This is a genomic window from Streptomyces sp. TRM70350, assembly GCF_019219825.1.
Taxonomy (GTDB): Bacteria; Actinomycetota; Actinomycetes; order Streptomycetales; family Streptomycetaceae; genus Streptomyces.
On the sequence record NZ_JAHUXH010000042.1, the window covers coordinates 1 to 52,519 of the forward strand.

General features: G+C 68.5%; 48 protein-coding genes and 5 pseudogenes. 28 read left to right on the top strand and 25 right to left on the bottom strand.

Features of this window, described 5'->3' with window-relative positions:
- Positions 1-37: 37 nt before the first annotated feature.
- The 4 genes and pseudogenes from KWI83_RS34660 to KWI83_RS34675 form a co-directional block, all read right to left on the bottom strand.
- Positions 38-382, bottom strand: coding sequence for a type II toxin-antitoxin system PemK/MazF family toxin (locus tag KWI83_RS34660; RefSeq protein ID WP_218518357.1), 345 nt, complete (start codon positions 380-382; stop codon positions 38-40).
- Complete coding sequence (locus tag KWI83_RS39435; protein WP_256363222.1) at positions 376-807, bottom strand: hypothetical protein; 432 nt, start codon at positions 805-807, stop codon at positions 376-378. The genes KWI83_RS34660 and KWI83_RS39435 overlap by 7 nt, the downstream gene beginning before the upstream one ends.
- Positions 808-1,774: 967 nt before the next feature.
- Positions 1,775-2,797 (bottom strand): hypothetical protein, encoded by a 1,023-nt coding sequence (locus KWI83_RS34670; protein ID WP_256363223.1) that lies wholly within the window; start codon positions 2,795-2,797, stop codon positions 1,775-1,777.
- A gap of 84 nt (positions 2,798-2,881) precedes the next feature.
- Positions 2,882-3,285 (bottom strand): annotated as a pseudogene (locus KWI83_RS34675) (YihY/virulence factor BrkB family protein); the annotation flags it as partial.
- A 137-nt stretch (positions 3,286-3,422) separates the two neighbouring features.
- Here KWI83_RS34675 and KWI83_RS34680 point away from each other — a divergent pair.
- From KWI83_RS34680 to KWI83_RS39840, 6 genes and pseudogenes are all read left to right on the top strand, one after another.
- Positions 3,423-4,037: a hypothetical protein gene (locus KWI83_RS34680; protein WP_218518358.1), complete on the top strand. Its 615-nt coding sequence runs from the start codon at positions 3,423-3,425 to the stop codon at positions 4,035-4,037.
- A 1-nt stretch (position 4,038) separates the two neighbouring features.
- Positions 4,039-4,470: a phage holin family protein gene (locus KWI83_RS34685; RefSeq protein ID WP_218518359.1), complete on the top strand. Its 432-nt coding sequence runs from the start codon at positions 4,039-4,041 to the stop codon at positions 4,468-4,470.
- Positions 4,446-5,159, top strand: a complete 714-nt coding sequence (locus tag KWI83_RS34690; RefSeq protein ID WP_218518360.1) for a DUF3618 domain-containing protein — start codon at positions 4,446-4,448, stop codon at positions 5,157-5,159. Before KWI83_RS34685 ends, KWI83_RS34690 begins: the two co-directional genes overlap by 25 nt.
- Before the next feature lie 273 nt (positions 5,160-5,432).
- A complete protein-coding gene (locus tag KWI83_RS34695) occupies positions 5,433-6,512 on the top strand; it encodes a YihY/virulence factor BrkB family protein (protein ID WP_218518361.1) in 1,080 nt (359 codons plus the stop codon).
- A gap of 471 nt (positions 6,513-6,983) precedes the next feature.
- Positions 6,984-7,592 carry a flavin reductase family protein gene (locus KWI83_RS34700; RefSeq protein ID WP_374106440.1) on the top strand — a complete coding sequence of 203 codons (609 nt, stop codon included), beginning with the start codon at positions 6,984-6,986 and terminating at the stop codon, positions 7,590-7,592.
- Between the two features lie 52 nt (positions 7,593-7,644).
- Positions 7,645-8,700, top strand: a pseudogene (locus KWI83_RS39840) (fatty acid desaturase).
- 535 nt (positions 8,701-9,235) lie between these two features.
- Here the strand turns inward: KWI83_RS39840 and KWI83_RS39445 are convergent.
- A complete protein-coding gene (locus KWI83_RS39445) occupies positions 9,236-9,367 on the bottom strand; it encodes a hypothetical protein (protein WP_256363224.1) in 132 nt (43 codons plus the stop codon).
- A 364-nt stretch (positions 9,368-9,731) separates the two neighbouring features.
- Entirely contained in the window at positions 9,732-10,037 is a 306-nt protein-coding gene (locus KWI83_RS34710; RefSeq protein WP_218518363.1) for a hypothetical protein, read from the bottom strand.
- A 190-nt stretch (positions 10,038-10,227) separates the two neighbouring features.
- Between KWI83_RS34710 and KWI83_RS34715 the strand changes: the two genes are divergently transcribed.
- Both KWI83_RS34715 and KWI83_RS34720 read left to right on the top strand, forming a co-directional pair.
- A complete protein-coding gene (locus KWI83_RS34715; RefSeq protein ID WP_218518364.1) occupies positions 10,228-10,389 on the top strand; it encodes a hypothetical protein in 162 nt (53 codons plus the stop codon).
- Between the two features lie 258 nt (positions 10,390-10,647).
- Positions 10,648-11,289: a carbonic anhydrase gene (locus tag KWI83_RS34720; protein WP_218518365.1), complete on the top strand. Its 642-nt coding sequence runs from the start codon at positions 10,648-10,650 to the stop codon at positions 11,287-11,289.
- A gap of 329 nt (positions 11,290-11,618) precedes the next feature.
- On the opposite strand, the gene KWI83_RS34725 is transcribed toward KWI83_RS34720, so the two are convergent.
- Positions 11,619-12,638, bottom strand: a complete 1,020-nt coding sequence (locus KWI83_RS34725) for an L-threonylcarbamoyladenylate synthase (protein ID WP_218518366.1) — start codon at positions 12,636-12,638, stop codon at positions 11,619-11,621.
- A gap of 180 nt (positions 12,639-12,818) precedes the next feature.
- On the opposite strand from KWI83_RS34725, the gene KWI83_RS34730 reads away from it, so the two are divergent.
- Complete coding sequence (locus tag KWI83_RS34730) at positions 12,819-13,352, top strand: TerD family protein (protein ID WP_218518367.1); 534 nt, start codon at positions 12,819-12,821, stop codon at positions 13,350-13,352.
- Positions 13,353-13,458: 106 nt separating this feature from the next.
- Here KWI83_RS34730 and KWI83_RS34735 read toward each other — a convergent pair whose 3' ends face one another.
- The 3 genes from KWI83_RS34735 to KWI83_RS34745 all read right to left on the bottom strand — a co-directional run bounded on the left by KWI83_RS34735 (position 13,459) and on the right by KWI83_RS34745 (position 15,851).
- Positions 13,459-13,629: a hypothetical protein gene (locus KWI83_RS34735; RefSeq protein WP_218518368.1), complete on the bottom strand. Its 171-nt coding sequence runs from the start codon at positions 13,627-13,629 to the stop codon at positions 13,459-13,461.
- Between the two features lie 352 nt (positions 13,630-13,981).
- Positions 13,982-15,151: a cytochrome P450 gene (locus KWI83_RS34740; protein WP_218518369.1), complete on the bottom strand. Its 1,170-nt coding sequence runs from the start codon at positions 15,149-15,151 to the stop codon at positions 13,982-13,984.
- A 49-nt stretch (positions 15,152-15,200) separates the two neighbouring features.
- A complete protein-coding gene (locus tag KWI83_RS34745) occupies positions 15,201-15,851 on the bottom strand; it encodes a class I SAM-dependent methyltransferase (protein ID WP_218518370.1) in 651 nt (216 codons plus the stop codon).
- A gap of 85 nt (positions 15,852-15,936) precedes the next feature.
- On the opposite strand from KWI83_RS34745, the gene KWI83_RS34750 reads away from it, so the two are divergent.
- On the top strand, positions 15,937-16,389 hold the full coding sequence (locus tag KWI83_RS34750; RefSeq protein WP_218518371.1) for a MarR family winged helix-turn-helix transcriptional regulator: 453 nt from the start codon (positions 15,937-15,939) through the stop codon (positions 16,387-16,389).
- Here KWI83_RS34750 and KWI83_RS34755 read toward each other — a convergent pair whose 3' ends face one another.
- Positions 16,390-16,782 carry a hypothetical protein gene (locus KWI83_RS34755; RefSeq protein ID WP_256363225.1) on the bottom strand — a complete coding sequence of 131 codons (393 nt, stop codon included), beginning with the start codon at positions 16,780-16,782 and terminating at the stop codon, positions 16,390-16,392.
- Positions 16,783-16,816: 34 nt separating this feature from the next.
- On the opposite strand from KWI83_RS34755, the gene KWI83_RS34760 reads away from it, so the two are divergent.
- Positions 16,817-17,296 (top strand): hypothetical protein, encoded by a 480-nt coding sequence (locus tag KWI83_RS34760; RefSeq protein WP_256363226.1) that lies wholly within the window; start codon positions 16,817-16,819, stop codon positions 17,294-17,296.
- A gap of 983 nt (positions 17,297-18,279) precedes the next feature.
- Here the strand turns inward: KWI83_RS34760 and KWI83_RS34765 are convergent.
- Entirely contained in the window at positions 18,280-19,218 is a 939-nt protein-coding gene (locus KWI83_RS34765; RefSeq protein ID WP_218518373.1) for a LysR family transcriptional regulator, read from the bottom strand.
- 81 nt (positions 19,219-19,299) lie between these two features.
- Here KWI83_RS34765 and KWI83_RS34770 point away from each other — a divergent pair, with 81 nt between their 5' ends.
- From KWI83_RS34770 to KWI83_RS34810, 9 genes and pseudogenes are all read left to right on the top strand, one after another.
- Entirely contained in the window at positions 19,300-20,316 is a 1,017-nt protein-coding gene (locus tag KWI83_RS34770; protein ID WP_218518374.1) for a DMT family transporter, read from the top strand.
- 100 nt (positions 20,317-20,416) lie between these two features.
- Complete coding sequence (locus KWI83_RS34775; protein ID WP_218518375.1) at positions 20,417-21,016, top strand: TetR/AcrR family transcriptional regulator; 600 nt, start codon at positions 20,417-20,419, stop codon at positions 21,014-21,016.
- Positions 21,013-21,504, top strand: a complete 492-nt coding sequence (locus tag KWI83_RS34780; RefSeq protein ID WP_218518376.1) for a GNAT family N-acetyltransferase — start codon at positions 21,013-21,015, stop codon at positions 21,502-21,504. The genes KWI83_RS34775 and KWI83_RS34780 overlap by 4 nt, the downstream gene beginning before the upstream one ends.
- A gap of 48 nt (positions 21,505-21,552) precedes the next feature.
- Complete coding sequence (locus KWI83_RS34785; RefSeq protein ID WP_305733712.1) at positions 21,553-21,996, top strand: GNAT family N-acetyltransferase; 444 nt, start codon at positions 21,553-21,555, stop codon at positions 21,994-21,996.
- Positions 21,993-22,154 (top strand): annotated as a pseudogene (locus KWI83_RS34790) (MFS transporter); the annotation flags it as partial. The gene KWI83_RS34785 and the pseudogene KWI83_RS34790, both read left to right, overlap by 4 nt.
- 8 nt (positions 22,155-22,162) lie before the next feature.
- Positions 22,163-22,483: an MgtC/SapB family protein gene (locus KWI83_RS34795; RefSeq protein ID WP_256363236.1), complete on the top strand. Its 321-nt coding sequence runs from the start codon at positions 22,163-22,165 to the stop codon at positions 22,481-22,483.
- A gap of 102 nt (positions 22,484-22,585) precedes the next feature.
- Positions 22,586-23,401 carry an AraC family transcriptional regulator gene (locus KWI83_RS34800; RefSeq protein WP_218518377.1) on the top strand — a complete coding sequence of 272 codons (816 nt, stop codon included), beginning with the start codon at positions 22,586-22,588 and terminating at the stop codon, positions 23,399-23,401.
- 38 nt (positions 23,402-23,439) lie between these two features.
- On the top strand, positions 23,440-24,060 hold the full coding sequence (locus tag KWI83_RS34805; RefSeq protein WP_218518378.1) for a LysE family transporter: 621 nt from the start codon (positions 23,440-23,442) through the stop codon (positions 24,058-24,060).
- 327 nt (positions 24,061-24,387) lie between these two features.
- Positions 24,388-24,531, top strand: a pseudogene (locus tag KWI83_RS34810) (transposase); the annotation flags it as partial.
- Positions 24,532-24,810: 279 nt separating this feature from the next.
- On the opposite strand, the pseudogene KWI83_RS39455 reads toward KWI83_RS34810, so the two are convergent.
- The 3 genes and pseudogenes from KWI83_RS39455 to KWI83_RS34820 form a co-directional block, all read right to left on the bottom strand.
- Positions 24,811-24,982 (bottom strand): annotated as a pseudogene (locus KWI83_RS39455) (IS5/IS1182 family transposase); the annotation flags it as partial.
- A gap of 78 nt (positions 24,983-25,060) precedes the next feature.
- Entirely contained in the window at positions 25,061-26,221 is a 1,161-nt protein-coding gene (locus KWI83_RS34815) for a CU044_5270 family protein (protein WP_218518379.1), read from the bottom strand.
- The gene (locus KWI83_RS34820) at positions 26,218-26,748 is read right to left on the bottom strand and encodes a sigma-70 family RNA polymerase sigma factor (protein WP_218518398.1); all 531 of its coding nucleotides are present in this window, start codon (positions 26,746-26,748) and stop codon (positions 26,218-26,220) included. The genes KWI83_RS34815 and KWI83_RS34820 overlap by 4 nt, the downstream gene beginning before the upstream one ends.
- 390 nt (positions 26,749-27,138) lie before the next feature.
- Here KWI83_RS34820 and KWI83_RS34825 point away from each other — a divergent pair, with 390 nt between their 5' ends.
- Together KWI83_RS34825 and KWI83_RS34830 are read left to right on the top strand one after the other, a co-directional pair.
- Positions 27,139-28,023, top strand: a complete 885-nt coding sequence (locus tag KWI83_RS34825) for an LLM class flavin-dependent oxidoreductase (RefSeq protein WP_218518380.1) — start codon at positions 27,139-27,141, stop codon at positions 28,021-28,023.
- A gap of 583 nt (positions 28,024-28,606) precedes the next feature.
- On the top strand, positions 28,607-30,004 hold the full coding sequence (locus KWI83_RS34830; protein WP_218518381.1) for an IS1380 family transposase: 1,398 nt from the start codon (positions 28,607-28,609) through the stop codon (positions 30,002-30,004).
- 341 nt (positions 30,005-30,345) lie between these two features.
- Here the strand turns inward: KWI83_RS34830 and KWI83_RS34835 are convergent, their stop codons facing one another.
- The 8 genes from KWI83_RS34835 to KWI83_RS34870 form a co-directional block, all read right to left on the bottom strand.
- Complete coding sequence (locus KWI83_RS34835) at positions 30,346-33,282, bottom strand: discoidin domain-containing protein (protein ID WP_218518382.1); 2,937 nt, start codon at positions 33,280-33,282, stop codon at positions 30,346-30,348.
- Positions 33,283-33,374: 92 nt separating this feature from the next.
- The gene (locus KWI83_RS34840) at positions 33,375-34,844 is read right to left on the bottom strand and encodes a glycoside hydrolase family 32 protein (RefSeq protein ID WP_218518383.1); all 1,470 of its coding nucleotides are present in this window, start codon (positions 34,842-34,844) and stop codon (positions 33,375-33,377) included.
- Positions 34,845-34,938: 94 nt separating this feature from the next.
- Positions 34,939-37,236, bottom strand: a complete 2,298-nt coding sequence (locus KWI83_RS34845) for a glycoside hydrolase family 3 N-terminal domain-containing protein (protein WP_218518399.1) — start codon at positions 37,234-37,236, stop codon at positions 34,939-34,941.
- Between the two features lie 146 nt (positions 37,237-37,382).
- Complete coding sequence (locus KWI83_RS34850; protein WP_218518384.1) at positions 37,383-38,270, bottom strand: carbohydrate ABC transporter permease; 888 nt, start codon at positions 38,268-38,270, stop codon at positions 37,383-37,385.
- A gap of 6 nt (positions 38,271-38,276) precedes the next feature.
- Positions 38,277-39,254 (bottom strand): carbohydrate ABC transporter permease, encoded by a 978-nt coding sequence (locus KWI83_RS34855; RefSeq protein WP_256363228.1) that lies wholly within the window; start codon positions 39,252-39,254, stop codon positions 38,277-38,279.
- A 57-nt stretch (positions 39,255-39,311) separates the two neighbouring features.
- Positions 39,312-40,610 (bottom strand): extracellular solute-binding protein, encoded by a 1,299-nt coding sequence (locus KWI83_RS34860; RefSeq protein WP_218518386.1) that lies wholly within the window; start codon positions 40,608-40,610, stop codon positions 39,312-39,314.
- A gap of 395 nt (positions 40,611-41,005) precedes the next feature.
- Positions 41,006-42,013, bottom strand: coding sequence for a LacI family DNA-binding transcriptional regulator (locus KWI83_RS34865; protein WP_218518400.1), 1,008 nt, complete (start codon positions 42,011-42,013; stop codon positions 41,006-41,008).
- A 174-nt stretch (positions 42,014-42,187) separates the two neighbouring features.
- Positions 42,188-42,400: a hypothetical protein gene (locus KWI83_RS34870; protein ID WP_218518387.1), complete on the bottom strand. Its 213-nt coding sequence runs from the start codon at positions 42,398-42,400 to the stop codon at positions 42,188-42,190.
- Positions 42,401-42,554: 154 nt separating this feature from the next.
- Here KWI83_RS34870 and KWI83_RS34875 point away from each other — a divergent pair, with 154 nt between their 5' ends.
- Positions 42,555-45,116: a GH32 C-terminal domain-containing protein gene (locus KWI83_RS34875; RefSeq protein ID WP_218518388.1), complete on the top strand. Its 2,562-nt coding sequence runs from the start codon at positions 42,555-42,557 to the stop codon at positions 45,114-45,116.
- 150 nt (positions 45,117-45,266) lie between these two features.
- Here the strand turns inward: KWI83_RS34875 and KWI83_RS34880 are convergent, their stop codons facing one another.
- Together KWI83_RS34880 and KWI83_RS34885 are read right to left on the bottom strand one after the other, a co-directional pair.
- On the bottom strand, positions 45,267-45,569 hold the full coding sequence (locus KWI83_RS34880) for a putative quinol monooxygenase (RefSeq protein WP_218518389.1): 303 nt from the start codon (positions 45,567-45,569) through the stop codon (positions 45,267-45,269).
- Positions 45,570-45,624: 55 nt separating this feature from the next.
- Positions 45,625-46,587, bottom strand: a complete 963-nt coding sequence (locus KWI83_RS34885) for a carbohydrate kinase (RefSeq protein ID WP_218518390.1) — start codon at positions 46,585-46,587, stop codon at positions 45,625-45,627.
- 247 nt (positions 46,588-46,834) lie between these two features.
- Here KWI83_RS34885 and KWI83_RS34890 point away from each other — a divergent pair, with 247 nt between their 5' ends.
- From KWI83_RS34890 to KWI83_RS34910, 5 genes are all read left to right on the top strand, one after another.
- Entirely contained in the window at positions 46,835-47,857 is a 1,023-nt protein-coding gene (locus KWI83_RS34890) for a sugar ABC transporter substrate-binding protein (protein ID WP_218518391.1), read from the top strand.
- A 146-nt stretch (positions 47,858-48,003) separates the two neighbouring features.
- Entirely contained in the window at positions 48,004-49,017 is a 1,014-nt protein-coding gene (locus KWI83_RS34895; RefSeq protein WP_218518392.1) for an ABC transporter permease, read from the top strand.
- Positions 49,014-49,847, top strand: a complete 834-nt coding sequence (locus KWI83_RS34900; RefSeq protein WP_218518393.1) for an ATP-binding cassette domain-containing protein — start codon at positions 49,014-49,016, stop codon at positions 49,845-49,847. The genes KWI83_RS34895 and KWI83_RS34900 overlap by 4 nt, the downstream gene beginning before the upstream one ends.
- Before the next feature lie 75 nt (positions 49,848-49,922).
- Positions 49,923-50,945 carry a LacI family DNA-binding transcriptional regulator gene (locus KWI83_RS34905; protein WP_218518394.1) on the top strand — a complete coding sequence of 341 codons (1,023 nt, stop codon included), beginning with the start codon at positions 49,923-49,925 and terminating at the stop codon, positions 50,943-50,945.
- 221 nt (positions 50,946-51,166) lie between these two features.
- The gene (locus KWI83_RS34910; protein ID WP_218518395.1) at positions 51,167-52,192 is read left to right on the top strand and encodes a hypothetical protein; all 1,026 of its coding nucleotides are present in this window, start codon (positions 51,167-51,169) and stop codon (positions 52,190-52,192) included.
- The last annotated feature ends 327 nt before the right edge of the window (positions 52,193-52,519 follow it).

Sequence of the window (52,519 nt, forward strand, 5' to 3'; positions counted from 1 at the left end):
TAGATCCGCACAATCACTCCGAACGCGCTTCTGAGCGCTACAGCCCCAGGATTACACGAATACGCTCTTCTACGTGCTGCATCTCGCTAGGGGACAACAAGCCACGGCGCCTTCGGAGCCTTGATTTGCCCACCGTCTGAATGTCGGTGCAGTTGACATAGGACTCGGCGTGATTGGTCAGCCCTGAGTCGGGGCCGACAGGAACATGCGTGGAGGACGGACCGGACGTCCCGGTGATCATAGCCACCGTCACCGCTGAGAGTGGCTCAGCAATGCCATTGACGGTAAGTACGACCACCGGATGCGGGCCGGGGCCGCGGGGCGGTGTAGGGAAGGCACAGATCCAGACCTCTCCCCGCATCGCCGTTCCCGGATTCACCATTCCGCCTCGTCTGCGGCTGCAAGCTCCTCAGCGGTTGCAGCCAACGCACCATCAGGCATGGGAGCTGGCTCTCCCCGGTAGAAGTCACGGATCTCCTCAGCGGCAGCGACTTCGGCCGCCTTGCGAGCCAGCAGACGCAGTCCTTCACGGAGGACATCCGAAGTGGAGCCCAGGTTGAGCGCCTGCATCACTTGTTCCATGGCAGCTACTTCATCCGGCCCAAGCCTGACTTGCGCCACGCGGCCAGTGCCGCCGGCCGCATCCTGATAGCGGGGTGCGGCGGACCGCCGTGAGCTGGCAGCCTTCTTGGTGGTCCTGGTGCTCTTCGCCGCCCTTGGCTTCGTCACTCGGTCCGTGGCGGGCTCACTACGCTTCACACGAGTTGCGGTCTGCTGCGCCTTCTTTGCCTTGGTTCCAGTCGCCATCTTTCCTCCTTCCTGAGGCCTTCGTGTATGACATCTGTCGTACAGCCAGTCTCTCTGTTGAAACGAGACCGGTCAAGCCAACTGATCAGCGGCAGTGAGCCTGTCAGGAGCAGGACCATGTCCTAGCTGTCCGACTGTCCCGCTACCCGCTCTAACCCGCGGAAGGGGGGTGGGCAACGGTCGGACAGGCCGCCCCCAGCCATCCGACTCGGACAGGATGTGTCCCACCTGTCCGGCTGTCCGGTTACGCCTCTCACCTGCACAAACAGCCCGGACAGCCCAAAGTGCAGGTGTCCGGGCTGTCCGGTGGCAGACGGCTGCAACACCCCCAGAGTGTTGCAGCCCGTCGGCGAAGCCGACCTCTCAATGGGCGTAGGAGCCGGAGGCGACTTCCGATCTGCTCTTCCACTCCTGCACCCCTCGCGACATACCTCCGACACACTCTGTGTCGCCGCGCGCCCTGCGGCTGGCTCCGCCGCAGGTCAGAGGGGATGCAAGGACGTAATGAGACAATCACTCCGGAGCCGTGTGCGCAGGTTCGAATCCTGCCGGGGGCACTGCAGGTCAGAGGGCTAAAACGGCACCTGACCAGCGCGGATGCCAAAACGAAGTGACTGCAGCCATATGCAGCCGAGGGCCAGCGAAAGCAGCCGTAGGACGCGCGCTGCGGGACATACGCGGGATCGGACATTGAGTCACTTAATGATCAATCCGCCACATAGCAAACGCCCCGAGGGTTCACCCCCGGGGCGTTCGGTGTGATCATCGTCAGTCGTATTCGAGCAACAGATCCTCGATTCGTTTGTTGGCCACCACGTGCCGCCCATGGAGACACTTCGCATACCGAGCGAGTAGCACCTCCACGGTGTTTCCGGCCCGCTCTGCGACCTCCGCCGGATCGACTCCGGCATTCAGCCATGTCGACAGCGCCGAGTGACGCAGGTCGTACGGTCGGTAGCGAGCGGGCTCACAACAAGTTCTGGTGGCAGGCCGAGCTCGCGGGCCTCGGCCCACACCCGCGAGTAGGTCGAGGAGCCGACCAGTCCGCCACGCTCGTTGAAAAAGAGTCTGCCGTCATCTGCCGTGCCGAAGTGTCGATGCTGTCGCGCCAGATGGCCACGAGGATCGGCGGCAGAGGCGTCGGACGGACCTCCTCGGGATCGCGGTTCTTCAGCCCGCGGTCGTCGTGCAGCTCACCTGTCTTGGTCCACTTCTTCCCCGCAGTCGGCCTGGTCCGATGGAGATTCGCCAGCCCCCACCCCTCCTCGGGGAGGTAGCAGTCCTGGATCGCGACCCCGACGGTCTCCGCCGGACGCATCCCGGCGTAGTACATGCCGGCGAACATGCCCACCAGTCGCCTGCCCCTGGCGCAGTGATATCCGCACACGTACGAGACAGCGCCGATCAGGTTGCCGGCCTGCTTCGGGTTGGCCACGACGCGAGGGTCGACAGGGACAATCCTTGACGGCCTCTGCACAGCAACCGAGTTGACGGGATTCTCGTCAAACTCGCCAAGCTCCCTGGCGTAGTTCAGCGCGTTGACGAGGACCTTACGCTTGCGCTTGAAGGTCTCACTCGATGCCGCTTCTCCGTCAAGTCTCAGCTTGAGCGCTTCCAGCACCCCTCGCATAACCGCGGGCTTGGCGAGATCGGCGAGCGGCGGGGAGTTTCTCGCCACCCAGTCGACCACGACTCTGGCCCCTGGCGGGATTTCGCGATCTTCCGGGCCGGGAAGAACGAATAGCCAGTCCCGAAGCGCACGCTGCATTGCCTCATCCGTTGGCCGCCCGGGACGCTTCGGCATGAGCGCCTTTGTGATACCGGTCAGCGCCTCATTGATCTCGTCCCGATAGTTCGGCGCGGCATGCGGCCACTTCACCTGGACGTATTTCAGAGCGAAGGCATACCAGGTGAGGGCGGGTGCCTTTTCCTCCATCGAGGGAGGGAAGCCTGTCTCTGTGTCGAACTGCTCCCCATTCTCCTGAGCCATGAGGAGCTGCGCACGCAGCTTGTCGGCAAGCCCCTTATAAGAGCAGCCCACCAGCGGACCGCGGGACAGGGCTGGCCACATCGCTCACGATTCGGAGCGGCGGCGATCGTCCTCGTCCCACTTCCGGGTGTCGCGCGGCTCCAGGTACGGCTCCTCTTCGGCCGGGTGACCGCCCGCGACAGCACGCCGACGGTTCATCTCCGCGTCGAACTCCTGGCCCAGCAGGATTGCCAGGTTCGTGCTCCACAGCCATACCAGGAAAATGATCACGCCGGCGAGCGTGCCGTAGGTCTTGTTGTAGGAGGCGAAGCTGGCCACGTACCACGCGAACCCGGCGGAGCTGATCATCCCGATCAGCAGCGCCAGGAAGGTACCCGGCGTGATCCAGCGGAAGTCGCGGACCTTCGGGTTCGGCGTCGCCCAGTACAGATCGCGATCGTGATCGTGACCAGAACGACGAGCACCGGCCACTTCGCGATCGACCACACGCCGGCCTTCCGAAGGCAGAGCGAATCGTGCCCCATTTGACTGTTCTGTGTCGATATATGGGGTACCCGCTCATGGTCGCGGATCAGGAGGCGCCGACTCAGTCGGCCGCCTCGGAGCACCGAAGGAGGAGCGGCTCATGAGTGAAGATGCCGGTCGCGTTCAGCAGACGGGGCAGAAGGCGAAGGAGCAGACGTCGGCTGTGGCCGCGCAGACCGGGCAGGCGGCCGGCGAGGTCGCCGGGACTGCTGCCGAGCAGGCAAAGGCGGTCGCGGGCGAAGCACGCGCGCAGGCAGGCGGTGCGATACGCGACCTCAGGGAGCGCGTGGTGGGGGAGAGCCAGGGACAGGTGGAACGGCTGGCCGGGACGGTGCGGCAGTGGGCGGATGATCTCGCGGGGATGGCGGAGAACGCCTCGGGTGATTCGCCCGCCAGGAGTCTGGCGGTCCAGGCAGCCGATCAGGGCCACCGTGCGGCGGACTACCTGGACGAGCACGGCGTGGAGGGCCTGGTAGGCGACCTGCAGAACTTCGCGCGCCGCCGGCCGGGGGCGTTCCTGGGCGGGGCGGTGCTGGCCGGTCTGGTGGTGGGCCGCCTGGCCAAGGCCGGCACCAAGGCCGCGCAGGCCCCGTCGGCTCCGTCTCAGGACGTTCGGCGGCAGGGGCTGGAGCGCGAGGAGAGCAGCACGCTGCCTGCGGGCACGCCAGTGGCGCCGCCCGAGCTGTCCGGTTATCCGGCTCATCCGGGGGTGTGAGATGTCGTCGATCTATCCGCAGTCGCCGGGAGCCGGTGGACGGGGAGAGACGGGTCCAGACCGCTCGGCGGGCGAGTTGCTGTCGGCGGTGACGTCGGATCTGCAGACGCTGTTCCGCCAGGAGGTGGAGCTGGCGAAGTCGGAGATCCGCGAGGAGGGCGCCAAGGCGGGCAAGGCCGCCGGGATGTACGGGGGTGCCGGGTTCGGCGGATACATGGTGGCGCTCTTCTTGTCGCTCGCGGCCGTTTTCGGTCTGGCCAACGTGATGGACGCCGGCTGGGCGGCACTGATCGTCGCCGCCGTGTGGGCGGTGATCGCGGCCGTGCTGTACATGATGGGCCGCTCCCGGATGCGGGAGGTGTCCCCCAAGCTGGAACAGACCGTGCAGACCCTGAAGGAGGACGCGCAATGGGCACGGCACCCGACCAAATAAGGTCCGAGATCGACACCACCCGGGAACGCCTGTCGGAGAACGTCAACCGGCTGGCCGACCGCGCCCGACCCAGGCAGGTGGTGCGCCGCCGCGCCCGGCGGGTGCGAGGCGCGGTGTCGGGGCTTCGTGACCGCGTCATGGGCACCGTCGCCGAATCGGCGGGGACGGCGCGGGACCGTACGGGGCAGGCCACGGAGTCGGTGAAGGAAGGCACCGGCGGGGCCGCGGACACGGTGCGCCAGACGGCCGGGCAGGCCGCCGGTCAGGTCGGTGAGGTGGCCGGACAGGCCCGTGAGGCGGTGAGCCGGGCGCCGGAGCAGGCGGTGCGGCAGACGCAGGGCAACCCGCTGGCGGCCGGGCTGATCGCCTTCGGCGCGGGACTGCTGACCGCCTCTCTCCTGCCGACGTCCCAGGCCGAGGAACAGGCAGCCTCCCGGATCACCGAGCAGGCCGGCGAAACGCTCGAGCCGGTCAAGGAGGCAGCCGTCGAGTCCGCGCAGCAGCTGAAGCAGGACGCCACCGAGGCCGCCCAGCAGGCAGCCCAGGACGTGAAGGACACCGCCGCGGAGGCCGCGAAGACCACCAAGGAGGGGGCCCGCGACCAGGCAGGCCAGGTCTCAGGGCAGGCCCGCGAGTCCGGGCAGCAGGTGGCCGACGAAACCCGCGGGCAGAGCCCCGGCCCTGTCTGACCCTTGCACGTCGCCGGCCCGGCAGAGACTGTCGCCCACAGTGGGTTGGTGCCGCCGCCGTTGGCCTCCCCGCACCCCGGATGCCCGGACAGGGAGAGTGACGGGCCCGCCCGGGTGCCCGGACCAGGTTGTGGCCCGGCTGGGAGGGCACCGCCTGGGAACCCGGGGGGGACAAGGCAGTTGTCCGGCCATCAGCGCCCACCGATCTGCCCAAGAGGTCCTGGCAGGGTGCGAGTGCCGGGCCCGCGTCTTCCGTGCGTAAGGAGCCGTGTCATGAGACTGCGACACAGGCGTAACGACACTCGCCATGACCGGGGTCAGGAAAGCCGCGAGCAGCGGCAGGCCACGGCGTACGGCCGCGACGACAAGCCGGAGAGACTCGGTCCGGATACGGAGGTGGAACAGCAGGCGCCGGACACTCCGACGGACCTGCCCAAACGCTCCTGGGGGGCGGTGCTGAAAGGCACCCTCAAGGAGTTCAAGAAGGACGAGCTGGCCGACCGGGCCGCGGCGCTGACCTACTACGGGATCCTGGCACTGTTCCCGGCCCTGCTGGCACTGATCTCGCTGATCGGGATTGCCGGACGGTCCGCGACACAGCAGGTCCTGGACAACATCCAGAACCTTGCCCCCGGGGCAGCCCGGGACGTCCTCACCAACGCGGTGCGGCAGTTGCAGGGCAACGCTGGGCTCGGGTCGATCATGGCGATCGTGGGTCTGGCGCTCGCGGTGTGGTCGGCGTCCGGCTATGTCGCCGCGTTCATCAGGAGCGCGAACGCGGTCTACGACGTCCCCGAGGGCCGCCCGGTGTGGAAGGTGCTGCCGGTCCGGCTCGGTGTGACGGTGGTGCTGATGATCATGGCTGTGGTCAGCGCGCTGATCGTCGTCCTCACCGGCGGCCTGGCCCGGCAGGTCGGTACTGCCCTGGGCATCGGGGACACGTTCTTGACCGTGTGGTCGATCGCGAAGTGGCCGGTGCTGATCATCCTGGTCACGATCATGATCGCGATCCTGTACTGGGCCACACCCAACGTGAAGGGCCGCGGCCTCAAATGGGTCACGCCGGGCAGTTTCCTTGCGCTGGTCATCTGGATGATCGCCTCGGCCGCGTTTGCGCTGTACGTGGCGAACTTCGCCTCGTACAACAAGACCTACGGCACCCTCGCCGGCGTGATCATCTTCCTGGTGTGGCTGTGGATCACGAACCTGGCGATCCTGCTCGGCCTGGAGTTCGACGCGGAGATGGCCCGCCAGCGCGCCGTCGCAGGCGGTCATCCGGCCGGCGAGGAGCCGTACCTCGAGCCGCGCGACACCCGGAAGTGGGACGAGGAGGACCGCCGCCGTTTCGAATGATGCGACCGCCCCGGTGCCGGGCCCGCTGGTGGGCAACCCGGCTTGCCGGTCGCCCGCGGCTGCCTGAGCGTAGGTGATCGGAGAGTGACGAGGGCCGGGGAGGCCGGATGGTCGGTGTGCTCCAGCGCCTGGCACGGCCCGTCTGGCGGGGAGCCAGGCGGCTGACCACACCGTTGCTGCCGGACGACTTCCTGGCAGTCGTCGATCCGCGTCGTCGCGTCCGCCGTCTCCGCCCGGACCTTCTCCACCCTGCCCGTCGGCCACCTGGCCGACCGGCGCGCGGCCGGGCAGTACCTGCCCGTGGGGGTGACCGTTGGCGGCGTATTGCACTGGCGGACGTAGGCCCACCGGGTCCGGCCCGGGCAGACCCTGCGCCTCGGCCCTGTCCAGGGGGACTTCGTCCTGCCTGATCCGCCGCCGGCGCGCCTGCTTCTCCTGACCGGCGGCATCGGCATCACTCCCGCGGTGGCCATGCTGCGCGCGCTCGCCGGGCGCACGGGCCGCCGCCCGGACACCGTGCTGGTGCACAGCGCGCCGGATGCCCATCGGATGGTCTTCGGCGGTGAGCTGCGTGCGATGGCCACCCGAGAGGGCTGGTTGACGCTGCACGAACAGCACACCCACCGGCACGGGCGGCTGGATCGGGCATGCCTGGACGCGCTGTGCCCCGACTGGGTGGAGCGCAAGACCTGGGCCTGCGGGCCGGAAGGACTGCTGACGTTCGCGGAGCGGACCTGGCGCGACGCGGATGCCCGGCACCGGCTGCACCTGGAGCGGTTCCGGCTGCCGTCACCAGCCGTGCCGGGCAGCGGATCGGGCGGGCACGGCCGGCGGGTGCGCTTCACCCACAGCGGTGTCGAGACGGACGCCGGCCCGGCCACGTCCCTGCTGGATGCGGGCGAGGCGGCGGGTGTCGTCATGCCGAGCGGCTGCCGGATGGGCATCTGCCACAGCTGCGTCAGCCGACTGTCTGCCGGCCGTGTCCGCGACCTGCGGACCGGCGACGTCCACGGCGAGCCGGGCGATCTGATCCAGACCTGCGTGTCGGCCGCCTGCGGCCCCGTGCACATCGACCTGTAGAGCCGACCCGCCGAGCCTTGAGCCTGAAGGAACTGAAAGAAGGAGCGAACCAGTGGCCGCCGCGCTTGCTCTCACGCCGTCCGAAGCCGACGCCTTCGGGCAGGAACTGGACCGCATCCGCGCCGAGGTACTGGCCGAGCGCGGTGCCGAGGACGCCCGCTACATCCGACCCTCATCACCGTGCACCGCGCCCTGGAGGCCGGTGGCCGGGCCGCACTGGCCGTCTCCCTGCTGCCGCCCGCCTGGCCGGCCGGAACGGCGATGCTCACCACCGCCAAGATCCTGGAGAACATGGAACTGGGCCACAACATCCTGCACGGACAATGGGACTGGATGCGCGACCCGGCCATCCACTCCACCACCTGGGAATGGGACTTCCCCACCCCGGCCGCCGCCTGGCAGCACACCCACAACCACCTGCACCACTCCTGGACCAACATGGTGGGCCGCGACCGCGACCTCGGCTACGCGACCATGCGGATGAGCGCAGACCAGCCCTGGCACCCCGTCCATCTCCTCCAGCCCCTCTACGGCGGGCCGCTGCCGGCACCGCTCTTCGAGTGGGCCATCGCGCTGTACGACCTGGAGCCCGAGGCCGTCATCCAAGGCCGCAAGCCGGTGCACGCGTTCCTGGGCGACCTCGCCGGCATGGCCCGCAAGGCGGCACGGCAGTTCACCAAGGACTACGTCCTCTTCCCGCTGCTGGCCGGCCCGTCCGCCCTTCCCTGCCTGCTCGGCAACCTCACCGCCAACGTCACCCGCAACATCTGGGCGCACACCCGTCATCTTCTGCGGCCACTTCCCCGCCGGCGCGGAATCCTTCACCGAGGACGAGATCGAAGGCGAGTCGCGCGGCGACTGGTACGTACGGCAGGCCCTCGGCTCGGCGAACATCGACGGCGGCCCTCTCCTGCACATCCTCACCGGCAACCTCAGCCACCAGATCGAGCACCACCTCTTCCCCGACCTGCCCAGCAACCGCTACGCCCAGATCGCTCCCCGGGTGCGCAAGCTGTGCGAGAAGTACGGCATCCCGTACATCACCGGCCCGCTGCCGCGCCAGTACGCCTCCACCTGGGCCCGCATCTGGCGCATGGCGCTCCCGTAACACCCCCGGTCCATCCGGTTCGCTGACGCACAAAGATGTCCGCGTCACCCGTACGCCACCCACCGAGGTAGTCCGAGCCGCGCATCCCGGTGACCCGGATGCGGCCCGCCCGGTTCAGGGCGTGGGCGTCCCGCCATCCGGGCACGCCTGGCCGTAACCGTAGAGTTTGCCGACGGCGAGTACGCCGCTGGTGCGCTCGGCGGCGCGCAGCAGTGCGGACAGGGGCTGGCGCGGTTGTTAAGGACGGCGACGGCCGTGGCGCTGCGGCGAGGGCGTCGCCGTCGGGGGCGTCGAGGCGCAGGTGGCGGACGCCGGGCAGCGGACCAGCACTCGCAGCGGAGCAGGTCACGACGTGCATGTGCACGTCGAAGCCGCCGAGACCAAGCGCGGTTCAACCCTCGACGGCATCTTCTTCGTCCACGAGCCAGAGCGCACCGCCGGCGGCGCAGGGCGACGACGCAAGCTTGCGTAGGGGAACACACGGGCGAGCGCGTGCCCAACACGTTCGGGCCGCCGCCCACAGCCGGACTACCGGTCACCGATGCCGGTGCCGACGCTCCTGGAGCTTCTTCATCTGCTCCTCGATGAGCTTGCTGCGCCCCTGGGTCTTGTGTCGCGACTTGCTCTTCTGACCACCCTGGCCCTTCTGCCGCAACTTGTCAGCCATGTCCTTGGCCCGCTGCCTCATCCCTTCCGCGCCCATGACCGCACCTCCTGCATAGCCTTTGGTCCTTGTGACCAGGCTGGCATCCGGTCCGGGTCCTCGCATCTGGCAGCGCCGCCGCACCGCGGCAACCTGCCGGGGAAACCACCCGGTCACTTTGTCAGTGAGGCTGCCTTCCGGATGTAGGTTGCGACGGTGTCCGGCTTTCTCGTCAGCTCCGACCGAGGACCGGACGGGCGATGCGTACGCTCGCCGCAACCCTTCGGGGTAGCCCCAAGGAACGTCGGGAGCGGTAATGCCAACGAGGTGTCGACTACCCCTGCGCTTACCGCGCTCTACACCCAGTAAGCGATAAAGGGTGCGCTTGTCACGTTCCGTCCGGCCCGTCACCCGCCGGATCGAGGGCCTGCGCCAACCGCACCAGCCGCGCCTCCCAGCAGATGGCAACAATCGCCTCGGCCAGCTGGTCACGCAGCACCCGGCAGCCATCGGATCCCGCCACCGGAGTCCAGGACCGCCTCTGCGAATCGCTCATGCTCACCTCAACCGGCGCCCGCGCCACACTGAATACCCTCGCCTGCGCCAGAGCGGCGACGACCGCCACCGCCGAACAGACGACCATCCCGTACAACGTGCGATCACCGCTCAAAACAACGGCACTACCGAACGGCATCACACCATCGGCCCAGCTTGCGCCCGTGGAACAGCGCCCAGCCACTGGGGCCATGGCCTGACGGGACGGTGCGGCGGGCTCTGGACGGGCAGTGGCCGCAGGAGCGCAGGAAGCCGCGTCGGCGGGAGTCGCGGGCGGGGCTCCCTACACAGACGCAGATCATCGGCCCCCTCGGCCGGTCCGCGCCCGGATGACCGGCCCCGATCTGCTGATGGAGCGCCTCACACGGCAGGTCCTCGGCGGCGCCGGCGACGAGGTGACCGACGCGCTCGCTGAGCAGACCGAGGACGGAACGAAGGACGTCGTGGCGGAGCTGTTGGCGCAGGCCCGGAACGGAGGGGACGGCGAGTGATCCCGGGCGGTCCGCCCTCGTTCGGCCGACAGCGTGGGCAGCACCTCGCGCGTTGTGCGGGTGTGGACGACGAACGGAGGGTTGTGGACCAGTGGCCGTACGGGGCGGGGCAGCCGCGCCGCGCGCTGAGGTCCCGCATCGAGGTCGCCCTCGCCCGGCGCCTGGGGGTGATGCAAAAGCCGTCGGCGTGGCCCGACCTGGTGAGCGCCGGCGGGACCAGGCGGTGCGATGGCTGGTCCCGGCTCGTAGGCTGCGGCCATGACCGAGATCAAGACCCCGACGCCCCGCGACGCCTTCGAGCTGCTGCTGGCCGGTAACCAGCGCTTCGTCGCCGGCACCCCCGAGCACCCGAACCAGGACGCCACCCGCCGCGCCGAGATCGCACCGGCCCAGCAGCCCTTCGCCGTGCTGTTCGGGTGTTCCGACTCCCGGCTGGCCGCTGAGATCATCTTCGACCGCGGCCTGGGCGACTTGTTCGTGGTGCGCACCGCAGGCCACGTCATGGGTGCGGAAGTGCTGGGCAGCATCGAGTATGGCGTGGACGTGCTGGGCTGCCCGCTGGTGGTGGTGCTCGGTCACGATTCGTGCGGCGCGGTCGGTGCGGCGTGCGCCGCGCTGGAGGAGGGCATGGCGCCGGCCGGGTACGTCCGGGACGTCGTGGAACGGGTGACTCCCAGCGTGCTGGCGGCGCGGGCCGCCGGACGGGTCGAGCCGGAGGAGATCCTCGCCGAGCACATAAGGCACACCGTCGACCTGCTGCTGGACCGCTCCCGGGTGCTCGCCGAGAAGGTCACCGCCGGGCAGGCCGCCGTGGTGGGCCTGTGCTACCGCCTCGCTGACGGCAGTGCGCAGCTCGTCGCGTCCCGCGGCCTTGATGCGGCGGTGCCCACCGCGTCGTGACCGCCCCCGGCGTGACTGGTCAGCGTGAGTTGGCCGCGGTCGGAGGACCCGTATGCGTGGATGAGGAACCCCTCGCGTTCACCGCTTGATCATCCATGGAAGGGGCCCCGATGGCTCACGGAGCCGACCCGCGCCCAGCACCGCCCCCGCGCCGAACTGGCGCGGGCCGCAGCTGCGAGGTGTGCCGGGGATGGGGAACGGTCGTCACCGATGACTGGCGGCACGAGCTGTGCCCGGCCTGCCAGACCGGTGGGCGCTCAGCCGAATCCGGCACGAATTCACCCGGCGGCCGCGTCGCGTGAGCAATGAGGGCACAGCGTCGGTGCTGGTCACCCGGTGAGCCGGGGCCCTGCGGCGCGGCGGAGCCGGTTGGCGATTGCCAGCCCCAGCCCCTCCTCCACCGGCAAGGACGCGACGATGAGGTCGCACCTCTGCTGATCGAGCTCGCGCAGAAAGCCGTACAGGCCGCGCGCATAGGCGGCCGGCGAACCGGGCACCACCACCACGGCGTGCGCCTTCACCGGGGTGTTGGCGAAGGAGGGAGGAAGAAGGACGCCCACCTGATGCCCCAGCTCCTGCGCAAGCTCCGCTTCGCCGATGACCTTCTCGGGCTCGACGAGGACGACCCGCGCACGCGGCGCATAGTGGGACGGATGCTGCCCCGGCACCCGAACGCGGCTCGTCGAGTGGACCGCGAGCGGGCACCCCAGCACCGTTTCGAGGTCCTCGCGTGTCACCCCGCCGGGCCGAAGGATGCTCGGGGCATCGCCCGTGGCGTCGACGATGGTCGACTCGACGCCGACCTCGCAGGGGCCGCCGTCCAGCACGAAGTCGACGGCATCACCGAGCTCCGCACGGACGTGGTGCGCTGTTGTGGGGCTGACCTGGCCGAAGCGATTTGCGGACGGGGCTGTGACACCGCCACCGAAGGCCGCCAGCAGTGCCAGTGCGACGGGGTGGTCGGGCACGCGCACGGCCACCGTCTCCAGGCCACCCGTCGCCTCAAGGGGCACCCGGCGACCACGCCGCAGGACCAGTGTGAGTGGCCCCGGCCAGAAGCGTTCGGCCAACAGGCGCGCCGTCGCGGGCACGTCCTCGACCCAGTCGTCCAGGTGCTCCGCGCCGCCAAGGTGGACGATCAGCGGGTGGGAGGGCGGACGTCCCTTGACCTGGAAGATGCGCGAGACAGCTGCGGGATCCTCGGCGTTCGCGCCCAGACCGTAGACGGTCTCGGTCGGGAGGGCCACCAGCCCTCCGGCGCGCAGCACACCTGCTGCCGTCTCGATATCACTGGTTCCTGCCGTCACCCTCGCAATCCTAGGTGCACGCCAAGGACCGGCGACGGTCATCCCTGATGTCGATTCCGAGAAACCAGGCCATGCGTGCCGGTCCCCTCTCACCGGCCGTCGGCCTCCGGCTTGGCGGGATCGTCGCACGCGGCGGCGACAATCACCAGGATGACCGAGAGCCATACTTGACCATGCGGGGACCATTGGGTGATGGCCTGATACGGGAGAGGCAGCAATCTGGTGAGCAGCGACAGCAAGGGACTGTGGAGGGTCGAGGTGCGGCTCAAGTGGGACCCCAGTCCCTGGAATCAGCCACCTCATCATCTCGACATCATCGCCGCGACCTACTCGGCGGACGCCCCCTACGGGCGGCCGGTGTACGCCGTCCACACCGAGAGCCGCTCACCGGACGGCACCATCAACATGAGTCGGCACAGCGAGACCGGTCAGGGCTTGGGCTTCGTCGAAGTGATGTCCCTGGAGCTCGATCGCCTCGCGTCCTCCTTCGCACGTGTGGTCGTGGGCGTGGCGATCCACCAAAACAGCGGTCCCAAGACCTTCAGTGACATATCGAACGCCGGAGTGCTGGTTGTCGAGGGGTACAAGGAGCTGCTGAAGGACGACTTCGCGCAGGTCGCCGGATCCACCGCCGCGACCGTCGCGGAGTTCACCCGGGATACCTCCGCAGCATGGGAGTTTCACGAGATGGTCCGAGGGTTCGACAGCGACCCCGTCGTCTTCACCGCAGAGATGGGCAACACCCCATGGCCCTGAGCCGCCAGCAACGCAGCGAGGTACGGCCGAACGCAGTGCCGCAGTCATGAAATCCTGGAACCGGAGCAGCTGAAACCCCGAAGTCGCCACTGTCTCGGCCCCAGCACTATTCGTCCAGCTCGGGCGGCTGGTCGTAGGCACGCAAGAGCCCCTCGATGCGCTGGTTGTTGATGGACTGCCGGTCGTAAAGGCACTTCGCGTACCGGCTCTGTTCCCATTCAACTCCGAAGCAGCATAGGTTGTCGGTGGTGGTGGACTTGCCCTGCCTCCGGTGCACGAGCGGGACTTTCGCAACAGGCTCTGGTGGGCCGCGTACCGCCGCCGTCCACCGCACCCGCATCCCTCCCGATCCGCACGAGGACCCCTCCTCAACCCAGAGCCCGGCGATGCTCACAGAAGCACCCCCGGTGGGTGAGAGGTTCCCGATGTCCCACATGGGCCGCAGAACACCGTGACCGGAGATTGGTGTCTTGCGTCGCGTCTCTGTGACTGGACGGAGCGTCAGGTCCGCCCGATGTGACCGACAGCACGCGGAAACGCACACGGTTTGGTGGCACTCATTTTGGACTGGATGCTGCTGACCCGACACTGGCGGCCGTGATCCATCACCTTTCGGGCTACCCCCTCCCTCACCAGGTGACAGGCAGTGCGTCCAAGCCGCCGGTCAGGATGTCCGCCCTCAGGCGCAATTCCTCCACCGGCACGGCCAGGCGCATCTGGGGAAAGCGCAGGACGAGTTGGGAGAAGGCGACCTGGAGTTCCATGCGGGCCAGGGGCGCACCGATGCAGTAGCGGGCACCGTGACCGAAGCTCAGGTGCGGGGGCGTCGTACGGGTGGCGTCGAAGCGGTCCGGGGCCGGGAAGGCGGAGGGGTCGTGGTTGGCGGCGCCGTTGTCCAGCATGACGAGGTCGCCGACCTGGATCGTGACGCCCCCGATCTCGATGTCGGCATGGGCGTAGCGCGGTATGCCTCCGCCGTTCTTCCCGGGCATGCGGAGGATCTCCTCGACCACGCCCGGGATCATGGCGGGGTCTTTCAGTAGGGCCTGCCACTGGTCGTGGTGGGTGAGCAGGAGCAGCGCTCCTAGGCCGATCTGGACGACAGTGGTCTCGTGTCCCGCGAAGAGCAGGGCCATGGACAGCATGGCGATCTCGTCGTCGGGCACGCCCTGGGTTGCGCAGAGGGCGGAGATGACGTCGTCACCGGGGTCGCGGCGCTTGCGGGCCACCAGCTCCTGGCCGTAGGCGAACAGTTCGCCCAGGCCCTGTTCGGAGCGGGAACGGTCGTGTACGTCGGCGGCGGCCTGGGTCCACTCGCGGAAGCGGGTGCGCTCGGCGTAGGGCACGCCCAGCAGTTCGCAGATCACGAGGATCGGCAGCGGCAGGGCGAGGGCCGTGTTGAGGTCGGCCGGCGAGCCGTGCTCTTCCAGTTCGTTCAGCAGGTTTGCGGTCAGAGCCTCCACTCGGCCCCGGAAGGCCCTCATGCGGCCGGGGGTGAAGTGCGGCTGGAGCAGCGATCGCATGCGCCGGTGATCGGCCTTCTCGGTCTCGTGGTTGCCGAGCGGGCCGCCGAACAAGGCCGACTCTCCGGAGCGGGCCGCGCGGGAAGGATCGGGGTGCGACCGGCCGAGCCGGCCGTCGTCGAGAAGGCTGCGCACCTCGGCGTAGCCGGTGACGAGCCAGGCGTCGTCCCCTACACGGGTGCGGATGCGGTGGATGGTGCCCTGCTCCTGAAGAGTTCGCAGCAGCGGTGGTACGGCCAGCGGGTCGGGCTGGTCGAAGGGAAGGCGATGGGTCATTCGTGTGCTCCCTGGGCGGGCGTGGACGAGTGGGTGCCGATGGGATCGTTCATGCCGGGCCTGCCACGGCGGTGCCGAGGATGTGCGTGGCGGCTGGGGAGGGGACACGGGTCGCGGGGAAGGCGAACTTCTCCATGTGCGTGAGGGTGAATCCCGCTGAGGTGATGGCGGTTTGGGTGTCGCGGCCGGTGTGGCAGCCGCCGCACAGCAGGGGCCAGACGGTGGCGTCCACGACGCGCTGGACGCGGCGCATGGCGGGTGAGTCCGCCCGGACGTGCTCGAAGAACCGCAGCTGTCCGCCGGGGCGCAGGACCCGGTGCAGCTCGCTGAGGACGGTCGCCTGGTCGGTCACGGAGCACAGGGTCAGGCAGACCACAGCCGCATCGAAGGAGGCGTCGGCGGCCGGGAGTTGCTCGCCTCGCCCGTCGGTGACCTCGATGTCGATCGGTGCGGTGCGGGCGGTGTGTGCGGCAAGGGTGCGCAGGCGTGGTTCCGGTTCCACCGCGAGGAGGTGTTTCACCTCGGGCGGGTAGTGCGGGAAGTTCAGGCCGTTGCCGGCGCCGATTTCGATCACCTTCCCGGCCAGTCCGGCCAGGAGGCGGGTGCGGTACTCGGTGGCGCCCGCCTTCTCCAGTGCTGGGCCCGCGACCTGCGCGTAGAAGCGGGCGAACAGGGGGCGCCGGGTGTCTGGCTGGGCCATTGCTGGTCACCGTCTTCCTCTGCAGTGATTCAGGGAGGGCTACCATGATTAGCGGAGGTTCTACATAGTGAAGTCACTTCACGATATGCCTGAAGGGCAGTCCCCCGCCAGCTCCTCGCTGGACCGGCTGTTCGAGCTCGCCGAGACACTCGGGTCGATGATGGAGCGCGGCATGGCCGAGCGGGGTATCAGCCGGGCCCGCGCGGGTCTGCTGTGGGCGCTGCTGCACGGCGGGCCGATGACGCAGCGGGCCCTTGCCGCCCGGCTGGGCGTCACGCCGCGCAATGTGACCGGGCTGCTGGACGCCTTGGAAGCGGATGGGCTGGTCGTCCGTGAGGCGCACCCGACGGACCGGCGTGCGCTGCTGGTCTCCCTCACCGATCAGGGGCGGTCACTGACGGCGGCGCTGCGCGCCGGCCGGGACGAGCTGGCCGTCGAGCTGTTCAAGGGCATGCCGGATGAGCAGGTCGCGGCCTTCACGGCCGGGCTGGAGATGGTGATCGAGCGGCTGCGGGCCGCTGCGCCGCCCGGCTGCTGATCAGCGGCCGGGGTGGCGGGGAAGGCTCTGGGTGATCCGCCACAGACGGCGAGGCAGTTCGCCCTCCTCGAACGCGTGGACCTCGTCAAGGGTCCAGCCCGCGGCCAGGGCGTCGACGAGGGCACGGTCGAAGAAGTGCACCGCGAAGCCGCCCTGTTCAAAGATGCTGTCGCCGTGGGCGACGCCCGTGTCGTAGTGGGCGTCGCCGGTGTGGCGGACGGTGTAGACGAAGGTGCCTCCGGGGCGCAGGACGCGGCGGACCTCGCCGACGAGGGCACGGATTTCTTCGGTGGCGGGATCCTTGCCGTCAGTGAGTGGTCCTCTCTGCCGAGGTAGGGCAATGAGCTGAAGCGGCGGGCATGCAAGGCTCTGCAGTATGGGGTGGAGTTTCAAGCTGCACGGGGGAATCGCAGCCGGGCTGAGCGCTTTGCTGCTGATCCTCGCAGCGCTGACGTGGCTGCCAGGGACCTTGCCACTGGTGGACTCGCCATGGCTGACGGCGGCGGTCGTGCTGCTTCTGTTCCCGATCTTCGCAGCTGCCGTGGTGCGCGTACTCCTGACGCGAGCGGACCGCCACTCGGCATGGCTCGCCTTCCGGTGCCTGCCGCGCGCGGTGCAGGGCGCTCTGGGGAGCCTGGTCGTCTCGGGAATCGTGGTGATCCTGGCCAGCATGGCCGGTACGGGGAACCTGCAGTCAGCCGAAATCAGGCACGGCCGGTACTTCGTCCTCGACACGACTCCCTACGAACGCGGGAGGGTCGAGGTCTCGCAGAGCCAATACGTGGCCGTCCTCGAAAGCGATCAGCGCAGCATGCTCGCCATCCCCGGCATCCTCTTCGCCGCAGCCGCGTCTCTCGCCCTTGCAGTGGGAGAGTTGCGCCGGGCGGATGCGAGGCTCCGGATGTGACCGCCGTATGGGAACAAGCCAGGCCGGTCGCGGGCGACCCGGGGCAGAGACCGCCGAGCGGCGGGACGTTGACGTGCCAAGACGGCACGACGCCGGCCGACTTCATACGACAGCCGTCTGCCTTCACGACGAGGTGCGGCGGCGATTTCCTGCCAACGGTCCAGGTCACCATCGGCTCACCCGCGGTCTGCATGCCTGCCTCGATGCGTGCCGCCCGCCCGAGCCGGTTTTCGCCTTCCGGTTGCGCAATTGCCAGCAAGGCAGTCCGGCGCAGAACTCGAGCGTTCACCCACGGGGCCGCAGATGCTGCCCTCCGACCGGCGCCGCTCCCACCGTCAAGGGGAGAGCCACGGCGCGGATCTCGCGGCTCAGGATGGACGGCAGCCCTCCCGTTGTCTTCGGCACGCCTCGGTCACAAGCCGGGGACTGTGCAGCGCTCGGACAGCCTCCCCGGCTATCCACGGGAGGCCGTGAGGCATGCCCGCCAGCCACCTTGCGGCAGAGCGCTCCGGAGCCGTGTGCGCAGGTTCGAATCCTGCCGGGGGCACTCCGCATCAAGCGGCTGACCTGCAGAAATACAGGTCGGGAGTTTTTGCATGCATGCCAAAACGCACACGGTCTGGTGGGTCGTCACCGTTTTGACCCGACGCCAGTGATCCGGGTCGGCAGGCGTCTCCAGCACGCAGGAAACTGCCTGTGGTCCAACTGCCCCGAGTCACCGCGTCCCGGCGATCGGTGAGCTGCCTTCGAAGGAGGCCGAGCGCGTTCAGCAGATGGCCCAAGAGGCTCCAAGTCGAGGAGGTCAACGCCGTCGGCCGCCTCGGCGCATGCCGCGACCTCGGCCAGACCACGGCCGCGGCAGTCGCCTCCATGAATTCCCGTTGCCCGTCCGACAGCAGCCCGGTCAGCGCCTGCGGCAGGGGTATGACGCTTGAGCGCCGACTGCACGGCCGAGAGTCCTTCGCCCTGCTCAGGGTCCGCATTCAGTCACCGTGGTCGTCGGCGCCTGGCTGGACCTCGTTGTCCCGGGTCTGGATTACTGTGGCGGCGCGGTGCAGCTCGGCGAGAACCGTGCGGACGGCATTGCGGGCGATGCGTTCGGGACGGTGCAGCACGTCGATGTGGCGGTGGGTGTGTACGCCACTGAGCGGTCTGAGGACGACCGCGGGATGGGGACGCGCGGTCCAACGCGGCATGAGAGCCAGGCCGCCGCCGGCTGCCACGACCTCGGCGACCACGGAGAATTCGTTGACGCGGTGGACGATGTCGAGCCGGCGGTTCGCGGCAGTGGCGATGGCCTCGATGGTGGCCAGCAGCGGGAACCCGTCGTGCACGGTGATCCAGGGCTGATCAGCCACGTCCTGCGGGGACAGCCGTCGCCGTGCGGCCAACGGGTGGTCAGCGGGTACCGCGACGTCGAGTGGTTCGCGCAGCAGTGTGGTGGCGGTCACGGTGCGCGGCCATGCCGGGGCGTGGTCGAGCCGGTGGGCGAGCACGAGGTCGTAGTCGCGGGTGAGGCGGGGGAAGTGGTTCTGGGCGACATCCTCGTCGGCGAGCGCCAGGCGGGGACGGCCCGGCAAGGCATGGCCGCGCAGCAGAAGAGGGAAGAACGTGGCCGCTGCACTGTGGAAGGCGGCCACCGACACGACGCCGTCGGACTGGTCGACGTAGTCGGTGACGGCGTTGCGTGCTCGTGCCAGAGCGGTTTCCACCTCGATCGCGGCGTCGGCCAGTGCCTGCCCGGCCTCGGTGAGCACCACCCGGCGTCCCGCGCGTTCGGTGAGCGGCACGGGGATCGAGCGTTGCAGCAGCCGCAGTTGCTGCGAGACCGCCGAGGGCGTCACCAGCAGGGCTTCGGCGACCGCGGTGACGCTGCCGAGTTCTCTCAGTTCCCGCAGGATCCGCAGTTGTCGTGCGTCCACCTCAATAGTGTAGGGCTGCTACAGCGTAGTTTCAGAGGTTGGTACTGGGCTTCAGTTTCCTGGTCGGGCAGCGTGTGGCGCATGCGTGATGCCCGCCGTACCGACCTGGTACTTCTCCTTGTTGCGATCGTCTGGGGTTCCAGCTACCTGTCGGCGAAGACGGCCACGGCCGTTCTGCCGGTGCTCGTGGTGCTGTTCGCCCGGTATGCCATCTCGGCGATCGCCTGCCTCGCTCTGGTTGCCTCACGTGGGGCGTCCCGCCGCTGGACCCGCGAGGAGCTCCGCGTGGGGGCGCTGCTGGGCGTCACGCAGGCGGCGGTCCTGGTGCTGGAGACCTATGGGGTGGCTCACACCAGCGCCGCCAACGCGGGCCTGATCATCAGCCTGACCATCGTGCTGACGCCACTGCTGGACCGCACGGGTGGCCGCGGCAGGCTGCCCCTGACGTTCTTCGCGGCTGCCGGTCTGTGCGTCCTGGCCGTGGGGTTCCTTCTGTCCGGCACCGGACTGCACAGCGTGCGGACCGGCGACCTGCTGATGCTCGCGGCCGCAGCGGTGCGAGCCGGACACGTCGCACTCGTCGGACGGCTCTCCGTGGGCCGCACCCTGCGCCCGCTGCACCTGACGGCCGTCCAGACCCTCGTCGGCTCCGTGCTCTTTCTGGCACCCGCCACGGCCCACCTGGGGACTCTGGCGCACAGCACTGCCAGCACTTGGGCCCAGCTCGTCTATCTGGCCCTGTTCTGCGGCCTCTTCGCCTTCCTGTCGCAGACATGGGCGGTGCAGCGGACGTCAGCCAGCCGGGCCAGCCTCCTCCTGGGCACCGAACCGGTCTGGGCGGTCGCGGTGGGAATCGGCCTCGGCGGCGAAAGGCTCACCGTCCTGTCTACCCTCGGTGCGACGCTCATGGTCGCCGGAACCTACTGGGGTCAGGCCATCGAGCGCGCCCACCGCACCGGCCCGGAGCGGGACACCACAGTCCTCCTGACTGCCGGCACACTCCCCCGCGCCCACCGCAGCGGCGCCGCAGCAGAGCCCGTCCATTCACAGCATGGGCCACCGGTCGCGCCTCCGGGGCACGCGCCGACGAGGACGTGACCACGGCCCCCCGCCCGCATGCCAGGCCGCCGTGGCCAGACCCGACCGTGGTAACGTAGCAGCCGTTACGCAACAACTGTTATGCGAAAAAGGGGGGCGGATGCCGAGACAGGTGGACCACGAAGCGCGGCGGGAGGCGATCTCCCAAGCTGTATGGCGGGTCGTCTCGGACAGCGGACTGGAGGGCCTGACCCTGCGCGCGGTCGCCGCCGCGGCGGGCTGCACCACGGGGATGGTCACGCACTACTTCGCCGACAAGAAAGCGCTGCTGGCCCATGCCCGCACCGAGATGCACCGTCGGATGGCGGCGCGCATCGACACCCTTCGCGTCGGCGAGAACGCCCGCGACACGCTGTACGCCGTGGCCGAGCAGGCCCTGCCCCTGGACGCCGAGCGGCATCTGGAGGCCGTCGTCTGGTCCCAGTTCCTCCTCAGCACCCGCAACGACCCCGCACTGCTCGCCGAGCACATCCGCAGTCACGCCTCCTGGATCAGCCGCCTGACCGCTCTGGTGCAGGCCGCCTGCCCGGACCGCCTGGAACCTGCCGACCTCCAAGCCAGGGTGCGCAGCCTCGTCGCCTGTCTGGACGGGCTCGCCCTGAACGCCGTGACCGACCCGGCCGCCTATCCACCCGACCTCCAGCGGCGCGTCCTGGAAACCCAGCTCGACCTGATCCTCGAAGGGAACCAAAGCCTGTGACCTCGCCTGACCCCGTCATCACCGCCGCAGCGGCCGACGACCCGAGGATTCAGCAGCTGATACGCGACCTCGACGCCGACCTCACGGCGCGCTACCCGGACGAGCCCTGCACCGGCGGCGCCCACATCAACCCCGGGATCCGCTTCCTGCTCGCCGAAGTCGACGGCCGGCCGGTCGGCTGCTGCGCCGTGCAGCCCTTCCCGTTCCCGGACACCGCCGCCGAGCTGAAGCGCATGTACGTCACGCCAGAGGTACGCGGGAGGGGAATAGCCGCTCATCTCCTGGCCGTGGCCGAACGCACCGCCACCGCCTTCGGCCACCCCGAGATGCGCCTGGAGACGGCCGTCCACCAGCCCGAGGCCATCGCGCTGTACACCCGCGCCGGCTACACCCTCATCCCCAACTACCCGCCCTACCAGCACAAGACGCTCAGCCGCTGCTACGCCAAGCCGCTGCCGCTGCCCGAAGCGCGCCCCGAGGACCGGTAGGAGATCACGGCCTTCCTCGCGGGCCAGGGGCTCTCGCCCCAGGACGTCCTGGCGCCCGGCACTCGTTACTGGCTCACCAGGGATGCGGCCGGGCCGGCCGCGACCGTGGGCCTGGAGCTACAGGGCCACTGCGTGCTGCTGCGCAGCGTGGCGGTCCGCCCCGATCTTCGGGGGTGTGGAGCCGCGCGGCGGCTGGTGCGGCGCGTTCTCGCGGAAGCGGCCACGCAGGGCGGGCGTACCGCGTATGTGTTCTCCACGGGCGCCGGACCGGTGTGGGAACGGCTGGGCTTCCGGCCGGTGCCGGTCGCCGAGGCCGCCGAGGCCCTGTCCGATGTGCCACAGGTCCGCCAGTACCGGGCGACCGGCACTCTGGCCGACGAAACCGCATGGCGCCATGACCTCATCCATGTCACAACGGGCGACCTGCCGCCCAGGAGTGCTGACCGCTCCGCGGCCGATGCCCCGAACACTGCTGCGGCCACCGGTAGATGAGACAGCCCGCTTCCGGACTGCCGCGCCCTTTCTGGTGGTTGTGGACGAGCATTCTGATCGGCCGCCTCGGCTCCTTCGTCGCCCCTTTCCTGGTCCTGTATCTGACGGCGGAACGCGGCTACTCGGCGAGCTTCGCCGGACTGGTCGCGGCGCTCTTCGCCTCACGCTGAGCCAACCGCAGGCCGTCGGCACCGATCCGCCCCGGGTGGCGGCGCAGGTCGTCTCGGGCATCCGTTTCCTGGCGGCCGGCGCCATCGTCCAGTCCGGTGCGTCGATCCGGCGTCTGACCACCGCGGCGACACCGTGGATCAGCGGTGCCCTCGGGGTCGCCGCGGGAGCCGGCGTCTACCTGGTGCTCGGCGCGTGCCTGGCCACCGTCCTCGCCGCCCTGGTCGGCCTGTCGGCCACACGTCGGCTGAGACGGCGTAGAAGCCCGCGCAGCAGGGACGGAGCGTGTCGGTCCGGTGACCTGGTCACAGCCGGCTGAGGAGCCGTTGTTGTATCGATCAGCGGGCTTGCCTGAACGAACAGAGTTCCTCCTGTTTCCACCCCTGTCCGGCCAGTTCACGTCCTGTCGTAGCCTCTGTGCATGCAGGTCATGGAGGGGGGCGGAGGTCAGCTGGCGGTAGTGCGTCCCCCGTCGGGCGGGTTCCCGCGGCACAGCCACGACGAGTACGTGATCAGCGTCAACCTCTGCGGCTTGGAGCGGGTCCGGCTGGATCGCACCTCGTTCGACGTGGGCCTGGACGAGTTCACCGTTTACAACCCCGGCCAGGTCCAGTCGTGCACCACCCAGGTCCCGCCCGAGATGTCCTTCGCGGCCGTGAGCTGGTACGTCCCGGCAACGGTCGTGGAATCGTTGACCGGCGATGCCGCAGTCGACTTCGAACGGCCCGTCGTCCGTTCTCCCCGCCTACGCGCCGAGTTTCTCGCTGCCGCCGGGGCATTCCGCAAGCTGGCACCGGAGGGACAGCCTTCGCCCGCCGAATCCGCTGCTCTCGTTCAGGAGCGACTGGTGCTCGTGCTGTCGCGGCTGCTCGACCTGGCCGCAGGACGGCGCGCGCGTGCTCCAGAGCCCGCTGACGCCCGGATCGCCGCGGTGCTTGACCGGCTCCGCACCGACCTGTCCGGCGCGCCCCGACTGGCCGAGCTGGCCGACGAGGCAGGCATGTCCCGCGAGCATCTGATCCGGACGTTCACCCGCGCCACCGGCGCCCCGCCCTACGCCTGGCACCTGTCGGCCCGGCTGGCCGAGGCGCGGCGTCGGCTGCGTAGGGGTGAGTCCGTCGCCGAGGTGGCGCACGGGCTCGGCTTCGCCGACCAGGCACATTTCCACCGCCACTTCGCCGCGGCCTACGCCATCACGCCGGGCCGGTACCGTCGGCTGTTCCAGATCAACATCTGACAAGACCGGACGGCCCGACCCCACGCACAGTGGCTGCCATGTTCGAGATCTTCATGGTGGCCATGTGGTTGGGGCTGGTGTTCAACGCGGCACCAGGCGCGGTGTTCAGCGAGTCCCTGCGACGCGGGATACGGGGCGGGTTCCGCCCGGCCTTCGCGGTCCAGGTCGGCTCGCTTGTGGGCGATGCCGTGTGGGCGGTGCTCGGCCTGGCAGGCGTGGGGGCGCTGTTCGCGGTGCCGGCCTTGCGCGTGCCACTCACGGTGACCGGGTGCTTGCTGCTGGCCTGGTTGGGGGCGGCGGGCCTACGCGACGCACTCGCGCGGAAGGTGCCCGATCCGATGGCGGAGCCGTACGACAAACAGGACCGCAAGGCCATGGCTGTGGGAGCGGGCATGTCGCTGGCGAACCCATGGAACGTCGTCTACTGGTCGGGGGCGGCCGGTGGGGTGGGCGCCGTCCTGGGCTCGGGCGGCACGACGGAGCTGTGGGTCTTCTTTGCCGGGTTCATGGCCTCCTCAATGCTGTGGTGCCTGATCTCGGCGGGGGTCATTGTGGTGCTGCGCAGGGCGCTGCCGTCAGTGGCCGTACGTGTGCTCGAAGCCTGCTGCGGTGTCTCGCTCGTGGTCTTCGCGATTCTCCAACTGTGCCGGCTCATGTGACGAGCGGCACGCTGGGAGATTTGTCGGACCGTGCGGCTACGGTCCGTTCCGGTCTGCCCGGGTGTGAGACGCCGCCGATCAACGGGCTGGGTTCAGAAGCCGTTGTCGTGCCGACCATCGGGGCTGCGGACCGAACAGGGCTCCTGATCGGATGCTCTTGGAGTGGCTGCCGCATGAGGTCAGGGCCCCCTTGAGCAACTCGGGTTTACCCCACTGCCCGAGTATCAAGAGGCCCTGGTGTCGCATGCCCAGTCGTGTGCTTGCCTCGCGCGCAGGTTCGGGAACGCGGCCGATCAGCCGGATCGGGTACGAAGGCATCCATCGGACATGACAGATGCGCAGTGGGCGGCCATCCGGCCGTTGCTGCCGGTGCCGGGCTGGGTGCGTGGCCGGGGAGGGCAGCCGGAGGCGTACTGCAACCGGGCGATACTCGCTGCGATCCGCTACCTGGTGGACAGCGGCATCAAGTGGCGTGCGATGCTCGCATGTCGTGGTCGACGCGCTCGGCCTGCTGCGTCCAAGCACGACGAAACCCGTTACGGCCGCGCCCGAACCGGCGTGACCACCCCGCTGCGCGACCAGGGACATCCCTCCGACCGAGCCCTCGGCACCCGCCGCGCCCGCGCCGCAGCCCTGCTCATGCTCACCCTGCCCGGCAGCGCCTACATCCACCAGGGTGAGGAACTCGGCCTGTACGAGGTCGAGGACCTGCCCGAAGAAGTGGTCGGCCCAGCGCACACGGCTGTTTACGATCTGGTCGAGGACGAGGCCGAAGATCCGGTCGTGGGCATCGAGCACACCTTCAGGCGGACGAACAGGCCCTGGCGTATGCGCTGGTCGCGGCGGTTGTGGATGGTCGTGGCCGAGCACGTGGAATCCGCGCTCGCCGGTGGGAGCAGCCGAACCGGAGGGCCTGTAGCAGCACACGTCTCCCCGGTGATCAACGGGACGGACCCCGGGCCGTCGACCCCGGGTCCGTCGCTCAGCAAGCCCTGCAGGATCAGCGAGCCGCCTCCGCGTCCCACTCGTCAACCGGAGCGGAGCGCAGGCCGGCTGGCGGGTCGCTGTAGTCGGTGTTGAACGGCGGCGCCTCGTTGGTCCACTTCATCGTGAACGTCGCGTAGTTCAGCAAGTCGCCCTTCTTTCTGCCGTCGCCGCGGCGGGTGGCCACCGTCTCTTCGCCGAGCGGCATGCCCGTCGACTTGTCGAAGATCAGGCGGCGTTCGACGCCGGGCGCGTACTCGGCGGTGAGGGCGACGGCGTAGCCGGTGCGGCCGGCGTGGTCCTTGACGTCGCCGAGGGAGCGCACGCCGGGCTCGGCGGCGAGGAGGCGGTAGGCCGCGGCGCGCAGGGCCGGGGTGGACGGCAGGGTCGTGGCGAGCTGGACGGCGTCCTCGACGACGATCCGGTCGAGGGTCCATTCGGGGCCGTTGTAGTGCTTGTCGACCAGTTCGAAGAGGCGCTTACGGAGGGCCTTGGCATCGGTGGGCAGCGTGGGTAGGAGACGCAGGGGAACCTCCCCCATCGGCACGCTGTCCGCGATTCCGCCTGGCGCGTCGTGGTCGAATTCGCCCTTGCCGGCGTAGGTGTAGATCTGGTCGGCGTCGTTCCCCAGGTCCCACGACCTGGGGGAACCGTCCGCCTTCCACGCCGCTTCGTCGGCTTTCGTGGACGGACGGGCCCCTGTGTCCAGCGACTGCGACCAGTACTTGTTGCCGGCGGTGGCCGTCCACCACCGCTGCTCGCCGCGGACGTCGATGCTGTAGTTCTTGCCGGGCACCTTGTAGCGGTCTGCGAATTGTTTCTCCAAGTACCAGTACTTGCCGGAGCCGGCCGGTTGCTGCTCGACGTGGGAGGCGGCAGCGAGAAGGACCTGGCTGCCCGAGCCCAACGTCGCGGCGGGCGCGGCTCCCGGCTGCTCCGGTCCTCTGCCGGTGATCACCACAGCCGCGACCGCCGTCGCCGTGGCCAGGGCGAGACTGGACAGGAGAGGGCGGCGCACCCTCCGCGTGCGGGCGGCGGCACGAGCCGTGCGCGTCGCGCGCGGAAGGCTCATGAACGTTGCGAGCTCCTCCTGCCGAACCTGCGAGGGTGCGGGGAGGTCGGGGTCGAGGTGGGCGGGGCGGGCGGCGGCCAGGCGCTGCAGGACGTCGTTCTTCACCGGGCTTCCTCTCCTACGGTGATCCGGGCTCGGGTGGACACGTGCCGCGCGGTTGCGGCCTCCTGCACCGGCGGGGAGGCCGACGCGGCCCGGTTGAGGCGCATACGCGCCCGGTGCAGGCGGACCCGCAGGGTGATGGGCGAGCAGCCGACCACGCGGGCCGCCTCCGCCGGGGCCAGTCCCTGCCACGCGGAGAGGATGAGCAGTTCGCGATCGTCCTCCGGCAGCGTGGCCAGCGCCTTGAGCAGCGCGCTGCGCTCGGACACGTCCTCGGCGACGTCCACCTCGGCCTGGTCCGTCCAGGCGCGCAGCTCGGCGGCGAGCGCCGCGCGCCTGGCCTCCGCCCGGATGCTGTCCCGCAGGATGTTGCGGGCGACCCCGAGCAGCCATGGCAGCGGCTGCTCCGGTATGTCGTCCAGCCTGCGCCAGGCCACGGTGAACGTGTCGCTCACCACCTCGTCGGCGACCTGCCGTCCCGCGCGGCTGACCACGTAGGCCCACACGCGTTGCCGGCAGCCGTCGTACATCGCGGTGAAACGATCCGCGTCGTCGTCGGGCACTGCCGCACCTCCTGTCCCTCCCGGTGTGTTCTGTCATCGAGTAGTGGTGGGGGTCAGGCGATCGTTACAGCAGTACGCCGGGAAAAGGGCCCGAGGAACGAGGCATACGTCACACAGAGCGCGCAACGAACCCGAGCAAACACCCCAACGCGTCGGCCGACGCCTCGGCGTGCTCCTACTGCGAGACGCCGAAGAAACCGTGCGGCTGAACGGGGCCGCGATTGGGCGCCGGACATACCGTCTGCCCTACGAAAAAGGCGGAACGTTCCCTGCACTTCGGAGACCACCGGTGCCGATGCCCTGGACGCTTGCCCCGGAGCGTTGATCACTCCCAAGGCCGGGCATAGGTTTCAGTGCGTGACGAACGTTCGAATCGGTGTGATGTACGACCGCGACTGGGCCCCGGAGGGGTTGCCCGGGTTCGCGCGGGATGTCGAGGCGCTCGGAGTAGACGACCTGTGGGTGGTCGAGGACCTCGGATGGAACGGGGGGATCTCGGCCGCCTCCCTTGCGCTGGGAGCGACGGAGCGACTGCGGGTGGGCATCGGGATCATGCCCGCGCCGTTGCGCAGTCCGGCGTTGCTGGCCATGGAGTTGGCGACGCTGGCGCGGGTGTTCCCGGGGCGGCTTGTTGCCGGGATCGGGCACGGGGTGCCGGAGTGGATGGCCTCGGTCGGCGTCGCGGCGCGGTCGCCGCTCGCCCTGCTGGAGGAGACGATCAGCTCCGTGCGCGCGCTGCTGCGCGGGGAGCGCGTCGAGCTGGAAGGGCGGGAGGTGCGACTGGCCGACATCCAGTTGGTGCATCCGCCTGCCGAGCCGCCCCCCGTGGTCGCGGGCGTGGTGCGGCCCCGCTCGCTGGAGCTGTCCGGGCGAGTCGCGGACGGCACGCTGATCGCCGAGGGCCACGGCCCGCATGATGTGGAGAGCGCACGGGCGTTGGTCGACAAGGGCGGAGCCTCTGCTGACCACGCTCTGACGGTGCTCGCCTTCTGCTCCGTGGGCGACGATGCCGAACAGGTGGCGCGGGCGCTGCGGCCCTGTGTAGAGGGCCACGGCGCCTGGCTCGGCCGTTCGCCGGAGCAGGTATTCACGGTCTCGGGCACGGCTGAAGAAGCTGCCCAACGGGTCCGCGAACTGGAAGTGGCCGGAGCGGGCACGGTGGTGTTGCGGATGGTCGGCCCTGAACCGGTGCGGCAGCTCGGGAAGGTTCTGAAAGCCCTCGGGCGCCAAGCTCGGAACTGACTCGGGGCACCGCCCGGCGTAGTACCTCCCGAGGCGGCCAGTCGGCTACCACCCGCATTTTGGGGTTTGCCGGGTGTCCGGCCGGATCGTAGCCCGGCCGTGCTCATCAGGTGAACGCACAGCGGCACGTTCCGGCCGCGTACTGCCTGTGCGGGCGGGCATCACTCCTCTGAAGCAGGGACACATCGTGCCGGGCTGCTCTGCCTCCCGTTCGCCAGCTGAAAGAGATTTTGAAGAAGGAGCAGCACTCTGACTCCTCTGTGACGTCTGTTGTGTGAAGACATCGTCAGAGACCTCGGAGTCAGAATGAGGCACAAGAGGATGCGCCCGCATCCGCCGCCCACCAGGGTCATGGCACCCACTGCGGTCGGTGCTTCCACCATCGTGATGGGCGGCATGGTGACTATCACGCAGCCGGACCAGGGGATCACAGGGGCGACGGAGCGGACTGTCACCGTTAGCCTGCGCGTTTCACTTGCTGCGGTGTCCGGATCTTGATCGGGAAAGCGAAAGTGCCTTCTGAGCTTGGGAAGATGAGGCTTGTCTAGGGCTTCAATCACCACAGCAGGAAGGCACTTTCTGCGTGCCCACTACCGGGTCGCGTCCCAAGCTCGTCGTGTCGGCCGACGGCTACGGGGTGGTGAGCCACGCCGGATCTCGACTGCTGGCCGATCTCGCCGATGTCACGGGCCTGACCAGCGCCTTCGCTGACGCGCTGCGTCAACTGCGACCGCGTGGTACCGGGCACGACCCCGGCATGACCGCGAGATCGACCACGATCCGGCCCGGCGGCAAGGCGATAGCGGACCTGGCCGTGCTGCGTGACCAGACGGAGGTATGCGGCCCCGTCGCCTCCACTGCGACCACCTGGCGCCTGCTGGCCGACATCGACTCGACGGCGCGCGCTCGCCTGAGCTCGGCCAGGGCCGCCGCCCGGGAGGTCACGTGGCTGCAGGCTGCCGAGACCGGGACAGGGATACCGGCAGCCCGCGCTGGGGGAGGCGACCTGCCGGGCCTGGTCCTGGACCTCGACGCCACGCTGATCACCTGCCACTCGGAGAAGGAGCAGGCAGCCGCCACCTGCAAGCGCGGATTCGGCTACCACCCGCTGCTGTGCTTCCTGGACAACACCGGCGAAGCCCTGGCCGGACTGCTCAGGCCCGGCAACGCCGGCGCCAGCACCGCCGCCGACCACATCACCGTCCTCGACCAGGCGCTTGCCCAGATCCCCGACGCCCACCGCCACGGCACCGGCATCCTCATCCGCACCGACAGCGCCGGGGGCACGAAGACATTCCTGCACCACATACGTGCCCTGCGTGACCAGGGCATCCTCGCCTCATTCTCCGTCGGACACCCCGTCACCGAACCAGTTCGCCGGGCAATCCGAGCCCTGCCCGGCTATCTCTGGCATCCCGCGCTGGAGCAGGACGGCTCCTTGCGCGAGGGGGCCGAGGCCGCCGAGTTGACCGGCGCGGTCGACCTTGACGGCTGCCCCGACGGCACCCGCATCCTGGTGCGGCGTGAGCGTCCCCGTCCCGGCGCCCAGCTCTCCCTGTTCGACCTCGACGAAGGCATGCGCCACCAGGTCTTCCTCACCGACACCCCCGACGGCGAAGGCTCGCTGCAGCACCTGGAAGTACGCCACCGCGCCCACGCCCGCGTCGAGGACCGCATCCGCTGCGGGAAGACCACCGGCTTCGGTCGCTTCCCCTCCCGCCACTTCTCGATCAACGCTGCCTGGCTCGAACTGGCTCTGACCGGCGTCGACCTGCTCGCCTGGACTCAAAAACTGCTGCCGGAAGGCGAGTTGGCCACTTCTGAGCCGAAGAAGCTCCGCTACCGGCTGCTGCACGCAGCCGCCCGCATCACCCGCGGAGGCCGCCGCCTCCACCTGCGGATCGCCGCGACCTGGCCCTGGCGACACGAGCTGACCAGCGCATTCACCCGCCTCGCGGCCCTGCCCCGACCAGCTACCTGAACCGCGACAGACCCTGCCCGCCCACGACCCGAGGAATCCTGGAGCACCCGACCCGAGCGTCGGGCCACAGCCCTGCCCGCACGGCAGCCGGCAACCGAGATCACAGATCCACCAGCTCAGCCGCCCGAATCGAAACAGGGAGGTTAGGGACGGTTCGGGCCGGCACGCTGCCATGACGTGCGGACCGTGCCGTGGATCACGGCGATGGGCTTGTCGCCGACCGGGTCCCTTGTCGGCAGCCGCAGAGCTGTGCCGACCTTGCGCACGTCATCGCTGCCGATGCCGACCCGGGCCGGAAAGCGGCGGGACGGTCAACGCTTATCCCACGTGAAAGCCCGAGGTCAGTTGTAGACGTTGAATTCTGCGACTGACCACCAGTTGCTCGCGACATTGCCGGTATTGACGACCTTGATGTAGCGGGCGGTCTGGGTCGGGAAGGAGACCAGTTGGACTCGTTGGCCGTCTGTTACGGAAGAAACCTTGGTCCAGTCGGTTCCATCCGCAGATACGTGTACGTCGGCGCTTCGCGCATAGTCGCCGGTACTGCCGCCGACATCCAACACAATCTTTTTGAACGTCTGCGTCTGCCCCATGTCTACTTGAATCCAAAGACCGTCATACAGCCCTGTCCCAGAGCTGTACCGATTGCCGGAATCACCGTCCAGCATGTTTCCGGGTGCATCCCACTGGCTTGCGTCCGAAGCCGTTGCGGTCCAGCCGGTCCGCGGCAGCGCAGGGCCCAGATCCATGACGTCGAACGAGGATCCACCTGCGTCGACACCGCTGGTTCCCTTCACGGAAACCGTGACCTTCCCCGCTGGAATCCCCTTCGGAACGTAAGCGCTGATGCTTGTGTCCGACCAGCTGTCTATTTCGGCATTGGCCGATCCGAAATACACCGTACCCAGCCCCTGTGCGTCACCGAAACCAGAACCGCGAATCGTGAACTTGGAGCGCGGTATGCCTTGCTTCGGTGTCAAACCACTGAAGACCGGCGTCGGGAAGCTCGACAGCTTCTTGGTGGTGAACATCGCCGAGGTCCCGCTTGGCAGCGTATAGGTGTACGAGCCGTCGCTGGACATCTTAAAACTCTTGCTGTCGGTGGTCCCGTTGAATACTGCGGTGACCTGCTCCCCTTCCTTGCTGGTCCAGGTCTTCATCTGAAAGCCGCTTGGTACCGCTGTCGGAGCTGTGATCGAGCCGGTTCCACGCGCAGACCCGTACACCTCGATGTCGCCGATGGCCCACCAGAAACCGGATGCCGCAGTACTGACGATGCGAATGTACTGTGCCGTTCGGGTCGGCAACGTGACGGCTATCTTGCCAATGCCTCCGCTGCCGCTCGCAATCGCGCTGCCCCAATCGACTCCGTCGTTCGAAACGTAGATCTGATACTTGGTGACGTAGTCGAACGAATTGTTCACGCCGGTGTCGAAGACGATTTTATTGAAGCTCGTGGGGCTCCCCAGGTCGATCTGGAACCAGTCGCCGCTCGTCGTCCCGTGCCCGAGACTCCACCTGGTGTTGATGTCGCCGTCGATCGCGTTCGCGGCCACACCCCAGTCCGGCTGCGCGGAAGCCGTGGCGGTCCATTTGCTACGGCTCAGCGCCCTTCCTGTCGTCCGGACGGAAGCTCCGATCGGCAGGGAGTATGTGACCAGCTTGTTTCCGGTACGGATGGAGTTCTGGTAGGGCAGCAGTGCCGGGTCGTACGTGACGGTGACCGGGCCGGATGCCGACTTGAACGTGAAGTCGTGTGTCGGGTCCGAGACCTTGGTCGCTGCGGGGGTACGGCCGCTCTGCGCAGGCCCCGAGTACGTGAAGGTGACGGCGTCGCCGGCGTTCAGGGTGTAGTCGAACGAGTGTGTCCCGTCCGCGACGCTGAAGGTCTTCGCCGCGCTTCCCGAGTTGTGCGCGATCAGGACCTTCGATCCGTCCGGGTTCTGGAACGCTACGTTCTCTATGCTGCCTTCCCCGAAGGTGTTCGAGTAGATCCGGCGTGCTCCGGGCCTGACGAACCTGCTGGCGTGAGCGAGGGCGTGGTAGTCCACGTTGTAGGTCACCCGCCCGTCGGCCGGGTCGATCGTGAGCAAGCCCCGCAGCATGGGTATTCCGGCCGTGTCGCTGTTGAGCGGGCCCCGATCCGGGTCGAGTGCGATGTTCCACAGCATCACCCCGTTCGCCCAATTGCGCGTGCCGTTGATGATCCACGTACCCAGTGCTTCACTGAACGCCGTCTGGTCGCTGTCCTGCCAAACGCCTCCGGTGGCTTCCGTGATGAACGTTTCCTTGCTCGGGTAGTCGTTGTGGACCAGCGTCTGGTAGTTCGGGTTTCCGCTGTAGATGTGCCACCCGGTTCCCGCGGTGTACTTGGAGGCCGCGGGGTCGCTGAAAATCGTCTCCGGATACGAGGGCACGTCCCAGTTGTGGTCCCAAGCCAGGATCTTCGTGGAGATTCCGTTGGCTTCGAACGCCTTGCCGATCTCCTGAATCAACTCGGCTTCCTGGTACGCGGACAGGAACATTCCGGGCCAGGTGGGCGTACCCATGGGTTCGTTCTGCGGGGAAATGTAGGAGATGGGCACGCCGGCTTCGCCGTAGGCTTGTATGAACTTGACGAAGTAGTTGGCCAGCGCGGAGGTGTACTCGCTCTTGAGGGTTCCTCCGATCATGGAGTCGGAGGTCTTCATCCAGCCTGGTGGGCTCCACGGGTTGGCCATGATCTTGATGGACGGGTTGAGCGAGAGGGCCTGCCGCAAGGCCGGAATGATGTACGGCACGTCATGCTGGATCGAGAAGTTGGACAGCGTCGGGTCCGTTTGGCCCGCGGGCATGTCGTTGTAGGAGTAGTTCCCGGACGCGTTGAAATCCGTGGCGCCCATCGGAGAGCGGAGCAGGCTGAGGCCGATTCCCTTCGAGGGATCGAACAGCTTCTTCATCAGCTTGGTCCGCTCGGCAGGGGACAGCTTGTCGATGAGCCAGGCGGAGGAGTCGGTCATGGCCGCGCCGAAGCCTTCGACCTTCTGGTACTTGACGCTGTCGTCGACCTTGATCGTCAGCGGGTTGGCCGTTCTCCTCGCCTTGAACAGCACATCGTCCTGGCCGGCGACCCACTTGTCGGCCGATACGTCCGTCAGCCACACACGGACGGAATTGTCACGTGAGGCTTGCTTCAGCTGCGGGGCGGCGATGGCGTTACCGGAAACCTGGCTCCACGCGGCGGCGACACCGACTGCGGTGGCCAGGAACTGGCGTGGTCCGAGACCGTATGACCTCATGGAAGATCCTCCTTCGGACCTGCTTGTTCAGTACTTGGGAGAGCGGGTGGGACACATGGCCGAGGTGGGGGATCGACCGGTTGGAGTCGGTTCTACGGCGACGCCGGCGCCGACTCTGCGGCGCCGGTACTCGGCTCCTTGATCACGAGCGGGCGCAGTTCCCAGGCGTCGGCCGCGTAGCCGAGGCGCGTCCCCGGTGCGCTGCGGGCCTGCAGTCGCCACGGGCTCTGCCCCGTCGGGTAGCAGCGCAGGGTGAGGACCTGGCCGGTGGTGGTCAGGAAGATTTCGGCGATGGAGTGGTCGACGACCACGCGCAGGTCGACGGGCCGGTCGGCTGGGCAGGGCATCCGGTAGGAGCCGCCGCGGGCCCGGCTGTCCAGTGAGGCGTGGTCGCGGTCGACGACCAGTTCACCCGCGTCGGCATCGAGGCGGATGTCGAGGTACTCCGAGCCGTCCGGGGTGGTGAGCAGCCGCAGACCGGCGTTTCCGGTCGGCTCCAGACGGGCCGTCAGGTCGAAGGCGCGGCCCACGGTGCCGAGGTCCACCGGCTGCAGGCCGTGCGTCTCGCCCTCGGCGTGGATGATGTGTTTGCCGCGCAGGGCGAGCAGTTCGGTGGCGGGCTGCTGGCGCAGCGTGCCGTCGTCGACATGGATCTCGCGGGGCAGGGTGAGGACGCCGGCCCATCCGTCCGCGACGGCCCAGGCTTCGTCGCGGGCTTCCCATGACCAGCCCCACAGCAGCCACCGGTTGCCCGGTGCGCGCAGCAGGGCGGGTGCGTAGCAGTCGGGGCCGTGGTCGGCGGGTACCGCTGGGCCGGCCTTGAAGTGGCCGTCGTGCTCTTCGCCGATCAGGGCTGCGACGCTCTGCGGACCGGTGGGCTTGTTCCATGCGCTGAGGATGAGGGCGCCGCGTCCGTCGGCTGCCGGGAGGTACTGGGGGCATTCCCAGCCCTCGCCGGTGAGCAGGCCGGTGCCGCTGATCGGCTCCTTCTCGCGGGCCGCGAAGGGCCCCCGGTAGGTCCAGCTCTCCAGGTCGGGCGAGTCGTAGAGAAGGGCGGCTGCGCGGCCGTCCGCGAGGGCGGCGCCGACCAGCATCCGCCAGCCGTCGCCGTCCTGCCAGACGTACGGGTCGCGGTACATGGTGCAGCCCTCGGGCAGCTCGGGGATGAGCAGTTCGCCCCGCGGTCGGAAGCTGCTGCCGCCGTCGAGGGAGACGGCGCAGGTGACCGGCTGGTGCTGGAACGAGCGATCCTCGCGGTGCGCGGAGTAGAAGGCGACGAGACGGTCCCCGTCGGAGACGGCGTTGCCGGAGAAGCAGCCGTCGACGTCCACGCCACCCGGGGTCGGGGACAGGGCGATCGGCAGCGGCTCCCAGGTCAGCAGGTCGGGGCTGCGGAAGTGGCCCCAGTGCAGGTTCGCGTGGGTCGCTCCGTACGGGTTGTACTGGTAGCACGCGTGGTAGTGGCCGTCGTGGAAGACCAGCCCGTTCGGGTCGTTGATCCAGTTGCGGGGCGGGCGCAGGTGCGCGACGGGGAAGTGTGGATCGCGGGGTGTGGTGGACACACGCGTGCCTTTCGGTATGACAGGGGACCGCCCCGCCGACCCTCTGATTGGCGGGGCGGCGGGCCGACGGGGCGGTGGTTCATGTGTGCGGCCTTCAGGTCCGGATGCGGAGTTCCACGCTCAGCTGCTGCTCCCGCCGTGAGCTGGGGCCGACGCGGAGTGCGAACTCGCCTGGTTCGACCACTCGGCGGTTGTCGGCCGTGACGAGTGAGCACTGCGAGGCAGGGATACTGAGGCGGACGTCCAGGCTTTCGCCGGGAGCGATCTCGACCTGGGTGAAACCCTTCAACTCCTGCTCGGCCCAGGTGACGCTGGTGGTCAGGTCGCTGATGTATGCCTGGACCGTTTCCAGGGCCGGACGGGCGCCGCTGTTGGTGAGTCGGACCGTGGCGTTGATGATGCCGTCCGCCGTGACGTCCGGGTTGTGCACGACCAGGTCGGTGTAGGTGACGGTGGTGTAGGTGAGGCCCTCGCCGAAAGCGAACAGGGGGTCCTGGGTGAGATCCGCGTAGCGGCTCCCGTGCTGGCCTCGCACCTGGTTGTAGAAGACCGGTTGCTGTCCGACGTGCCGTGCGAAGGAGACCGGGAGCCGGCCGCTGGGTTCGATGAGCCCGAGGAGGAGTTCGGCGACGGCGCGGCCACCGCGCATGCCCGGATTGAACGCCTCGATGAGTGCTGCGGCGTTCAGTGCCGAGTCCGGGAGGGTGCTCGGCTTGGACTGGGCGAGTACGACGATCATGGGTGTGCCGGTGGCGGCGACCGCGTCCAGCAACGCGATCTGGCCCCCTTGGAGGTCGAGCGTCGCCGTCGAGCGCACCTCACCCGTGAGCGCGATGGTGTCACCGACGACCACGACGGCGTAGTCGGCGGCCTCTGCGGCAGCGGTGGCCTCCCGAAGTTGTGCCTGGTCGACCGGGGCGGGGGTGAAAACGGCCGGCTGCGGCTGGCCGTCCGGCCCGAGGGACCACTCGGAGCTGGAGGCGGGGCTTTCGATGTCCGCGCCGCGGGCATACGTGATGGTCCAGTCGGCGGGTGCGACGGCGCGAAGGCCGTCGAGTACCGTCTCCACCGACTCCCGTGGGTGTCCTTCGGGCATCCAGGGGACCTGTCCGGTGGCGCCCGCCCAGTCGCCGAGCATGGCTTCCGTGCTGTCGGCGTTGGGGCCGATGACCGCGATCGTCCGCGGCGTGCCCTGGCTCGCGGCGCGGCCGGTTCCGTCCGAGGTCAGCCCGCCTTCGAGGGGCAGGATCCCCTCGTTGCGCAGCAGCACCAGGGAGCGTCGGGCGGTCTCGAGGTTGAGGTCGGCGTGGGCGCGGCAGCCGATCACCTGTGCCTGCCGCTCGGGGTCGGGGGTGCGGGGGTCCTCGAAGAGCCCGAGTTCGAACTTCAGCCGCAGGACCCGCCGTACCGCGTCATCGATCTGTTTCTCTTCGACCAAACCGCGGGCGACCGCCTCCTGTGCGCCCTCGAAGAACTGCGGCGTGGCCATGATGAGGTCGTTGCCCGCGTTGACGGCGACCGCCGCGGCCTCGGCGTAGTCGGCGCAGGTCCGCTGGTCGTAGACCATCCGGCCGACGTTGTCCCAGTCGGTCACCAGCGTGCCGGTGAAGCCCCACTCGCCCTTGAGCACGTCGTTGATCAGCCACTCATTGGCGGTGATGGGCACGCCGTCGATCGACTGGTAGCCGAGCATGAAGGCGCGGCAGCCGGCACGGACCGCCTGCTCGAACGGGGGCAGGAACCATGAACGCAGCTTGCGCGGGCTGAGCTCGGCTTCGCTCGCGTCGCGCCCGCCCAGGGTTTCGGAGTAGCCCGCGAAGTGCTTGGCGTACGCCAGCACGGCGGTCGGGTCGCCGAGGCCCTCACCCTGATAGCCGCGCACCATCGCCGCCCCGAGTTCACCGATCAGGAACGGGTCCTCGCCGAACGTCTCGTTGATCCGGCCCCAGCGCAGGTCCCGGGTGATGCACAGCACCGGGGAGAACGTCCCGTGGATTCCGGTCGCCGCGATTTCGGTCGCGGCCGCACGGGCCACCCGGTGGAGCAGGGCGGGATCCCAGGTGCAGGCCATGGCCAGCTGGGTCGGGAAGATGGTCGCGCCCGGCCAGAACGAGTGGCCGTGGATGCCGTCGTCGGCCGTCAGCAGTGGAATGCCGAGGCGTGTCCGCCGGGCCAGTTCCATGGCCTGCGGCATCAGGTCGGGAGACACATGCAGAACCGATCCGGCCAGCTTGGCCGACACGATGTCGGCCAGGTCCCCGTGTTGTGCGTCGAGCATCAGCAACTGCCCGACCTTCTCCGGCAGGGTCATCCGGGACAGCAAGTCGTCGATTCTCGCTTCCACGGACGCTTCCGGATCCAGGTACGCCGCAGAGCGGACCGGCTGTCCCACTTTGGTCTCCAAGTGATGAGTCGTACGGAGTCAGAGAGTTGATCGGCGATGGCGAGCGCTTCGTCGCAAAGGCGCTGCCGCCTGCCGTGGCGGGGCTCGCGCACCGGCTGCCCGCCGCGCAGGGCGGTGAGGTAGGGGCCGGGCTGTCACTTCAGGCCGGTGGTGGCAATTCCGGCCACGAACTGGCGCTGGAAGAGGAGGAAGACCACCATCACCGGCAGCAGGACGACCACGGCACCGGCGAGCAGGATGCCGAAGCGGGTGAAGGACTGTCCGCTGCTGGCCAGGGCGAGGCCGACGGGGAGGGTGTACTGGCTCTCGTTCTGGGCCACGACCAAGGGCCACAGGAAGTTGTTCCAGGAGCCGAGGAAGGTGATGATCCCCAGCGTGGCGAGGGCCGGTTTGGTCAGCGGCAGGATGATCCTCGCGAAGATGGCCAGTTCGCGGCAGCCGTCGACGCGGGCGGCGTCGATCAGCTCGTCGGGCAGGGTGGAGATGAACTGCCGCATCAGGAACACCCCGAAGGGGCCCGCCAGGAACGGCAGGATCAGCCCGAGCAGGGAGCCGGTCAGCTGCATGTTGGCCACCAGCACGTACAGCGGCACGAAGGTGACCAGGCCGGGGATCATGAGCGTCCCCATGACCAGCAGGAAAACGGCGCGCTGGCCGCGGAACTCCAGCTTGGCCAGGGCGTATCCGAGCATCGAGCAGAAGATGAGGTTCCCGGCGGTGACGGCGAGGGCCACGATCACGGAGTTGGCGAACATGCTCGTGAAGTCGAGCGTGCTGAACAGCTCACCGTAGTTGGCGGTCGTGGGCGCCGTGGGTACCAAGACGGGTGGGACTCGGCGGATGTCGGCCTCGGGCTTGAAGGAGCCGGAGAGCATCCACAGGAACGGCGCGATCATCAGCAGCAGGGCGCCGGCGAGAGGTATGTACAGCCAGGGTTGGCCCCAGTTCTGGCGGATGCGGCGGCGCCTGAGGGTGCGGTCGGTGCCCGGGTGTGCCGCCGGGAGAGGGGAGAGGGTGCTCATGGGTCGTCAGTCCTTGTCTCGCAGCACTCGGAACTGCAGCACGGTCAGCGCGACGATGAGGACGAAGATGACGTAGCTGGCGGCCGACGCCATGTCGTAGTTGCCGTTGCCGAACTGGTTGTAGGCGTACAACGTGGCCGACAGGGTGGAATCCAGCGGCCCACCGCCCGTCATCACGAACGGCTCGTCGAAGAACTGCAGATAGCCGATGCCCGTGGTCACGGCGGTCAGCAGCAGGGCCGGACGCAGGAGCGGGAAGGTGACCCGCCAGAACCGCTGCCAGGGCCCGGCACCGTCGAGTTCGGCCGCCTCCATCAGGGACTGGGGCACGGACTGCAGACCCGCCAGCATGATGATCATGACGGTGCCGAGGTTGCGCCACACCGCCATCACGATCATGACGGGCAGAGCGAAGCGGGTGTCCGCCAGCCAGGCCGGGCCGTCGATCCCGAACCAGCCCAGGACGAGGTTCACCAGTCCCGCGCGAGGTTCGAGGAGCGTCTTCCACACCACGGCGACGGCCACGATGCTGGTGATCACCGGCAGGTAGAAGCCGACCCGGAAGACGGCACGGAAGCGGCGGATGCCACGGTCGAGGGCGACCGCCGCGGCGAGCCCGGCGGCCAGCGTCAGGGGCAGGGCCACCAGGACGAACACGCCCGTGTTGCGCAGGGCCGTAAAGAACTGATCGTCCTGGAAGAGCCGCACGTAGGTGTCGAGGCCCGTGAACGACACGTTCAGCGGGGTGCGCAGGTCGGCGCTCTTGGTGTCGGTCAGGCTCATCAGCAGCGACCACACCACCGGCAGCAGCATGAAGGCCGCGAACAGCGCGAGGAACGGGGCGGCGAGGATCCAGGCGGCCCGGGCCTGCCTGCCGCGCGCCGGGCTCCGGAGCCCGGAGTGCCGGCGACCGGCACTCCGTTCCGGCCCCATGGTGCTCTGCTTACCGGTGTCGCCCCGCCCGGGGAGCGTTTTCGTGGACATGGATGTCATCCGTCCGTACGAGGGTTGTCCGTACGAGGGGTACTCACGTGGCGGCGCTCAGCGGCCGGTGCCGATGCTGGTGGCCTTGGACTGCAGCGTCTTCTGCACCTGGGCGACGGTGGCCTTGCCGAGGGCCAGCTTCTCCAGTTCGGAGTCGATGGCGTCGGCGATCTGCTGCCAGGTCATGATGGCGGGCGGCGCCTTGCTGACCTTGAGCTGCTCGTCGAACGCCTTCATGTTCTCGTCCGCGCTCAGCTTCCCCTCCGACCACGCCTGGGGCGAAGGAGGCAGGCTGCCGGTGGCCTTGGCATAGGCAGCGAGGTTGGCGGGCTCGGTCAGGAACTGGGCGAACTTCCATGCCGCGTCGGGGTTCTTGGCGTCCTTGAACACCGCCAGGTCGCTGCCGCCGGCGAACCCGGCGGGCTGCTTGCTGTACGGCACCGGCATGGTCTTCCACTTGCCGTCCAGCTCCGGGGCGTCCTTGTGGAAGCTGCCGCCGGCCCACGCGGCCTCCTGGTAGGTGGCGATCAGCCCGTCCCGGAAGCCCTGCACGTTGTCCGACCTGTCGGTCGGCGCCAGGCCCTGCTTGGGAACGCGTGACCAGTACTCCAGCGCCTTGGCGACCTCGGGCGTGTCGAAGGTGAACTTCCCGGTCTTGGCGTCGTAAATGTCACCACCCTCCTGCCAGACCATTGGCAGCCAGAAGATCCAGGAGTTGAAGCCCATCACCAGACCGGTGGCGTAGCGCAGCTTGGGGTTCTGCTTGCCGGCGGTGGCCTGGATGGCCTTGAGGTCCTTGATGTATCCGTCCCGGTCGCCGGCCAGGGGGCCCTTGATGCCGGCCTTCGTGGTGAGGTCGGTCCGGTAGTAGACCACGGTGGTGTCGGCGATGAACGGGACGCCGTAGGAGGTGTTCTTGTACTTGGTGGTGTCCCACTGGCCGGGGTAGAAGTCCGACGACTTGATCGACGTCGGGGTGGCCTGGAAGGCGTTCATGGCAGCCATCTCGGCCATCCAGGTGGTTCCGACCATGGACAGGTCCGGTGTGTTGCCGCCGGCGACCGCGGTGGTCAGCTTGTCGTGTGCGGCGTCCCAAGGAACGGCGGTGATCTTGACGTCTGCGTCCGGGTTCTCCTGCTCGAACTTCTTGGCCAGGTCCTCCAGGTTCTCGTCGGGGTCACCCATGGACCACATGACCACCGTCCCCTTGGCCTTGCCCGCGCCGATCGCGGCGGGCGCATCGTTGCCGGGGCCGGAATCCTCGCTCCGGCCGCAGCCGGTGGCCATCAGGGCTGCCGTGACGGTGACGCACAGGGTCTGGACGGTTCTGACAGCGTGACGGGTGGTGATACGCATGGTGCGGCTCCTTGCCGTTGAGCGATACAGAGGCGGGGGGCGGCGAAGGTGGGAGGCGGACGCCCGGATGGGTCAGCACACGAGTGGAGACCGTCTGCGGTGGCAGCGGCATCGACGGTCAGCCATAGGTCGCGGCTGGAGCATCCGACGCGGAGTGGGTAGCGGCCGGGCGGGTGTGCCAGGCGCACCGTTCGGTGTCCCGGATCGGGAACGCACGGGCGGAAAGGTGCATGTGGGCGGTGCCGCGTGAACGCAGGCGCAGCCGCTAGAGGTGTGTGAGGAAGGCGAGTCCGAAGAAGTTCGCCGAGGTTTCAAGAAGACGGGGGCGGTGCGTCACCGGCAACGCACCGCCCGGCTGCGAGGCGCCATCACGTGCGCATCGCGATGACGTCGCGTCAGTTCGAGCTCGGCTCCGACGTCGAACCACGGATCACGAGGCTGGTGGGAATGATGCGCGAGGAGGCGGCCTCCGGCGATCTCCGCACGTGGTCGAGCAGCAGACGCGCCGCCGCCTCACCCATTTCCCGCATCGGCTGACGGATGGTGGTCAGTCCCGGATAGGTGTACGACGCCAGCTCGACGTCATCGAACCCCACCACGGCGACATCCCGCGGAATCCGAAGGCCGGCCTCGTGCAAGGCCGCGAGCACGCCGGCCGCCGAGGGGTCGTTGTGCCCGAAGACCGCGTCGAACTCCACGCCGTCCGCGAGAGCTTGCGCGACCGCGCTCCGGGCTGTGTCGAACAAGAAGTCACCGCCGATGATGCTGCGCGGGTCGAGCTCGATCCCGGCCTTCGCATAGACGTCGACGAACCCGCCCAGCCGTTCCTGAGTGCAGCCGTACTCTTCGGGACCGGTCACCACCAGAGGGCGACGGCGGCCGAGGTCCAGCAGGTGGCGCGCCGCCTGCTCACCGCCCTCCCGGTTGGTGGTGGCCACGTAGGGGAATCCCGGCCGCTGGAAGCGGTCGTCGATCAGCACCACCGGCAGTCCGGCTTCGTGCAGTTCCGTGATGGCTGCCAGGGCCCCCTCGGGCTCGATCACCAGCAGACCGTCGAACGACTTGGCGGCGACCTGCAGACCCAGTCTGCGCAGTGACTCCTCACCGCGGTTCACGGTCAGCATGCGCAGTCCGAAACCCTCGGTCTCCAGCGTTTCGACGACCGCCTGCACTATGCCGGCCCAGGCCCAGGCCATGTCAGGAACCAGCATGCCGATCATCTGTGTCGTGCCGCGTGCGAGCCCCACTGCCCCGGCGCTCGGCACATAGCCGAGCTCCGAGATCGCCTGGCGGACCTTCAAGACGGTGTTCTCGTTGATCTCGCCCTTGGCGTTCAGCACCCGCGAGACCGTCGTCTTGCTGACCCCGGCCCGCGCGGCCACGTCGGCGATAGTGACTCCCATGTCACCTCCCCTCCCTTCCTGCAGAGGCGGAAGACTTCCTCCCGCACCGAAGGGCAGATCGTACAGAGCCCAGTGGAACCGGTACCGGAAGCGGTCCCGGAACCGGTTTCGGTACCGGTTCCGGAAGTGAAGCACCGAGAGGCCCGACCGGTCAATACACCGGAAACGATTCGTTCACTGGCCGTTCTCGGTCTTGCCGGTGTCGCGGAAGCCTGCCGGTTCGCCACCTAGTTGGCCGCCCTGACCTGCTCGTTTACCGGCCACAACCCGCCCTGCCCGAGCGGGTTGGCGCAGGTCGCGACCGCCGGCGACGCCTGACGGCCTGTCGATCCGTACGGAAATAATCGCGCCCGCACCATTGACGGCACTGGCCGGATTGCGCTTCATTGTCGGGGCATTCGCTGTCATCGATGACACAAGTCATCGATGACACCCCAGTCGGCTGCGTGGACGTCGACGCCGCTGGGACGTCACTTTTCGGTCCGTCCGCGCCGGGCCGCGCCCACCGCTGCGCCGACGAGCCGCCGGACAAGGAGACACCATGAGCTCTGCACGCCTATCCCGGCATGCCCGCATACGGATGATGACGGCGGTGGCGACCGTCTGCGCCCTGTCCGCAGCCCCGCTCGCCCCCCAGGCCGTCGCTGCCGACGCCTCGCCGTACACCGAGACCTACAGACCCCAGTTCCACTTCACTCCGGAGAAGAACTGGATGAATGACCCCAACGGCCTCGTCTACTACAAGGGCGAGTACCACCTCTTTTACCAGTACAACCCGAACGGCAACTCCTGGGGCGACATGTCCTGGGGCCATGCGGTGAGCAAGGACCTCGTGCACTGGGAGGAGTTGCCGCTCGCCCTGTCGCACGACGACGAGGAGATGGTTTTCTCCGGCAGCGCGGTCGTCGACTGGAACAACACCACCGGGTTCGGTACGAAGAGGAACCCGCCCATGGTGGCGATCTACACCAGTGCCTACAAGAACGGCGGCAAGCAGGCCCAGTCGCTCGCGTACAGCACCGACCGCGGCCGCACCTGGACCAAGTACCAGGGCAATCCCGTGATCGACATCGAGTCCAACAACTTCCGTGATCCCAAGGTCCAGTGGTACGCGCCGACGAAGAGCTGGCTGATGACGGTTTCGCTGTCCGCCGAGCACAAGGTGCGGTTCTATTCGTCCAAGAACCTCAAGGACTGGGATCTGCAAAGTGAGTTCGGGCCGGCCGGTGCGACGGGTGGCGTGTGGGAGTGCCCCGACCTGTTCCCCCTCGCCGTCGACGGCGACAGGAACAACATCAAGTGGGTCCTGGTCGTCAACATCAACCCCGGTGGCATCGCGGGCGGTTCCGCCGCCCAGTACTTCGTCGGCGACTTCGACGGCAAGAAGTTCACCGCCGACGACAAGGGCACCTACACCCCGCCCACCGGCGAGGTGGTACAGGACTTCGAAGGCGCCGGCTTCGGTGAGTGGACGACGACCGGAACCGCGTTCGGCCAGGGACCGGCAACCGGGGCGGTGGACGGGCAGGGAGCCGTCACCGGCTTCGACGGCAAGGGCCTCGCCAACAGCTTCCACGGCGGCGACGGCGCCACCGGCATCCTCACCTCCCCCTCCTTCACCGTGGACAGCCCCTACCTGAACTTCAAGATCGGTGGCGGGCGGCACCCGCACGAGGCCGGAACCGTCCTGGACACGACTCCGCCCGAGGGCACGGTCCTTGCCGACTTCGAAGGCGGAACGTACGGCGACTGGACGGCGACCGGGGAGGCCTTCGGCACCGCACCGGCCACCGGCACCCTCCCCAACCAGCAGCAGGTCTCCGGCTTCCTGGGAGACGGGCTGGCCAACACCTTCCTGAACGGCGACTCCACCACCGGCACCCTCACGTCGCCCGAGTTCACCATCGACAAGAAGCACATCAACTTCCTCATCGGCGGCGGCAACCACCCGGCCGGCTCCGACAACCCCACCGCCGTCGAGCTCCTCGTGGACGGCCAGGTCGTCCGCAGCGCCACCGGAAAGGACGCCGAGGCACTCAACTGGGCCTCCTGGGACGTCAGCGACCTCGTCGGCAAGAACGCGCAGATCAGGATCGTCGACGACAACACCGGCGGCTGGGGCCACCTCAACGTCGACCACATCGTGCTGTCCGACACCCAGGCCCAGCGCGTCTCCCAGGAGACGTCCGTCAACCTGCTCGTGGACGGCAAGGTCGTCCGCAGCGCGACCGGCGCCGACAGCGAGACCCTGGACTGGGCGTCCTTCGACATGCGCCCGTACGTCGGCAAGAAGGCGCAGATCCAGATCCTCGACATGAACACCGCCGGCTGGGGCCACGTCATGGCCGACCAGTTCACCGCCGCTGACAAGCCCGCCAAGTCCGTCGTACAGCGCGCCGACTGGGCCGACTACGGCAAGGACTACTACGCGGCGGTGTCCTGGGAGAACGCACCGGGCGGCAAGCGCTACATGATCGGCTGGATGAACAACTGGGACTACGGCCAGTCCATCCCCACCTCCCCCTGGCGCGGCGCGCAGAGCGTTCCCCGAGAAATGGCCCTGCGCACCGTCGACGGCCGAATCCGGCTGACCAGCAAGCCGGTGAGCAGCCTGGAGTCCCTCCGCCAGAAGCGCCCGGCGGCGACGGCGTCCGACGTCACCGTCAAGAGCACCTCCAAGCCCCTGAGCGGCTCCACGGCCAAGGGCAAAGCACTCGACATCGAGGCGACCTTCTCCCTGAAGGACGCCGACCGCTTCGGCCTGAAGGTCCGCACCGGCGCAGGCGGCGAGGAGACCGTCATCGGCTACGACACCACGACCCAGGAGCTGTACGTCGACCGCACCCGCTCCGGCGCCGGGGACTTCAACAGCACCTTCCCCGGCATACAGACCGCACCCCTGAAGCCCAAGAACGGCAAGGTCAAGCTGCGGATCCTGGTCGACTGGTCGTCCGTCGAGGTCTTCGGCGGCAACGGCGAGGCAGTGATCACCGACCAGGTCTTCCCCGACCCCTCCAGCACCGGCGTCGAGGTCTTCGCCGAAGACGGCACCGCCACCCTCAACCACCTGCAGGTGTGGCAGCTGCAGTCCATCTGGCGGTGACGAGTCCTGGGGGTCCGTGCGCCTTCGCGAGCACGATCAGCTGACCCGGGCCCTGTTCTGCCGCACCGTCCAGGCGCGGCAGAACAAAACAAACCAACGAAGCAGGGCGCGGTGGGCCGTTCCGCCACGACTGCTCAGTTCAAACGCTCGTTACGGATGCGTGGCCAGCGGATCGAGGAACGTCAGTACGGAGGCGTCCTCCTCGATCAGCGGCATGAGGGCGGCGTTGAACGGGGCACCGTACGGGGCGTTGAGGTGTGTCCTGAAGGCGTCCTCGTCCCGGTAGACCTCGAAGATCCAGTAGGCGCGCGGGTTGGCCGACTTCGTGTAGACGTCGAAGGCCAGGTTGCCTTCCTCATCGCGCACCTTCAGGGCGTAGTCCCGGATCAGGCGGGCGACCTCGTCCTCCGCTCCCGCTCGGGCGGTGAACTCGGCGAGCAGGGTTTTCGTCATGGTTTCGTCTCCTTGTCAGGGGGTGGAGTGGAGGTGGTGGACGACGTACGGTCCGTCAGGAGTCACCGGCGGTCGCGAACAGGGCCGGCCGGTCGCGCCATGGTGGGTTGGGGCCGGCGACCGAGCACGTCAGGGCGGCGACCCGGGTGGCGAACCGGCAGGCTTCCGCGACTTCGTCGAGACCGAGATCGGTCATCCTGCCGCCGAGGCTGCCGCGGGCCGCGAGGTGGTGCAGCAGCCCGGCGGTGAAGGAGTCGCCCGCCCCCACCGTGTCGACCACCTGTGTCGTCACCGCGGGCACCCGCAGCCGTTCGCCGTCGAGTGAGGCCAGGGCGCCGTCGGCGCCGAGCGTGATCACGACGAGCCGTGCCCCTGCGGCGTGCCAGGTGTCGCATGCCTGCTCCGGCGGGGTGCCCGGCAGGAGCAGCTCCAGGTCGTCCTCGCTCAGCCGCAGGATGTCGGCGACGCCGCACCAGTGCGCCAGCCTGGCCCGGTACACATCGGGGTGCACCAGCAGCGGCCTGACGTTGGGATCGATGCTGACGGTGGCCTGGCGCGAGGCCGTTGCCAGGAACTCCTCCACCACCGCCGCGCCGGGTTCACGGACCAGGGCCAGTGACCCGGTGTGCAGGCAGGCGGTGTCGGACAGGTCGACCCCGGCCAGTTCCGCGCTCGTCCACTGCCAGTCGGCGGTGGCCTGTGCGTGGAAGGAGAACGCGGCCTGCCCCTGGGCGTCCAGCTCCGCCACGGCCAGCGTGCTGGGCTCGGCGGCCTCGACGGCGTACGACAGGTCCACGCCCGATGCCTCCAGGTGGGTCCGGAACAAGCGGCCGAACACGTCGCCGGACAGACGTGCGAGGAAGCGGGCCGGGGTGCCCAGCCTGGCCAGGGACACGGCCGTGTTCGCAGGTCCGCCGCCCGGCAGCACCCGCAGGGCGAGTTCGTTCGGGGCACTTGCGGGTTCGGTGAACGCGTCCGCGACGCACTCCCCCAGGACGGTGATCTGATGCGAGCTCATGGGTTGCTCTTCTCTGAGAACGCGCGGGCAAAACGGGCACGTCGCGGGCAGCCGCTGAGCGGTTTCGGGCGGGCGACGGCCACGGGCGTTGCCGATTTGTGACGGGTGCAAGGCATTGACGTTGCCTGGAGGCGGAGTCCATCATCCTCGCCATGCAGTGTCAACGATGACATAAGTCAACGATGACACCTCCGGGACGGCATGCCCCGATGCCGGCCGCTCGCCCGCAATCCCGCAGGAGTTGTTCATGTCTCGCATCTCTCGTCTGCCCTCCTCCTTGCTCAGAGCCGCTGCCTGCACGGGTGTCGCAGCCCTCACTCTGACCGCCTGTGGATCCGGATCCGGATCGGGCACCGCGAACGCCGGATCGGGCAGCGTCAAGGTCGGTCTGATCACCAAGACCGACACCAACCCGTTCTTCGTGAAGATGAAGGAGGGCGCGGAGAAGGCCGCCAAGGAGAACGGTGTCGAACTGTCCACCGCGGCGGGCAAGTTCGACGGGGACAACGCCGGTCAGGTCACCGCCATCGAGAACATGGTCGCCGCCGGGGTGAAGGGCATCCTGATCACCCCCAGCGACTCCAAGGCGATCGTGCCGGCGATCGAGAAGGCCAAGGCCAAGGGAGTCCTGGTCATCGCCCTGGACACCCCGACCGACCCGGAAAGCGCGGTCGACGCCCTGTTCGCCACGGACAACCTCAAGGCCGGTGAGCTGATCGGCGAGTACGCCAAGGCAGCCATGAAGGGCAAGTCGGCCAAGATAGCCACCCTCGACCTCGCGCCGGGCGTCTCCGTCGGCGTCCAGCGGCACAACGGCTTCCTGAAGGGCTTCGGCGTCAAGGAGGGCGACCCCTCCATCGTCTGCTCCCAGGACACCGGCGGCGACCAGGCCAAGGGCCAGACAGCGATGGAGAACTGTCTCCAGAAGGAGCCCGGCATCAACGTCGTCTACACCATCAACGAACCGGCCGCGCTGGGCGCGTACACCGCGCTGAAGGCGAAGGGCCGGGAGAAGGACGTGCTGATCGTCTCGGTCGACGGCGGCTGCACCGGCACTCAGGCCGTCAAGGACGGCAAGATCGCAGCTACTTCGCAGCAGTACCCGCTGAAGATGGCCGCCGAGGGCGTCAAGGCCGTCGCGACGTACGCCAAGGACGGCAAGAAGGCGTCCGGTTACACCGACACCGGCGTCACGCTGATCACCGACAAGGCGCAGGACGGGGTCACGTCCAAGGACACCGCCTACGGCCTGGAGAACTGCTGGGGCTGAGCCGCCCCCGACGACCGTACGTTCGCCGCCTATCCCCTCAGCGGGGCGGCCGGCCCCTCCTCCCCGGCCGGGGACGGCCGCCCCCTCGTCCTCTTGCCGTCCGACAAGGACCGACAAGGACTTGAGTCTTCCGACAAGGACCTCGCATGGCTGCCACGTCCACGCCACCCTCCACGTCCACGCCGTACGCCGAGCTCAAAGCACCGACCACGGTCCGCAGACTGCTCACACAACCGACCACCGGCCCCCTGGTCGCCCTCCTCCTGGCGTGCGTCTTCTTCTCCTTCTCGACCGACCAGTTCCTCACCGGCGGGAACTTCTCGCTGATCGTGCAGCAGGTCATGGTCGTCGGCACCCTCGCCATCGGGCAGACCCTGATCATCCTCACGGCGGGCATCGACCTGTCCTGCGGAGCGGTGATGGCGTTCGGCAGCATCGTGATCGCCAAGATGGCCGCCGAGGGCTCCCTGCCACCCCTCGCCGCGATCGCGCTGGGCCTGGTCGTCTGCGGGGGCTTCGGCCTGCTCAACGGGGCGCTGGTGCAGAAGATCCCGCTGCCCCCGTTCATCGTCACCCTCGGCATGCTCAACGTGGCATTCGCGTTGACCCACATCTACTCCGAGGAGCAGACCGTCACCAACCTGCCCGGCCCGCTGACGGCGCTCGGGCAGACCTTCCCGCTCGGCAAGACCGACATTACGTACGGCTCGCTGGTCACCATCGCCCTGTTCCTGCTCCTCGCCTACACGCTGAGCAACACCAGTTGGGGCCGGCACGTCTACGCCCTGGGCAACAGCCCGGAAGCGGCCCGGCTGAACGGCATCCGCACCTCCCGACTGACCATCGGCGTCTACACCGTGGCCGGCATCCTCTACGGCATCGCCGCCCTGCTGCTCATCTCCCGCACCGGAGTCGGCGACCCCCAGGCCGGGCAGACCGACAACCTCGACAGCATCACCGCCGTGGTCCTCGGCGGCACCAGCCTTTTCGGCGGGCGCGGATCGGTCCTGGGCACGTTCATCGGCGTCCTCATCGTCGGCGTCTTCCGCAACGGCCTGCAGCTGATGGGCGTCGCCTCGATCTACCAGACCCTGATCACCGGTGTCCTGGTGATCCTCGCGGTGACCGTCGACCAGATCTCCCGGAAGAAGGCCCGATGACCACCACCACTCCGACCCCGGTTCTGCAGGCGCGCGGTCTGGTCAAGCGCTACGGCCACGTCACCGCCATCGACGGCGCCGACTTCGACCTGCTGCCCGGTGAGGTCCTCGCCGTCATCGGCGACAACGGCGCCGGCAAGACCAGCCTCATCAAGGCACTCACCGGCGCGGTGGTCCCCGACGCGGGCGAGATACGCCTCAACGGCGAACCCATCACCTTCTCCGGCCCGCAGAGCGCACGCGCCCACGGCATCGAGACGGTGTATCAGGACCTCGCCGTGGCCGCCTCCATGGACATCGCCTCCAACATGTTCCTCGGCCGCGAACTGCGCCGCCCCGGCATCCTCGGCAGCGCCTTCCGTATGCTCGACAAGAAGCGCATGCGCCAGGAGGCCGCCGAGCACATGGCCGATCTGAAGATCGGCCTGCGCTCGCTGACCCAGGCCGTCGAGACCCTCTCCGGCGGACAGCGGCAGGCCGTCGCGGTCGCCCGCGCCGTCGCCTGGGCCCGCAGCGTCGTCGTCATGGACGAACCCACCGCCGCCCTCGGCGTCAAGGAGTCCGGACAGGTCCTCGACCTCATCCGCCGCGTCCGCGACAAGGGCATGCCGGTCGTCCTGATCAGCCACAACATGCCGCACGTCTTCGAGATCGCCGACCGCATCCACGTCCACCGCCTCGGCCGCCGCGCGGCCTTGATCAAGCCCTCCGACTACTCCATGGCGGAGGTCGTCGCCATCATGACCGGCGCGCTCACCGTCGACGAGGCCGGAGCTACTGTCGTAACGGATTCCGAGGCCGCGAAGGCCGCCGGAGTACAGGCCACCTGACAGCACAACCCGCTCTCACTGCTTCCGGCCGAGGCCGCGGCCGGAAACGAGAGCTCACAGGAGACCGTTTCCTCCATGGCAGCGAACCGCCGCCCCACCCTTGCCGACGTCGCACGAGAAGTCGGCGTCAGCGCCAAGACAGTCTCGCGCGTCCTCAACGAGGACGGACCCGTCTCGTCACAGACCAGGGAACAGGTACTCGCCGCGGTGGCCAAGCTGGGCTTCCAGCCGAACCTCATGGCACGCAACATCCGCGTCGGCGGCCCGGACACCACCATCGGCCTGGTCATCCCCGACCTCGGCAACCCCTTCTTCGGAGCCGTGGCCCGCGGCATCGAGGACACGGTCCGCGACCGCGGACTGACCCTGCTCATGGGCTCCTCCGCGGACGACCCCGACCGCGAACGCGCCCTCACGGCCAAGTTCCTCGCCCGGCGCGTCAGCATCCTGATCGTCGTGCCGTCCGTCGGCGCCGACCACTCCCACCTCAAGTCGCACCGTACGGCGGGGCTGCCCATCGTCTTCCTCGACCGACCGGGAGTCGGCCTGTCCACGGACAGCATCGTCAGCTCCAACCGTGCGGGGGCACAAGAGGGCGTCGCCCACCTGACCGCCCACGGACACCGCCGCATCGGATTCGTCGGCGACCTCCCCGTCAAGCTCTACACCCGCCGCGAACGCCTCGCCGGATACCGCGCGGCCCTGCAAGAAGCCGACATCCCCTACGACCGCTCGCTGATCGCCAACGCACACGACCAGGCAGGCGCCGAGGCCGCGACCTCCCAACTCCTCGAACTGGCCGATCCCCCCACCGCCCTGTTCGCCGGCAACAACATCATGGCGCTCGGTATCGTCGCCGAACTCGCCCGCAGCAAGCGCAAGGACGTAGCCGTCGTCGCCTTCGACGACGTCTCCCTCGCCGAAGCACTGGAACCGGCCCTGACCGTCGTCGCCCAGGACCCCGAGGAAATCGGCCGCAGCGCCGCGGCCACCGCCCTGACCCGCCTCGACGGCGACCGCTCCCGGGCGCGCACCATCACCGTTCCCACCCGGCTGATCGTCCGCGGCTCGGGGGAACAACCCGCGCCCAAGCCGTAGGCAGCTCGCCCCCTCTGAGACACCAGCCAAGACCACGACGGACCGCGCCGCCGCCCTGGCGACATCGCGTAGCCGCGAGCGGGCAGCAACGCCTCCACATCCTCCTCGTCGGCGGCCGTCCGCTCCCGCTCGCAAGTCAGGTGCTGGCCGCGTTGCCGGGCCACTGCGGTGAGGAATCGTCGGCCGAGAGCCGAAGGGAACGCTGGAAAGGGCAGGCGGCAATGAAGCGCCTCGAGCTGGTCATTGTGCAGTTCGAAGAGGTCAAACGCCTCATCGAAATCGGACGGGTTCCCCAGCTCCGGCTGGCCCACATCCTCCTCGACAGTGCCGTCCAGCTGATCATGCACCGTATGACCGAAGCCGAGCTCGACCTTGAGCGCTATCCCTTCGAGCAGCTTGAGAACCTCCGCCGACTCGGAACTCTGCGCCAGAGCGAGGAGCCCTTCAACCGCCGGTTTGCGGCCGCAGGACCGAGCAACGACCAACTCCGCGCCGAAATCCAGCAGCTTGAAGGGGCGGTCACCTCAAAGAGGAAACGGAAGAAGATCAACGACAACTTCGGAGAGAAGATCGACTTCCTGGTCGAACGCCAGAGACTCCCGGGAGATCTCGGGCCGGTACTGAAGAAGCTGCACGACTACCGGAACGAGACTTACCGCCGTGACCAGCACCGAGTCGAGGTGATTCGCCCCGCTGTCCTGATCTGCTTCGACGCCGCATGCGCGGTCCTCGACCACTACAACCCGGGAACGATGATCGGCGACGGTCCACTCGGCCCCGAGCTGGCCCGCTTCCAGGAGAAAGTCCCCGGCCGCCAGGACCCCTTCGAACTACCCCATCGAGCTGCGCAGCAACTGCGCAAGGAAGTGGGCCTCGATCTGACGGCGGTACGGACGGCGCTGGTCGAGCATCTTCTCGGACGCCTTCGCGATCTTGAATTCGGACTCACTTACATCGAGGAGAACATCACCGGCGGTGCCATACCGGGCGACGGTATCCGGGTGATGCAGATCGAAGACGAAGACCTGGAAGCGAGCTTCAATAGGGAGGTGCTGCGGAGCCGCAAGTATCCGCTCACCATGAACGACGTCACGTCCTGGATCGAGCGCGCCAAGGCGATGAGTAGCCTGGACGACAAGCACGCGCTCTTCGCCGGACTCGCGGACCTTGAGGATGCATTCGAGGCCCTTGAGCAGAAGGTCAGACGAGCCGTCTGGGACATCGACGAGTCAGCGAACATGCGCTGAAGCACGGCTCCGGCGAGGAACCGCCGCCCGAGGAGCGCGAGCAACTGCCGGAGCGGATCCGCGTGGATCCTCACGGGCCTGTGCTTTGAATGGCGGGGGTTTCACCGCCTCAAGGGGCCGCAGCCAGGATGCGTGCCCGCTGGCATGACTCCCCTGCGCCAAAGTTGAAAGTGTCTGCTCACGGCGCTTCGTATTCGCGGGGCATGTGAATTTCCCGGATGGTGGCCGGGTCGCGTGGTACCGGAACGGCCTGGGTGCTGATGACCTGGGCGCTCGTGGCCTGGGCTGCGTTTGCCAGATCTTGCAGGACGTCGTCGACCACGGTGG

Coding starts and splice junctions, on each gene's coding strand:
- KWI83_RS34660 (WP_218518357.1), bottom strand. CDS start 382: ATGGTGAATCCGGGAACGGCGATGCGGGGAGAGGTCTGGATCTGTGCC.
- KWI83_RS39435 (WP_256363222.1), bottom strand. CDS start 807: ATGGCGACTGGAACCAAGGCAAAGAAGGCGCAGCAGACCGCAACTCGT.
- KWI83_RS34670 (WP_256363223.1), bottom strand. CDS start 2,797: ATGGCTCAGGAGAATGGGGAGCAGTTCGACACAGAGACAGGCTTCCCT.
- KWI83_RS34680 (WP_218518358.1), top strand. CDS start 3,423: ATGAGTGAAGATGCCGGTCGCGTTCAGCAGACGGGGCAGAAGGCGAAG.
- KWI83_RS34685 (WP_218518359.1), top strand. CDS start 4,039: ATGTCGTCGATCTATCCGCAGTCGCCGGGAGCCGGTGGACGGGGAGAG.
- KWI83_RS34690 (WP_218518360.1), top strand. CDS start 4,446: ATGGGCACGGCACCCGACCAAATAAGGTCCGAGATCGACACCACCCGG.
- KWI83_RS34695 (WP_218518361.1), top strand. CDS start 5,433: ATGAGACTGCGACACAGGCGTAACGACACTCGCCATGACCGGGGTCAG.
- KWI83_RS34700 (WP_374106440.1), top strand. CDS start 6,984: ATGCTGCGCGCGCTCGCCGGGCGCACGGGCCGCCGCCCGGACACCGTG.
- KWI83_RS39445 (WP_256363224.1), bottom strand. CDS start 9,367: ATGGCTGACAAGTTGCGGCAGAAGGGCCAGGGTGGTCAGAAGAGCAAG.
- KWI83_RS34710 (WP_218518363.1), bottom strand. CDS start 10,037: ATGCCGTTCGGTAGTGCCGTTGTTTTGAGCGGTGATCGCACGTTGTAC.
- KWI83_RS34715 (WP_218518364.1), top strand. CDS start 10,228: ATGACCGGCCCCGATCTGCTGATGGAGCGCCTCACACGGCAGGTCCTC.
- KWI83_RS34720 (WP_218518365.1), top strand. CDS start 10,648: ATGACCGAGATCAAGACCCCGACGCCCCGCGACGCCTTCGAGCTGCTG.
- KWI83_RS34725 (WP_218518366.1), bottom strand. CDS start 12,638: ATGACCGTCGCCGGTCCTTGGCGTGCACCTAGGATTGCGAGGGTGACG.
- KWI83_RS34740 (WP_218518369.1), bottom strand. CDS start 15,151: ATGACCCATCGCCTTCCCTTCGACCAGCCCGACCCGCTGGCCGTACCA.
- KWI83_RS34745 (WP_218518370.1), bottom strand. CDS start 15,851: ATGGCCCAGCCAGACACCCGGCGCCCCCTGTTCGCCCGCTTCTACGCG.
- KWI83_RS34750 (WP_218518371.1), top strand. CDS start 15,937: ATGCCTGAAGGGCAGTCCCCCGCCAGCTCCTCGCTGGACCGGCTGTTC.
- KWI83_RS34770 (WP_218518374.1), top strand. CDS start 19,300: ATGCGTGATGCCCGCCGTACCGACCTGGTACTTCTCCTTGTTGCGATC.
- KWI83_RS34775 (WP_218518375.1), top strand. CDS start 20,417: ATGCCGAGACAGGTGGACCACGAAGCGCGGCGGGAGGCGATCTCCCAA.
- KWI83_RS34800 (WP_218518377.1), top strand. CDS start 22,586: ATGCAGGTCATGGAGGGGGGCGGAGGTCAGCTGGCGGTAGTGCGTCCC.
- KWI83_RS34805 (WP_218518378.1), top strand. CDS start 23,440: ATGTTCGAGATCTTCATGGTGGCCATGTGGTTGGGGCTGGTGTTCAAC.
- KWI83_RS34820 (WP_218518398.1), bottom strand. CDS start 26,748: ATGTACGACGGCTGCCGGCAACGCGTGTGGGCCTACGTGGTCAGCCGC.
- KWI83_RS34835 (WP_218518382.1), bottom strand. CDS start 33,282: ATGAGGTCATACGGTCTCGGACCACGCCAGTTCCTGGCCACCGCAGTC.
- KWI83_RS34850 (WP_218518384.1), bottom strand. CDS start 38,270: ATGAGCACCCTCTCCCCTCTCCCGGCGGCACACCCGGGCACCGACCGC.
- KWI83_RS34855 (WP_256363228.1), bottom strand. CDS start 39,254: ATGTCCACGAAAACGCTCCCCGGGCGGGGCGACACCGGTAAGCAGAGC.
- KWI83_RS34860 (WP_218518386.1), bottom strand. CDS start 40,610: ATGCGTATCACCACCCGTCACGCTGTCAGAACCGTCCAGACCCTGTGC.
- KWI83_RS34865 (WP_218518400.1), bottom strand. CDS start 42,013: ATGGGAGTCACTATCGCCGACGTGGCCGCGCGGGCCGGGGTCAGCAAG.
- KWI83_RS34870 (WP_218518387.1), bottom strand. CDS start 42,400: ATGAAGCGCAATCCGGCCAGTGCCGTCAATGGTGCGGGCGCGATTATT.
- KWI83_RS34875 (WP_218518388.1), top strand. CDS start 42,555: ATGAGCTCTGCACGCCTATCCCGGCATGCCCGCATACGGATGATGACG.
- KWI83_RS34880 (WP_218518389.1), bottom strand. CDS start 45,569: ATGACGAAAACCCTGCTCGCCGAGTTCACCGCCCGAGCGGGAGCGGAG.
- KWI83_RS34885 (WP_218518390.1), bottom strand. CDS start 46,587: ATGAGCTCGCATCAGATCACCGTCCTGGGGGAGTGCGTCGCGGACGCG.
- KWI83_RS34890 (WP_218518391.1), top strand. CDS start 46,835: ATGTCTCGCATCTCTCGTCTGCCCTCCTCCTTGCTCAGAGCCGCTGCC.
- KWI83_RS34895 (WP_218518392.1), top strand. CDS start 48,004: ATGGCTGCCACGTCCACGCCACCCTCCACGTCCACGCCGTACGCCGAG.
- KWI83_RS34900 (WP_218518393.1), top strand. CDS start 49,014: ATGACCACCACCACTCCGACCCCGGTTCTGCAGGCGCGCGGTCTGGTC.
- KWI83_RS34905 (WP_218518394.1), top strand. CDS start 49,923: ATGGCAGCGAACCGCCGCCCCACCCTTGCCGACGTCGCACGAGAAGTC.
- KWI83_RS34910 (WP_218518395.1), top strand. CDS start 51,167: ATGAAGCGCCTCGAGCTGGTCATTGTGCAGTTCGAAGAGGTCAAACGC.